This window comes from Paucibacter sp. DJ2R-2 (genome assembly GCF_025717675.1).
Taxonomy (GTDB): Bacteria; Pseudomonadota; Gammaproteobacteria; order Burkholderiales; family Burkholderiaceae_C; genus Paucibacter_A.
Genome location: NZ_JAJIRT010000001.1, coordinates 1,594,279 through 1,649,478 on the forward strand (window position 1 = coordinate 1,594,279; position 55,200 = coordinate 1,649,478).

Annotated in this window: 51 protein-coding genes (2 of these 51 cut by a window edge); 21 read left to right on the forward strand and 30 right to left on the reverse strand. The window is 66.8% G+C overall.

Annotated features, from left to right (window positions below):
• The 11 genes from LNV28_RS06910 to LNV28_RS06960 all read right to left on the reverse strand — a co-directional run.
• Positions 1–340 carry the start of a branched-chain amino acid ABC transporter permease gene (locus LNV28_RS06910; protein ID WP_263515786.1) on the reverse strand. Its footprint begins 659 nt before the window's first position, so only the first 340 of its 999 coding nucleotides appear in the window; the start codon lies at positions 338–340; its stop codon lies beyond the left edge, outside the window.
• Positions 337–1,224: a branched-chain amino acid ABC transporter permease gene (locus LNV28_RS06915; RefSeq protein WP_263515785.1), complete on the reverse strand. Its 888-nt coding sequence runs from the start codon at positions 1,222–1,224 to the stop codon at positions 337–339. The genes LNV28_RS06910 and LNV28_RS06915 overlap by 4 nt, the downstream gene beginning before the upstream one ends.
• A gap of 167 nt (positions 1,225–1,391) precedes the next feature.
• On the reverse strand, positions 1,392–2,600 hold the full coding sequence (locus LNV28_RS06920) for an ABC transporter substrate-binding protein (RefSeq protein ID WP_263515784.1): 1,209 nt from the start codon (positions 2,598–2,600) through the stop codon (positions 1,392–1,394).
• A 41-nt stretch (positions 2,601–2,641) separates the two neighbouring features.
• Entirely contained in the window at positions 2,642–3,361 is a 720-nt protein-coding gene (locus tag LNV28_RS06925) for an ABC transporter ATP-binding protein (RefSeq protein WP_263515783.1), read from the reverse strand.
• Positions 3,362–3,721: 360 nt separating this feature from the next.
• Positions 3,722–4,492, reverse strand: a complete 771-nt coding sequence (locus LNV28_RS06930; protein ID WP_102768900.1) for an ABC transporter ATP-binding protein — start codon at positions 4,490–4,492, stop codon at positions 3,722–3,724.
• A gap of 128 nt (positions 4,493–4,620) precedes the next feature.
• Positions 4,621–5,472, reverse strand: a complete 852-nt coding sequence (locus LNV28_RS06935; RefSeq protein ID WP_263515782.1) for an alpha/beta fold hydrolase — start codon at positions 5,470–5,472, stop codon at positions 4,621–4,623.
• Complete coding sequence (locus LNV28_RS06940) at positions 5,469–6,593, reverse strand: branched-chain amino acid ABC transporter permease (protein WP_263515781.1); 1,125 nt, start codon at positions 6,591–6,593, stop codon at positions 5,469–5,471. The genes LNV28_RS06935 and LNV28_RS06940 overlap by 4 nt, the downstream gene beginning before the upstream one ends.
• Before the next feature lie 20 nt (positions 6,594–6,613).
• Entirely contained in the window at positions 6,614–7,576 is a 963-nt protein-coding gene (locus tag LNV28_RS06945) for a branched-chain amino acid ABC transporter permease (RefSeq protein ID WP_263517117.1), read from the reverse strand.
• A 103-nt stretch (positions 7,577–7,679) separates the two neighbouring features.
• Positions 7,680–8,477 (reverse strand): ABC transporter ATP-binding protein, encoded by a 798-nt coding sequence (locus LNV28_RS06950; protein ID WP_263515780.1) that lies wholly within the window; start codon positions 8,475–8,477, stop codon positions 7,680–7,682.
• Complete coding sequence (locus LNV28_RS06955; RefSeq protein WP_263515779.1) at positions 8,474–9,247, reverse strand: ABC transporter ATP-binding protein; 774 nt, start codon at positions 9,245–9,247, stop codon at positions 8,474–8,476. The genes LNV28_RS06950 and LNV28_RS06955 overlap by 4 nt, the downstream gene beginning before the upstream one ends.
• 421 nt (positions 9,248–9,668) lie before the next feature.
• Positions 9,669–10,802, reverse strand: a complete 1,134-nt coding sequence (locus LNV28_RS06960; protein WP_263517116.1) for a substrate-binding domain-containing protein — start codon at positions 10,800–10,802, stop codon at positions 9,669–9,671.
• Between the two features lie 458 nt (positions 10,803–11,260).
• On the opposite strand from LNV28_RS06960, the gene LNV28_RS06965 reads away from it, so the two are divergent.
• Entirely contained in the window at positions 11,261–12,412 is a 1,152-nt protein-coding gene (locus LNV28_RS06965; protein WP_263515778.1) for a serine hydrolase domain-containing protein, read from the forward strand.
• A 19-nt stretch (positions 12,413–12,431) separates the two neighbouring features.
• Here the strand turns inward: LNV28_RS06965 and LNV28_RS06970 are convergent, their stop codons facing one another.
• Complete coding sequence (locus LNV28_RS06970; RefSeq protein ID WP_411969913.1) at positions 12,432–13,970, reverse strand: sigma-54 interaction domain-containing protein; 1,539 nt, start codon at positions 13,968–13,970, stop codon at positions 12,432–12,434.
• A gap of 142 nt (positions 13,971–14,112) precedes the next feature.
• Positions 14,113–16,380, reverse strand: coding sequence for a TonB-dependent receptor (locus LNV28_RS06975; protein ID WP_263515777.1), 2,268 nt, complete (start codon positions 16,378–16,380; stop codon positions 14,113–14,115).
• A 670-nt stretch (positions 16,381–17,050) separates the two neighbouring features.
• On the opposite strand from LNV28_RS06975, the gene LNV28_RS06980 reads away from it, so the two are divergent.
• Positions 17,051–17,809 (forward strand): Lcl domain-containing protein, encoded by a 759-nt coding sequence (locus LNV28_RS06980; protein ID WP_263515776.1) that lies wholly within the window; start codon positions 17,051–17,053, stop codon positions 17,807–17,809.
• A 66-nt stretch (positions 17,810–17,875) separates the two neighbouring features.
• On the opposite strand, the gene LNV28_RS06985 is transcribed toward LNV28_RS06980, so the two are convergent.
• Positions 17,876–19,462 carry an ABC transporter substrate-binding protein gene (locus LNV28_RS06985; protein ID WP_263515775.1) on the reverse strand — a complete coding sequence of 529 codons (1,587 nt, stop codon included), beginning with the start codon at positions 19,460–19,462 and terminating at the stop codon, positions 17,876–17,878.
• Positions 19,463–19,695: 233 nt separating this feature from the next.
• Between LNV28_RS06985 and LNV28_RS06990 the strand changes: the two genes are divergently transcribed.
• Positions 19,696–21,342, forward strand: a complete 1,647-nt coding sequence (locus LNV28_RS06990; RefSeq protein ID WP_263515774.1) for a sulfatase-like hydrolase/transferase — start codon at positions 19,696–19,698, stop codon at positions 21,340–21,342.
• A gap of 93 nt (positions 21,343–21,435) precedes the next feature.
• On the opposite strand, the gene LNV28_RS06995 is transcribed toward LNV28_RS06990, so the two are convergent.
• On the reverse strand, positions 21,436–21,957 hold the full coding sequence (locus LNV28_RS06995; RefSeq protein WP_411969914.1) for a helix-turn-helix domain-containing protein: 522 nt from the start codon (positions 21,955–21,957) through the stop codon (positions 21,436–21,438).
• A 100-nt stretch (positions 21,958–22,057) separates the two neighbouring features.
• On the opposite strand from LNV28_RS06995, the gene LNV28_RS07000 reads away from it, so the two are divergent.
• The 4 genes from LNV28_RS07000 to LNV28_RS07015 all read left to right on the forward strand — a co-directional run bounded on the left by LNV28_RS07000 (position 22,058) and on the right by LNV28_RS07015 (position 24,470).
• Complete coding sequence (locus tag LNV28_RS07000) at positions 22,058–22,579, forward strand: DUF2938 family protein (RefSeq protein ID WP_263517113.1); 522 nt, start codon at positions 22,058–22,060, stop codon at positions 22,577–22,579.
• A gap of 143 nt (positions 22,580–22,722) precedes the next feature.
• Positions 22,723–23,343, forward strand: a complete 621-nt coding sequence (locus tag LNV28_RS07005; protein ID WP_263515773.1) for a flavodoxin family protein — start codon at positions 22,723–22,725, stop codon at positions 23,341–23,343.
• The gene (locus LNV28_RS07010) at positions 23,340–23,588 is read left to right on the forward strand and encodes a DUF2798 domain-containing protein (RefSeq protein WP_263515772.1); all 249 of its coding nucleotides are present in this window, start codon (positions 23,340–23,342) and stop codon (positions 23,586–23,588) included. The genes LNV28_RS07005 and LNV28_RS07010 overlap by 4 nt, the downstream gene beginning before the upstream one ends.
• A gap of 192 nt (positions 23,589–23,780) precedes the next feature.
• Entirely contained in the window at positions 23,781–24,470 is a 690-nt protein-coding gene (locus LNV28_RS07015) for a PEP-CTERM sorting domain-containing protein (RefSeq protein WP_263515771.1), read from the forward strand.
• Positions 24,471–24,590: 120 nt separating this feature from the next.
• Here the strand turns inward: LNV28_RS07015 and LNV28_RS07020 are convergent, their stop codons facing one another.
• Positions 24,591–26,048 carry a cytochrome P450 gene (locus tag LNV28_RS07020; protein ID WP_263515770.1) on the reverse strand — a complete coding sequence of 486 codons (1,458 nt, stop codon included), beginning with the start codon at positions 26,046–26,048 and terminating at the stop codon, positions 24,591–24,593.
• Positions 26,049–26,109: 61 nt separating this feature from the next.
• On the opposite strand from LNV28_RS07020, the gene LNV28_RS07025 reads away from it, so the two are divergent.
• Both LNV28_RS07025 and LNV28_RS07030 read left to right on the forward strand, forming a co-directional pair.
• A complete protein-coding gene (locus tag LNV28_RS07025; RefSeq protein WP_263515769.1) occupies positions 26,110–26,982 on the forward strand; it encodes a helix-turn-helix domain-containing protein in 873 nt (290 codons plus the stop codon).
• Positions 26,983–27,085: 103 nt separating this feature from the next.
• Positions 27,086–27,619, forward strand: coding sequence for an outer membrane beta-barrel protein (locus LNV28_RS07030; RefSeq protein ID WP_263515768.1), 534 nt, complete (start codon positions 27,086–27,088; stop codon positions 27,617–27,619).
• Positions 27,620–27,749: 130 nt separating this feature from the next.
• Here LNV28_RS07030 and LNV28_RS07035 read toward each other — a convergent pair whose 3' ends face one another.
• Complete coding sequence (locus LNV28_RS07035) at positions 27,750–28,616, reverse strand: hypothetical protein (protein WP_263515767.1); 867 nt, start codon at positions 28,614–28,616, stop codon at positions 27,750–27,752.
• Between the two features lie 235 nt (positions 28,617–28,851).
• On the opposite strand from LNV28_RS07035, the gene LNV28_RS07040 reads away from it, so the two are divergent.
• A complete protein-coding gene (locus LNV28_RS07040) occupies positions 28,852–29,730 on the forward strand; it encodes an arginase family protein (RefSeq protein ID WP_263515766.1) in 879 nt (292 codons plus the stop codon).
• A gap of 173 nt (positions 29,731–29,903) precedes the next feature.
• Positions 29,904–30,338, forward strand: coding sequence for a hypothetical protein (locus tag LNV28_RS07045; protein ID WP_263568757.1), 435 nt, complete (start codon positions 29,904–29,906; stop codon positions 30,336–30,338).
• 49 nt (positions 30,339–30,387) lie between these two features.
• On the opposite strand, the gene LNV28_RS07050 is transcribed toward LNV28_RS07045, so the two are convergent.
• Entirely contained in the window at positions 30,388–31,329 is a 942-nt protein-coding gene (locus LNV28_RS07050; RefSeq protein WP_263515764.1) for a helix-turn-helix domain-containing protein, read from the reverse strand.
• Between the two features lie 132 nt (positions 31,330–31,461).
• On the opposite strand from LNV28_RS07050, the gene LNV28_RS07055 reads away from it, so the two are divergent.
• Together LNV28_RS07055 and LNV28_RS07060 are read left to right on the forward strand one after the other, a co-directional pair.
• Positions 31,462–32,385: a DMT family transporter gene (locus LNV28_RS07055; RefSeq protein ID WP_411969925.1), complete on the forward strand. Its 924-nt coding sequence runs from the start codon at positions 31,462–31,464 to the stop codon at positions 32,383–32,385.
• A gap of 55 nt (positions 32,386–32,440) precedes the next feature.
• On the forward strand, positions 32,441–33,568 hold the full coding sequence (locus LNV28_RS07060) for an HD-GYP domain-containing protein (RefSeq protein ID WP_263515762.1): 1,128 nt from the start codon (positions 32,441–32,443) through the stop codon (positions 33,566–33,568).
• Positions 33,569–33,575: 7 nt separating this feature from the next.
• Here LNV28_RS07060 and LNV28_RS07065 read toward each other — a convergent pair whose 3' ends face one another.
• The 5 genes from LNV28_RS07065 to LNV28_RS07085 form a co-directional block, all read right to left on the reverse strand.
• Positions 33,576–34,280 carry a phosphatase PAP2 family protein gene (locus LNV28_RS07065; RefSeq protein WP_263515761.1) on the reverse strand — a complete coding sequence of 235 codons (705 nt, stop codon included), beginning with the start codon at positions 34,278–34,280 and terminating at the stop codon, positions 33,576–33,578.
• Complete coding sequence (locus LNV28_RS07070; protein WP_263515760.1) at positions 34,277–35,983, reverse strand: phosphoethanolamine transferase; 1,707 nt, start codon at positions 35,981–35,983, stop codon at positions 34,277–34,279. The genes LNV28_RS07065 and LNV28_RS07070 overlap by 4 nt, the downstream gene beginning before the upstream one ends.
• A 129-nt stretch (positions 35,984–36,112) precedes the next feature.
• Entirely contained in the window at positions 36,113–37,519 is a 1,407-nt protein-coding gene (gene gbpA / locus LNV28_RS07075; protein WP_263515759.1) for an N-acetylglucosamine-binding protein GbpA, read from the reverse strand.
• A gap of 171 nt (positions 37,520–37,690) precedes the next feature.
• On the reverse strand, positions 37,691–38,071 hold the full coding sequence (locus LNV28_RS07080; protein WP_263515758.1) for a SirB2 family protein: 381 nt from the start codon (positions 38,069–38,071) through the stop codon (positions 37,691–37,693).
• A 92-nt stretch (positions 38,072–38,163) separates the two neighbouring features.
• Positions 38,164–38,934, reverse strand: coding sequence for an aspartate/glutamate racemase family protein (locus tag LNV28_RS07085; protein WP_263515757.1), 771 nt, complete (start codon positions 38,932–38,934; stop codon positions 38,164–38,166).
• A 122-nt stretch (positions 38,935–39,056) separates the two neighbouring features.
• Here LNV28_RS07085 and LNV28_RS07090 point away from each other — a divergent pair, with 122 nt between their 5' ends.
• From LNV28_RS07090 to LNV28_RS07105, 4 genes are all read left to right on the forward strand, one after another.
• Positions 39,057–40,028 carry an MBL fold metallo-hydrolase gene (locus tag LNV28_RS07090; RefSeq protein WP_263515756.1) on the forward strand — a complete coding sequence of 324 codons (972 nt, stop codon included), beginning with the start codon at positions 39,057–39,059 and terminating at the stop codon, positions 40,026–40,028.
• 305 nt (positions 40,029–40,333) lie between these two features.
• Positions 40,334–41,374, forward strand: a complete 1,041-nt coding sequence (locus LNV28_RS07095) for a hypothetical protein (RefSeq protein WP_263515755.1) — start codon at positions 40,334–40,336, stop codon at positions 41,372–41,374.
• Between the two features lie 54 nt (positions 41,375–41,428).
• Positions 41,429–42,442 (forward strand): PEP-CTERM sorting domain-containing protein, encoded by a 1,014-nt coding sequence (locus LNV28_RS07100; RefSeq protein ID WP_263515754.1) that lies wholly within the window; start codon positions 41,429–41,431, stop codon positions 42,440–42,442.
• 172 nt (positions 42,443–42,614) lie between these two features.
• Positions 42,615–44,072 (forward strand): peptide MFS transporter, encoded by a 1,458-nt coding sequence (locus LNV28_RS07105; RefSeq protein ID WP_263515753.1) that lies wholly within the window; start codon positions 42,615–42,617, stop codon positions 44,070–44,072.
• 24 nt (positions 44,073–44,096) lie between these two features.
• Here the strand turns inward: LNV28_RS07105 and LNV28_RS07110 are convergent, their stop codons facing one another.
• The 4 genes from LNV28_RS07110 to LNV28_RS07125 all read right to left on the reverse strand — a co-directional run bounded on the left by LNV28_RS07110 (position 44,097) and on the right by LNV28_RS07125 (position 47,853).
• Positions 44,097–45,044, reverse strand: a complete 948-nt coding sequence (locus LNV28_RS07110; protein WP_263515752.1) for an amino acid ABC transporter substrate-binding protein — start codon at positions 45,042–45,044, stop codon at positions 44,097–44,099.
• 147 nt (positions 45,045–45,191) lie between these two features.
• The gene (locus LNV28_RS07115; protein ID WP_263515751.1) at positions 45,192–45,380 is read right to left on the reverse strand and encodes a hypothetical protein; all 189 of its coding nucleotides are present in this window, start codon (positions 45,378–45,380) and stop codon (positions 45,192–45,194) included.
• Positions 45,381–45,630: 250 nt separating this feature from the next.
• A complete protein-coding gene (locus LNV28_RS07120) occupies positions 45,631–47,274 on the reverse strand; it encodes a peptide chain release factor 3 (protein WP_263515750.1) in 1,644 nt (547 codons plus the stop codon).
• A 63-nt stretch (positions 47,275–47,337) separates the two neighbouring features.
• Positions 47,338–47,853 carry a DUF1203 domain-containing protein gene (locus LNV28_RS07125; protein ID WP_263515749.1) on the reverse strand — a complete coding sequence of 172 codons (516 nt, stop codon included), beginning with the start codon at positions 47,851–47,853 and terminating at the stop codon, positions 47,338–47,340.
• A gap of 385 nt (positions 47,854–48,238) precedes the next feature.
• On the opposite strand from LNV28_RS07125, the gene LNV28_RS07130 reads away from it, so the two are divergent.
• Positions 48,239–50,119, forward strand: a complete 1,881-nt coding sequence (locus LNV28_RS07130) for a serine hydrolase domain-containing protein (RefSeq protein WP_263515748.1) — start codon at positions 48,239–48,241, stop codon at positions 50,117–50,119.
• A gap of 19 nt (positions 50,120–50,138) precedes the next feature.
• Here LNV28_RS07130 and LNV28_RS07135 read toward each other — a convergent pair whose 3' ends face one another.
• On the reverse strand, positions 50,139–50,882 hold the full coding sequence (locus LNV28_RS07135) for a substrate-binding periplasmic protein (RefSeq protein ID WP_263515747.1): 744 nt from the start codon (positions 50,880–50,882) through the stop codon (positions 50,139–50,141).
• A 32-nt stretch (positions 50,883–50,914) separates the two neighbouring features.
• The gene (locus tag LNV28_RS07140) at positions 50,915–51,580 is read right to left on the reverse strand and encodes a DJ-1/PfpI family protein (protein ID WP_263515746.1); all 666 of its coding nucleotides are present in this window, start codon (positions 51,578–51,580) and stop codon (positions 50,915–50,917) included.
• A gap of 86 nt (positions 51,581–51,666) precedes the next feature.
• Between LNV28_RS07140 and LNV28_RS07145 the strand changes: the two genes are divergently transcribed.
• Together LNV28_RS07145 and LNV28_RS07150 are read left to right on the forward strand one after the other, a co-directional pair.
• Positions 51,667–53,487 (forward strand): OPT/YSL family transporter, encoded by a 1,821-nt coding sequence (locus LNV28_RS07145; RefSeq protein ID WP_263515745.1) that lies wholly within the window; start codon positions 51,667–51,669, stop codon positions 53,485–53,487.
• 6 nt (positions 53,488–53,493) lie between these two features.
• Positions 53,494–53,913 carry a tetratricopeptide repeat protein gene (locus LNV28_RS07150; protein ID WP_263515744.1) on the forward strand — a complete coding sequence of 140 codons (420 nt, stop codon included), beginning with the start codon at positions 53,494–53,496 and terminating at the stop codon, positions 53,911–53,913.
• A 17-nt stretch (positions 53,914–53,930) separates the two neighbouring features.
• Here the strand turns inward: LNV28_RS07150 and LNV28_RS07155 are convergent, their stop codons facing one another.
• The gene (locus LNV28_RS07155; protein ID WP_263515743.1) at positions 53,931–54,818 is read right to left on the reverse strand and encodes a LysR family transcriptional regulator; all 888 of its coding nucleotides are present in this window, start codon (positions 54,816–54,818) and stop codon (positions 53,931–53,933) included.
• A gap of 88 nt (positions 54,819–54,906) precedes the next feature.
• Between LNV28_RS07155 and LNV28_RS07160 the strand changes: the two genes are divergently transcribed.
• A protein-coding gene (locus LNV28_RS07160) for a DoxX family protein (protein WP_263515742.1) crosses the window boundary here: on the forward strand, positions 54,907–55,200 show its 5' portion. Its footprint extends 168 nt past the window's final position; only the first 294 of its 462 coding nucleotides appear in the window; it begins with the start codon at positions 54,907–54,909; the stop codon falls past the right edge of the window.

A 55,200-nucleotide genomic window follows, 5' to 3' on the forward strand; every position in this document is an offset into this window, starting at 1 on the left:
TTGAGAAGTAGATGCCGGTGCGACGGATCGCCAGCAGGCCGAAGATCAGGCCCACGCCGCCAGCTGCCAGCATGCCGAACATCAAGCCCAGCGGCGTGGGCAGACCCCAGACCTTGAGTGCATGGCCGGCGCCGTAAGCGGCCGTGCCGAGAAACGCCGCATGGCCAAAGCTCAGCAGGCCGGTGAAGCCCACCAGCAGATTGAAAGCGCAGGCGAACAGGGCGAAGCACAGCACCTTCATCACGAAGATGGGGTAGACGCCCAGGGCCGGCAGGAGGGCGATGGCGCCGAACAGCAGGCCGTAGCCGAGCAGGGGGTTGCGGTTCTGGGTGGCGCTCATTTTTCTTTTCCGAAGAGACCGGCGGGGCGGACCAGCAGGACCAGGGCCATGACGACGAACACGACCGTGCTGGACGCCTCAGGGTAGAAGACCTTGGTCAGGCCCTCGACCAGGCCCAGGCCCAGACCGGTCAGGATGGAGCCGAGGATGGAGCCCATGCCGCCGATCACGACCACCGCGAAGACCACGATGATGAGGTTGCTGCCCATCAGCGCCGTCACCTGCAGGATGGGCGCGGCCAGCACGCCGGCAAAGGCGGCCAGGGCCACGCCGCCGGCGTAGGTCAGGGTGATCATGCGCGGCACATTGATGCCAAAGGCCTGCACCAGCTTGGGGTTCTCGGTGCCGGCGCGCAGGGTGGCGCCCAGGCTGGTTTTCTCGATCAGGGCCCAGACCGCCAGGCAGACGGTGATGGAAGCCACCACCACCCAGGCACGGTAATTGGGCAGCACCATGAAGCCCAGATTGGTGGCGCCCTGCAAGGCCTCGGGCACCGCGTACTGCTGGCCCGAGACGCCGTAAAAGCTGCGGAAGATGCCCTCCATCACCAGGGTGATGCCGAAGGTCAGCAGCAGACCGTAGATGTGGTCGAGCTTGTACAGCCACTGCAGCAGCAGGCGCTCGATCAAGATGCCCAGCACGCCGACGAGCAGCGGTGCCAGCAGCAGCATCACCCAGTAGTTGAGGCCCAGGTACTCCAGCCCCATCCAGGCCAGGAAGGCGCCCATCATGTAGAGCGCGCCGTGGGCGAAGTTGATGATGTTGAGCATGCCGAAGATCACGGCCAGGCCCAGGGACAGCATCGCGTAGAACGAGCCGTTCACCAGGCCCAGCAGCAGCTGGCCCAAGAGTGCAGGCAGGGGAATGCCGAGTAGGTCAGTCATGGTCGGTCAGGTGATGTGGCGCTGTGGGGCTGGAGGGTTCAGGACGCAGAGGCCGCAAAGGAACGCAGAGCTCGCAAAGAGCGTTGAGGCAGGAACGAGCGCTGCCTCGGCGCCCTCGGCGTCACTCTGAGCGCTCTGCGTTCTGTTTCGGTGCGCTCAGGACCGCTCTACTTCTTCACTGCGGGGCACTTGGAATCCACCAGCTTGGTGAAGGCTTCTTCACCGGGGATGCGGGTCACGACCTTGAAGTAATCCCAGGGTTCCACGGAGTCCTTCTGCGACTTGACCTGCAGCAGGAACATGTCGTGGACGAAGCGGCCGTCTTCCTTGCGGATCTGGCCCTTGGAGAAGAAGTCGTTGATGGGCGTGGCCTTCATCTGCGCGATCACCTTGTCGGCATCGTCGGTCTTGGTGGCTTCCACGGCCTTGAGGTAGTTCCAGGCGGCGGAGTAGTCGGCCGCCTGCAGCGAGGAGGGCATGCGCTTCATCTTCTCGAAGAAGCGGCGGCTCCAGGCGCGGGCCTCGGGCGTCTGGTTCCAGTACCAGCTGTCGGTCAGGTACATGCCTTCGGTGGTCTTCAGGCCCAGCGAGTGGATGTCGTTGATGAACATCAGCAGACCGGCCAGCTTCATGGTCTTGGTGACGCCGAACTCATTGGCGGCCTTGACGGCATTGATGGTGTCGCCGCCGGCATTGGCCAGGCCCAGGATCTGTGCGCCCGAGCCCTGGGCTTGCAGCAGGAAGGAGGAGAAATCGCTGGCATTGAGCGGGTGCTTGACGCTGCCCACCACCTTGCCGCCGCTCTTGGCCACCACGGCGGCCGTGTCGGCCTGCAGCGAGGCGCCGAAGGCATAGTCGGCGGTCAGGAAGTACCAGCTCTTGCCGCCGCCCTTGGTCACGGCCGCGCCGGTGCCGTTGGCCAGGGCCACGGTGTCGTAGGCGTAGTGGATGGTGTAGGGCGAGCAGTCCTCATTGGTCAGGCGGGCGGAGCCGGCGCCGATGACGATGAAGGGCTTTTTCTTCTCGGCCGCGATCTTGGCCATGGCCAGGCTGGCGCCCGAGTTGGTGCCGCCGATCAGGAGGTCCAGGCCTTGGGTGTCGATCCACTCGCGCGCCTTGCTGGCGGCCACATCGGCCTTGTTCTGGTGGTCGGCAAAGATCACCTCGATCTTCTTGCCTGCGACCATGCCCTTCATATCGGCCACGGCCATCTTGATCGCTTCGACGCCACCGGCGCCGTCGATGTCGGCGTAGACGCTGGACATGTCGGTGATGATGCCGATCTTGATCACATCGCCGGAGATCTGGGCCTGGGCGGCGCCGGTGCAGGCCAGCAGGCTGGCCAGGGCGAGATGCTTGATGCGGATGGTGTTCATGGACGGTCTCCTTCGTTGGAATCGATCAATCGATCAAAAGCTCACACACTCAACAATTCGTCCAGCTTGGCCTGCTGCGCGGCCAGCTCGGAAGCGGGGAAAGACGCCACCACCTCGCCATGCTCGACGACGATGAAGTGGTCGGCCAGCGGCGCGGCAAAGCGGAAGTTCTGCTCCACCATGACGATGGTGAAGCCCTGGGCCTTGAGCGTGGTGATCATGCGCGCCAGGGCCTGCACGATCACCGGGGCCAGGCCTTCGGAGATCTCGTCCAGCAGCAGGATGTCGGCGCCGGTGCGCAGGATGCGGGCCACGGCCAGCATCTGCTGCTCGCCACCCGAGAGCCGGGTGCCGGGGCTGTTCCGGCGCTCGGCCAGATTGGGGAACATCTCGTAGATCTGCGCCTCGGTCATGGGCGTCGCCCGGCCACCGCTGAGTCGCGGCGGCAGGCGCAGGTTCTCTTCGGTCGTCAGCGAGGCAAAGATGCCGCGCTCCTCCGGGCAGTAGCCCAGGCCCAGGTGGGCGATGCGGTGGGTGGGCAGGGCGATGGTTTCCTCGCCGTGCACGCGGATCGAACCCTGGCGCCGCCCGGTCAGGCCCATGATGGCGCGCAAGGTGGTGGTGCGGCCGGCGCCGTTGCGGCCCAGCAGGGTCAAGACCTGACCCCGCTGCACGGATAGATTGATGCCATGCAGGATGTGGCTCTCGCCATACCAGGCGTGAAGGTCGCGGATCTCCAGGGCAGACTCGATCGTGCTCATGCCGCCACTCCTGTTTGAGCTGTGGCTGTCCTGGGCCCGTGAAACGGGCCGGGAGATCCTGAAAGCGAGAATGGACGCAGAGCCCGCAGAGGGAAAGCGCAGAGCTCGCGGAGGCAGTTCATCTCGACGCTCTCCGGAAGACGCTGCGAACTCGGCGCTCGCGTTTCAGCGCGTCCAAGGCGTCGGTCTGCGCTAGGCGCCAGCGAAGATACAGATCCGCAGAGGCCGCTAAGAGACGCAGAGAACGCCGAGAGAGCCAAGGCTGTAGCAGTGTTCTCTGCGCGCTCTGCGTCCCTCGGCTGTTGGCTCTGCGTCCGTACTTTGGATCCCGTCTTTTGAGGGTAATAAGGTGAAGACATCTCAATGCGCCCCCTGCAACTCGGTCGCCTCGGTGCCCATATACGCCTCCAGCACGGCGGGGTGGCGCGAGACTTCGGCATAGTCGCCCTCGGCCAGCACCGAGCCGCGCGCCAGCACGGTGATGCGGTCGGCAATGGTGCTGACGACCTTCATATTGTGTTCAACCATCAAAACAGTACGGCCCTCGGCCACGCGTTTGATCAGGGCGGTGACACGGTCCACATCCTCGTGGCCCATGCCCTGGGTCGGTTCGTCCAGCAGCATCAGCGCCGGCTCCATGGCCATGGTGGTGGCGATCTCGAGCGCGCGCTTGCGGCCGTAGGGCAGGTCGCCGGCCTTGAGGCTGGCCATCTCGCGCAGGTCCACCAGCTCCAGCAGGGCGAGCACGCGCGCGTCCAGCTGCTTCAGGCCGGTCAGGCCCTTCCAGAAATGGAAGCTGGTGCCGGTGAAACGCTGCAGGCCGATGCGCACGTTCTCCAGCACCGTCAGGTGCGGAAACACCGCCGAGATCTGGAAGCTGCGGATCACGCCGCGCCGCGCGATTTCGGCCGGGCGCTCGCCGGTGATGTCCACCCCGTTGAACAGGATCTGGCCGCGCGTCGGTTCCAGGAACTTGGTCAGCAGATTGAAGCAGGTGGTCTTGCCCGCCCCGTTGGGGCCGATCAAGGCATGGATGGCGCCGCGCGCGACTTGCAGATTCACCCCGTCCACGGCGGTGAAGCCCTTGAAGTCCTTGCCCAGACCTCGCGTTTCAAGAATCAGTTCGCTCATCGTCAGACGTTCGCCGGTTCATTCAGGGTGGGGTCGATTCGAGCGTAGCAGCAGCGCATGTCCGCTGGTGCGTTGGCCGGTGCTGCTCTGCTGCGTAGATACCCGCGTGTTCGACCGTCTTGAGTCGTTCATGCCTGTATCCCGTCGGCGCGCAGAAAGCGCTCCACCAGGTCCAGCTGCTCCGGCACATTGAGGGCCGGCGCATGGCCGCAGCCGGGGATGGTGACCACGGCCGCGGCCGGGCCGCGCTCACGCATGGCCTGCACCGTGCTTTCCAGCAGCAGGTCGGAATGCTCGCCGCGCAGGCACAGAACCGGCAGGGCCAGGCTGTCCCAGGCGTCCCAGAGCAGGTAGTCATCCGGGTGGTGGGTGAACTGCAGGGCCATGGCCGGGTCGTAGTGCGGGGTGACCCGGCCGTCGGGCAGGCGGCGCACCGAGGTCTCGGTCAGCTGCCGCCACTGCGCGTCGCTGAGCCAGCCATAGGGCTTGTAGACGCTGCGGAAGTACTGCTCCAACTCGCTGACGGTGGCAAAGGCCGCCGGCTGGCCGGCATAGCTGCGGATGCGCTGCAGCGCTTCCTCGGCCAGCTGCGGGCCGTTGTCATTGAGAACCAGGCGGCGGATGCGGCCGCGCAGACGGGTGGCCGCCGCCAGCGTGCCGATGGCGCCGCCCATGGAGGTGCCAACCCAGTGGAATTCCTTCAGGCCCAGCTGGTCCACCAGGGCCGTGGCCTGTTGCACATAGAAAGCCAGGCAGTACTCGGTGGCCGGCGCCGGGCTCCACTCGGAGAGGCCGCGGCCCAGGGTGTCCGGGCAAATGACGCGGTAATGCGTGGACAGGTGGCGGGCCAGCTCGTCCATGTCGCGGCCGGTGCGGGCCAGGCCGTGCCAGGCGATCACGCATTCGCGGTGCTCGCTGCCCCATTCGGTGTAGTGCAGCTCGCGGCCTTCGCAGCGCAGGTAGTGGGAGCTGGGGTTCATGATGAGGACACCTCCGCCGATGTGGCTGTCTGCTTGTGAGCCCGCAGTGCCGCCGCAAGGCGCAGGCGCCCGACGATGCCGCTGGGGAAGTGGTACACGGCCAGCACGAAAAGAATGCCCAGCCAGAGCAGCCAGCGGTCCGGCGACACCAGCTGCGAGAGCAGGGGCACGCCCTGCAGCGCGCCTTCGCCCAGGCGCAGCAGGTCTTGCAGATAGTTCTGCGCCAGCACGAACACCAGGCTGCCCAGCACCGCGCCGTAGATGGTGCCCATGCCGCCGATGACGACGATGAGCAGGATGTCCAGCATGATCTCGAAGGACATGGCCGTGTCCGGCCCGGCGTAGCGCAGCCAGATGGCGAGCAAGGCGCCGGCGCTGCTGGCGAACAGGGCGGCCAGCACATTCGACAAGGTGCGGTAGACGACGGTGCGGTAGCCGATGGCCTCGGCCCGGAACTCGTTCTCGCGGATGGCTTGCAGCACGCGGCCAAATGGCGAGTTGACGATGCGCAGCAGCAGCAGCACAAGGCCCAGCACGGCGAAGAACAGCAAGTAGTAGCTGAGCAGGCGGCCGTCGATCGTCACGCCCAGCAGCGGCTCTTCCAGGTACTCGGTCGAAGCTTGCAGGGCGGCGGGCAGCTTGAAGTTCAGGCCGTCCTCGCCGCCGGTGAAGTCGGAGAGCTGCGAGGCCAGGGTCAGAAAAGCCGAGGCCACGGCCAGGGTGATCATGGCGAAGAAGATCGCCTTCACGCGCAGGCTGAAGAGCCCGATTACCAGGCTCAGCAGCAGGGACAAGGCCAGGCCGGCCGCCCAGCCCGTGGCCAGCGCCGGCCAGCCCGCGCCCATGCGGCTGCTGGCGATGGCAATGCCGTAGGCGCCGATGCCGAAGAACATGGTGTGGGCAAAGCTGACGATGCCGGTGTAGCCCAGCAGCAGGTCGTAGCTGGCCACCAGTACGATGAAGACCAGCACTTTCGCCGCGACATTGAGCGCCTTGGTCGAGGGGAAGATGAAGGGCAGCAGGGCCAGGCCCAGCACGCTCAGGCTCAGCAGCAGGGCCAGCCAGCGGCTGCGCGGCAGGTCGTGGGACAGGAGGTTCTTGAGGGAGAAGGAGGAATGCATGGCTTGAGGTCCCTGGCTGTTCAACGCTGACCCAGCGGGTACAGGCCTTGCGGCCGCCACATCAACACCGCCACCATCAGGCCGATGTTGGAGAACAGGGCCAGCTTGGGCGCGAGGAAACCGGTGTAGTTGGCCAGCAGGCCGACCAGCAGGGCGCCGACCAGGCAGCCCACGGTGGAGCCCAGGCCGCCGATGATGATGACGATGAAGATCAGCACATTGACCTGTGCGCCGATCTGCGGCGTCACGCCTTGTTGGTACAGGCCCCACATCACGCCGCCCAGGCCGGCCAGGGCCGAGCCGCCGACGAAGACGGCGACAAAGAGGCGACGCACGCGGTAGCCCAGGCTCTCGACCATCTCGCGGTCCTGCACGCCGGCGCGGATCAAGAGGCCCAGCTTGGTGCGGTTGAGCAGCCAGAGCAGGGCCAGCAGCACGGCCAAGCCAGTCAGCACGGCGACGATGCGGAACTTCTCCACCGCCGCCTCGCCCAGCAGCAGCGAGCCGCGCAAACCCTCGGGCAAGGGCAGGGGAATCATCTGCGCGCCCCAGACCACCTTGAGCAGCTCCTCGCCGATGATCATGCCGCCCATGGTGATGAGGATCTGCTTGAGGTGCAGGCCGTAGGCCGGCCGCACCAGCACGCGCTCGAACAGCAGGCCCACCGCGCCCGCCACCGCCATGCCGGCGCTGCAGGCCACGGCCACGGCGAAGAGATTGGCGCCCAGGTGAGGCGTCTCGGTGAAGCTGCTCATGGCGCCCAGCACCGTGGTGGCCATGAAGGCCCCGAGGGCGATGAAGACGCCGTGGCCGAAGTTCAGCACATCCATCAGGCCGAACACCAGGGTCAGGCCCGAGGCGATGATGAAGATGATCAGGCCCATGGCCAGGCCGGCGATGGTCAGCGTCAGCCAGGTGCTGCCGCTGCCGACCAGGGGCAGGGCCAGCAGGGGCAGGGCGGCCAGCAGCCAGAGCGGCCGCATGTCGAAGCGGGCCTTGGGGATGGCCGCGGCGGCATCCGCCGCGGAAGGGAGGGTGCTCAGGGTCTCAGCTTGTGTGCTCATTCGGCCGGTCCTCATTTTTCTTTTACTGATGAGCCGCCAGGCTCAGGCCCAGCAGGCGCTGCTGCAGGGTCTCGTCCTCGGCCAAGGCCTGCATGGCGCCGGCGTGGACCACGCGACCGTTGTCCATCACCGCGACCCGGTCGCCCAGGGCGCGGGCGACCATGAAGTTCTGCTCGACCAGCAGCACGGTGGTCGGGGCCTGACCTTGCTCGCCGCCGCGCTTGAGCTCGCGCAGCGCCTCGATCAGGTTCAGGATGATGGCGGGCGCCAGGCCCTTGCTGGGCTCGTCGATCAGCAGCAGGCGGCGCGGCTCGATCAGAGCACGGGCGATGGCCAGCATCTGCTTTTGCCCGCCGCTGAGCTTGCCGGCCGGGTAGAGCCAGAACTTCTTGAGCGCGGGGAAATGGCCGAACAGCCAGTCCAGGCGCTGCCCATCCAGCTCGCTCAGGCGGCGCGCGGCGCGCGCGGCCAGCAGCAGGTTCTCGGCCACGCTGAGGTCGGCAAAGATGCCCATGTTCTCGGGCACATAGGCAATGCCGCGCTGGGCGATCTCGGGCGTTTGCGCCGGCTCGCGCGGGCTGCTGGCGCTGATGCGCTGGCCGTCGAAGTCGATGCGGCCCTGGCTGGCTTGCCACAAGCCCATGATGGTGCGCAGGGTGGTGCTCTTGCCCGCGCCATTGCGGCCCAGCAGCATGGTGACCTGGCCGGCCGGCACCTCCAGATCCACGCCGTGGAGGATGTGATACGCGCCGATGTGGGTGTGAACGCCCTGCAAGGTCAGCAGCGATGGTGCGTTATGGTTGCTCGTGTTTGCATTCATGTGCCGGCAGCCTCCATCTCAGCCACGGGCAGCGCCGCGCCGAGGTAGGCGTTCTGCACCACGGGCGAGGCGATCACGGCGGCCGGTTCGCCGTCGGCCACCAGCTGGCCGTTGTGCAAGACGATGATGCGGTCGGCCAGCTCGCGCACCACGTCCATCTTGTGCTCGACCAGCAGGATGGTGTGCTGGCCCTGGGCGTTCAGCTCGCGGATCAGGTCCAGCACCACGGGCACTTCGTCCACGCTCATGCCGGCGGTCGGCTCGTCAAACATATAGACCTTGGGTTGCAGGGCGATCAGCAGGGCCACTTCGAGCTTGCGCTGGTCGCCATGCGGCAGGCTGGCGGCGGTGGCCTGGGCGCGCGCTTGCAGCCGCACGCGCTCGACGATGGCCATGGCTTCGTCGATCAGGTCCTGGTGCTGCAGCCAGACCGAGAACATGCGCAGGCCCAGGCCGCGCCGTGCCTGCACGGCCAGGCGCACGTTCTCGAGCACGCTCAAATGCGGGAACAGCTGGGTCAGCTGAAAAGCCCGGCCCAGGCCCAGGCGGGTGCGGGCCGGCGCGGGCAGGTTGGTCAGGTCGAGGCCGTCCAGCCAGACGCTGCCGCTGCTGGCTTTCAGCTGGCCGGAGATCAAGTTGAAATAAGTGGTCTTCCCGGCGCCGTTGGGGCCGACGATGGCGGTGAGGGTGCCCGGTTGGAATTTGCAAGACACCCCGTCAACCGCTTTGTGGCCGCCGAAGTGGATGGAGAGGTTCTTTGTTTCAAGCACGGGTGCGTTCCACGTTTTTTGAGGTTAGAGCGCTGAATGCTCGGCTACTGCGCGGCTCCAGGCCGTCGTTGCGGGTCCTCCCACAGATCCTCACGTAGCGCTGCTACGCTCCGGTCTGTGGGTCCCCCCGCGCCTAGCCCAACGGCCGCTCGCTACGCCTCGCGCGCTAGCGATGCGCGTACCGAACGTCGGCGCTATCGTTGCTTTCGGCCCGTCCGTGTTTCATCGTTTGAGCTTCACGGGTTCGCCCCCTGTGCCAGCGCCCGAGGCGTAGCGAGCGGCTTCAGGACTAGGCGCGGGAGGACCCGAGAACCGGAACGTAGCGGCGCTACGTGAGGATTCGCGGGGGGACCCGCAACGACGGCCTGGAGTCGCGCAGTAGCCGAGCATCCGGCGCTCTGGTTTCTACGGCTTCTACGACTCAGCGCTGATTCCGAATCGGCACATTCATCTCTTCGGCTTTGATCTCTCGTACGAGTTCCGGGACCCCCCACGCAAACGCCGGATCCACCTTGATCTTGAAGTGATACATCGCCTGCATCGCCTGATGATCCTCGGGTCTGAACGTCATCTTCCCTTTGGGTGTTTCAAAACTCATGCCTTCCATGGTCTTGATCAGCTTGTTGGTGCTGGTGTCACCGCCGGTCTTTTTGAGCGCCTCCACCACGGCGATGGCGGCCGTCATGCCGCCGGCGGTGAAGAAGTCGGGCGGCGCCTTGAACTGCTTGTAGTGGTTGGCGACCAGCCACTCGTTGACCGGGTTTTTGGGGATGCCGAAGTAGTAGTACGCAGCGCCCTCCATGCCGGGAAACTGCTTGTAGGCCGTCATGGCCGGCAGGATGTTGCCGCCGGTGGCGATCTCGATGCCATAACGCTTCAAGTCCAGGTCAGCGATCTTGAAGGGGTTGCCCGCGCCAGCCCAGAGGATGAAGACGACTTTGCGGCCGGGCTCGTTCTTGAGCTTGTCGATCAGGCGCTGGGCGCCGGCGGTGAAATCGGTGGTCGTCGTGGGCAGGTATTCCTCGTGGACGATGCGGGCCTTCTTGATCGCATCACGGAAGGCCTTCACGCCGTCGCGGCCGAAGGCGTAGTCCTGCGCCAGCGTGGCAATCGTGACGCCGGCTTTGTCCAGGGCCACGGCATTGGAGATCGCGTCTTGCGAGGAATTGCGGCCGGTGCGGAAGATGTATTTGTTCCACTTGTCGCCGGTGATGGAGTCGGCCACGGCCGGCTCGACCAGCAAGATCTTTTTGTACTCCTCGGCCACCGGCAGCATGGCCAGGGCCACGCCCGAGGCAGTGGGGCCTACGGCCAGATCGGCCTTGTCGTCGCCATAGGCCGTGGCCAGCAGGTTCTTGCCCACATCGGGCTTGCCCTGGTCGTCTTTCTCGATCACCACGATCTTCTTGCCGCCCACCGTCATGGTGCCGCCGGTGGCGTAGTCCAGGCCCATCATGAAGCCGGTCTGGGTCTGCTTGCCGTAGGCCTCCAGTGGGCCGGTCTTGCTGTAGATCAGGGCGACGCGGACTTCGCCCGCTGCAGCTTGGGCGGCCATGGGCGCTGCCAAGGCCAAGGCCAGCCAGCTGCAAGCGCCGATCAGGGCCAGGCTCGCCGCGCGGCGGGGGATGAGGAATTGAGGGAGGGGGGGCATGATGAATCAGGTCTCCGGTTGTGGTGCGGCCTTGTTGGGTCTGCGCCCGGGCTTGGTGTCCATCATGGTGCAAGGCCCGTGCCTGCGGCAGGCACTCCCCTGCTGCAGACCGCCCAAACTGGCGTAAACCCCGAGCTAGGAGGCGCCATAGGCCTCGCTGGAGCGCCCTACCATGGCCCGGCCCGCGGCTTGGCTGCTGAGGGGTCAGGTCTTGCCCGGCTCGGAAGCGGGGCCTGGGTCCAGTCACCTTGGCTGAAGCCTGGACAGGGGTGTATGAATTTCAAACAGCCATATGGAGCTGTCTGCTCTCCAGACACAGCTTGGCTGTGCCGATGAGCGCAGCCGGGAACGAGGAGCCCACCATGAACCCTTCACCGCAACGACGCCAGCTCTTGCAGACCGTGCTGGCCGCCGGAGGCCTGGGCCTGGCCGGCCGCGCAGGCGCCGCGCTGGCCCGCACCTCGCCCTCGGCCGCCGCCCTGGACCGCGTGGATGCCTACGCCCGGCAATGGCTGCGCGACCAGCAGATGCCCGGACTGGCCCTGGCCCTGCTGCAGGACGGTGAGCCCATCTACGCGCGCGGCCTGGGCTGGGCCGATGTGGGACAGCAGCGCCCGGTCACCGAAGACATGCGTTTTGCCATTTGTTCCATTTCCAAGCCTTTGCTGTGCTGCGCCGCGCAGTTGATGGTGGAAGACGGGCAGCTGCGCCTGGACCAGCGCCTGGCCGGTCTCTTCGACGGCCTGCCGTTGGCCTGGCAGGCCATCACCTTGCGCCAGCTGATGCAACACAGCTCGGGCCTGCCCAAGAACGTCGACTTCGGCGACCCCGAGGTGCAGGCCCTGTTTCCGCGCAACTACGGTGAGGCCGAATGGTTGCCCATCGTCATGCGCCAGCCCTTGCTGAGCCCGCCCGGCCAACGTTTCCTGTACAGCAATGTGGGCTACAACGTTCTGGCCAGCGCCATCGGCCGGCTGGCTGGCCGGCCCTATGAGCAGGTGCTGGCGCAGAAGCTGTTCGAACCCCTGGGCATGAAGAGCGCTCGCCTGATGCAGCCCGCTCCGGGCTTTGCCGACATGGCGGCCCCGCATCAGCGTGGGCCCGGCGGAGGGATCGTCGACATCGGCGCCCAGCAGCCGCCGGGCGTTCGCAGCTGGATGGCGGCCGGCTGCGGCGGCTTTGAAATGAACCTGCGGGACATGATTCAGTGGGAGCGCGCCCTGCAAGGTTGGGGGCCGTTCAAGCCCTATCGACGCGTGTTCGAGAAGCTCTGGGCCCAGGGCGTGCGCACCGACTCGGGCGACAGTTATGGCCTGGGCTGGAGTTTCAAGCGCGGCCCAGGCGGCCCGCTGCACTGCTGGCACGAGGGCCAAAGCGAGGGATTTTCGGCGCGCTTCGAGCGCTTCCCTGGCCAAGGCCGTGCCGTCGTGGCCCTGGGCAATCTGGGCGATTTCCAGCCCGCCGGGCTGAGTCGTGCGGTGCAGGATCTGGCCTGGAACCCCAGCTACCGTTGAACCCGCCGCGCCTGCTTCCTCATTCCTGCGTGAGCAGAGGCAGCTTGTCGTAGAGCGAGGCACGCGACATGCACAGCAGCTTGGCCGCGGCGAACTTGTTGCCGCCGGTGGCGCGCAAGGCGGCGCGCAGGGCGCTGCGTTCCAGCTCGGCGATCTGCTCGGCCAGGGGGCGCAGCAGGCTGGCGTCATCGGGGCCTTGGACCGGTGGGGCCGGCAGCGCCGGCGCCGGGCGCAGTTCACTGCCAGCGAGCGTCACGTTGCGGCCCGACGTACCTGTGGCACCTGTGGCACCTGTGGCGGGCTTCAGATAGGGCGCCAGCTGAGCGGCCTGCAGCAGCATTTCATCGCCCATCAGGCAGGCCAGTTCCAGGACATTGCGCAGCTCGCGGATATTGCCGGGCCAGTCCTGCTGCATCAGCAGCTCCAGCGCATCGGGCGCCAGGCTGCGCGAGGCCATGCCGGCGCGCCGCACGATGTCCTCCAGCAGGGCTTCGGCCAAGGCCTCGATGTCGTCCAGGCGCTCGCGCAAGGCCGGCACGCGCAGGGGCAGCACATTGAGGCGGTAGTACAGGTCGGCACGGAACTCGCCGGCCGCGACCATGGCGCCGAGGTCGCGGCTGGTGGCGGCGATCACGCGCACATCGACCGGGATCACGGTGTTGCTGCCCAGCGGCTCCACCTCCTGCTCCTGCAGCACGCGCAGCAGCTTGCTTTGCAGCGTGGTCGGCATGTCGCCGATTTCGTCCAGGAAGAGCGTGCCGCCGTCGGCCAGCTTGAACTTGCCTTCGCGGCCCTTGCGGTCGGCGCCGGTGTAGGCGCCGGGGGCGACGCCGAAGAACTCGGCCTCCAGCAAGGTGTCGGGCACGGCGGCGATATTGATGCTGACAAGGGGCTTGTGCGCGCGCCGCGAGGCGGCGTGGATGGCATGGGCCAGCAACTCCTTGCCGGTGCCGGTCTCGCCCAGCAGCAGCACGGTGGAGCTGCTCAGCGCGGCGCGGCGGGCCTGGCGTTTGACTTCCAGCGCGGGGGCGCTGCTGCCGATGAAACTGGCGATGGTGTGCTTGGAACGGCGGTTCTTGCTCTGCTCGGCGGCCAGCTGGCGGCGGGTGTCGTCCAGCTCCTGCTGCAGCCGGCCGAACTTGGAGATCAGCGGCTGCATGGTGGTTTCGGGGTGGTCCAGCAGCACCAGTCCGAGCGCGCCGATCACCTCGCCGGCCTCGTTGCGCAGCGGCAGGCGGGTCACCAGAAAGGTGCCGGCCCGGTTGGTCAGCAGGTCGATCAGCATCGGCTTGCCCGAGGCGATCACTTGCGGGATCAAGGTGTTGGGCACCACTTCCTCGACCGACCGGCCGACGAACTCCGTCTCGTCACCAAAACCCAGGGCCGGCAGAAAGCGCTTGTAGCCCTCGCTGATCCAGACGATGCGATGCGATCGGTCCACCACCATCATGCCCTCGGTGGCTTGGGCCAGCACATCGAACAAGGACTGCGCAGCCATGCGCAGCACGCCATCGGCATCGGCGGGCAGTTCGGGGATCAGGGAGCTGGAGACGGGCACGGCGGGCAAAGGGCAGTGAGGCAGGAGTTAAAAAAACGGAAAGAGCGAGGGCCCGATCGACGGGGCTGCGTCAATGTAGCAGCCCTGTCCGGCACCCCCGCTCGGCCGGCGGCCTGTTCGAGGCCGCGGCGCATTGGCGTGTTTAGAACTTGTAGCCGACGCCCGCCGTGATGGTCCGCGGCGCGCCGTAAAAGCCGCTCAGCACGCCCAGCGAGGCGATGTTGTAGCCGTCCGTGCGGTAGGCCTTGTTGGCCAGATTGCTGCCTTGCAGGGAGAAGCTCAGGCGCTCGGTTTTCTCCCAGATCATGCCGGCCGAGACCAGGCCGTAGGCGTTCTGGGCGATCACCTCGCTGAGGTCGGTGGTCGGGTAGACCTTGGTGCGGTAGTTCAGGCCCAGGCGGGTCTTGAGCACGCCGCCCAGGGCCAGGCCGGTGCGGTACTCGATGTTCAGCGCGCCCTGGAATTTGGGCGTGTTGCTGAACTTCTTGTCCTTGGCCACGTTGACGCCGCGGTCGATGTACTCGTCGTACTTGGCGTTCACGTAGGCCACATTGCCGCTGATGGACCAGGCCGAGTCGGGGCGCCAGGCAAATTCCACTTCCGCGCCCTGCACCGTGGCCTGGCCGGCGTTGGTGAAGTCACCGAAGAAGCTGGGCACGCCATTGGCGGCGGTGTAGGACGTGAAGATGGACAGCTGCACGTTCTTGTACTTGTTGTGGAAGACGGCGCTGTTGATCTCCAGGCGGCCGCCGTCGAGCACGGTCTTGGCGCCCAGCTCCAGCGAGTCCAGGGTTTCGTCGTTGAAGGGCTCGGCCGAACGCGGCACGGCCGTGGCTTGGGCGCGCACGTTGTAGCCGCCCGATTTGAAGCCGCGCGAGGCACTGGCGTAGAGGTTGGTCGTGCCGCTGAGCTTGTAGTCCAGGGACAGCTTGGGCGCGGTGTTGCTGACTTCGCGGGTCTTGTCGAAGTCGGCCGTGGCGGCGGTCACCTGGCTGAAGGTGGCGTCCTTGAAGCCTTGGTTCAGCACGCGCGCGCGTTTGCTTTCCTTGGTGTAGCGCAGGCCGGTGCTGAGGCTGAAAGCCGGGCTCAGGCGCCAGCTCCAGTCGGCGTAGGCCGCCTTGCCCTTGGTGTAGACGGTGCCATTGGTGCTGCCGAAGAGCAGGTTGAAGAAGTTGTTCAGCACCGTGCCGCCGGCTTCGCCGTCGAACTGGTACAGGCCCAGCACGCCGGCGTGGCCGCTGCCGCTGTCGTAGCTGAACTGCAGCTCGTTGCTGGTCTGCTTGTCGGCATAACGGGCCAGCACATCGGCGGTCTTGGCGGGCAGGCCGTCGAAATCGATGCCGGTGTTGGTCAGGCCGCGGCGGTTGGCGTGGACGAACTTGGCCGTCCACTCGTTGGACAGGTTCAGCGTCGCCGTCAGCGAGTGGCCGCGCGTGTCGGTGCTGTTCTGGTTGGCCATGCCGGTGGCGATGTCGTAGTTGCTCTCCACCGGCGGGTTGGCGTTCAGGCGTTTGAAGCCGCGCATGCCGGACTCATCAAGCGCCCGGTCGGCGCTGAAGACCACGGTCAGCGGCAGGTCCTTGGCGTAGTAGCCCACGGTGGCGCGGGCGGCCGTGGTGTCCTGGTTGCTGACATCGCTGCCGTCCGTCAGGTTCTTGCCATAGCCTTCGCGGTTCAGGTTGGCCACGGCAAAGCGAGCGCGGATCTGGCCGTCGGCCGCCGAGCCGCCGACCGAACCCTTGAAATTGGCCTGACCGTAGTTGCCGGTTGAGAAGCTCAGCGAACCCTCGGTCGCTGTACCCAGCGGGCGCGACACATACTTGATGGCGCCGCCGATGGTGTTCTTGCCGTAGAGCGTGCCCTGCGGGCCGCGCAGCACTTCGATGCGCTGGACATCGAACACTTCCAGCAGCGCGCCCTGCGGCCGGGCCATATAGACATCGTCCAGGTAGATGCCCACGCCTGGGTCTACGCCCCAGAGCGGGTCGGCCTGGCCGACGCCGCGGATGAAGGTGGTGATGGTCGAGTTGCTGCCGCGCGCGGCATACACGGTCAGGTTGGGCACCTGGCCTTGCAGGTCGCCGAGGTTCTTCACATTGAGCGTTTCCAGCGCCGTGGCGCTGAGGGCGGTCACGGCCACCGGCACATCACGCAGGGTTTCCTCGCGGCGGCGGGCGGTCACCTTCACGGCTTCGAGCTTGTTGGTGCTGGCTTCTGTTGCTGCTGCTGTGTCTGCCTTCGCAGCGTCCGCGCTGGTCTGCGCCTGGGCGCTCAGCGGCAAGGCGAACAGCGCGGCCATGGCCAGGCTCAGCGGCGAGAGGCGGATCTGGCCATGGGCTTGCTGCTCATGCACGCTGCGGGTGCATGAGCTCTGGGTGGTCTTGGCGGTGGTGGTGGTGGTGAAGCGCATCGGTTTGTCTCCGTGGGGTGGCTTGCTTGCTTTTGATCTAGGTCTGGCTGCTGCAGCTGAAAAAAGTAAGAAGGGGCTGCCGTGCTCTTGCTGGCTCGGCTCGCCTGGTACTTGTTGCTCCTTGCCGTCGAATGAATCGAACGGTGGCTCGATCCAGGAACCCAAGGACCAATCGGGTGCAGCGACCCCCTGCTTCTGCAATAGCTGTGCCCACGAAGCGTGCACGGCTCCCAGACTGGTGCAAACCACTAGGCCACCGCCCCTTCCGCCTCCCGGCTGGGCCGCGGCGCGCATGGTTTTGGGGCGAACCGGGGCGCAAACGCTGCGGAAGGCGGGAGATTTTGCGCAAACGGCGGCGAGTTGTGTCACCGATGACTGAGTTTCAGGCAGTTCTGTGTGCCGGAGTGTCTGAAAAACAGGCGGTGGATGATGTTTGGACGGAGTGTTGCGCGCCATGCGCTCGCGCTCCTCCTGAAGCACCAAGTGAGCCTCATACAATTTCGCGCGAGACAAAAAGCAGCAGCAGGTCGCTTGAATCTGCAGAACAAGCAAGAAGACATGACGTCGATCATGTCCAGCTTGTCGCCGGGCACTTTGTGAAAGCGAGTGCAGATCTATGAGGGGCTCGCACAGTGGGGTGCTAGAGCCATGCAGAGGGAGTTGAAGAGGGATGAAGACCAACAAGAAGTTCCTGGCCGCCATCGGCCTGGGCATGGGTATGGCCTTGGCCGCGCTGCCGAGCGCACAAGCGGCCCTGCAAGGGCGTGATCTCGACCCAGCCAAAGCGGGTTTCGAGGCTTACTACGACAGCGAACTGAACATCAGCTGGCTGGCTGACTTCGGAGCGGTCCGCAGCTTTGAGGCCGACGGACGCCTCAGCTGGGACGGTGCCCAGAGTTGGATCGCCCAGCTCAACACCCAATCGCTTTACGGTTTCAACAACTGGCGCTTGCCCAAGGTCACGCCGGTCAACGGTACTGCTTTCCAGTATGGCAACAGCAACAACGGCAGCTCCGACTACGGCGTGGCGGCCACCGGCCAAGGCTGGGGCAAGGCCTCAGAAATGGGCCATCTCTACTATGTGACCCTGGGCAACAAGGGCTACTGCACGCCGACCCCGGCCGGCAATGACGCTTGCACCATCCAGCCTGGCTGGGAGCAGAAGGACTTCGGCCCCTTCACCGGCCTGTCGACCTTTGTGTTCTGGTCTGGCACCGAGCTGCCGAACCGCCCGAACCAGGCCTGGTACTTCTATGCCTATTACGGCAATCAGTACTACCAGACCAAGGACCAGCAGTACTCGGCCCTGGCCGTGCGCGACGGCGATGTGCTTTCGCAGCCGGTGCCTGAGCCGACAAGTGCGCTGCTGATGTTCGGCGGACTGCTGGCCTTGGCTGCCGCCGTACGGCGCAAGTCGGTGTTGCGCTGATCATCGCCACAGCCAGGTCCGGCCGACACCGGCCTGGCCTCGCTCGCAGACCCGCGCGGGCCCTGTTTACTTGATGGACGTGAACCGCCCCTCAAACTGATCGTTCGAGCGGTGCAGCGTCTCGACGCCAGGCTTCATGGCCCAGGGGCGCACCTGGTGGTGCAGGGGAATGAACAGGTGCTCGTCGCGCAGGCGCAGCAAGGCCGCGCGGATCTGGGCATTGCGCTTGGCCACATCGGGCTCGAACTTGATCTGCTGGATCAGGGCATCGAGCTTGGCATCGCTGACCTTGCCGAAATTGAAGTTGCCGTCGGCGCCGCTGGTGCGCGTGTGGCCCCAGGCCTGCATGCCGTAGAGCGCGTCGTAGGTGGAGATGCCCCAGCCCAGCATGAAGAAGGGCGACTCGAAGCGCTGGAAGGTCTGGCTGTGGGTGACAAAGGGCAGGGTGATCAGGCGCACCTTGACGCCGATCCTGGCCCACATGGCCACCGCCGCCTGGCAGATCTGTTCGTCGTTGACATAGCGGTTGTTCGGGCAGTTCAGCGGCACCTCGAAGCCCTGGGGATAGCCGGCCTCGGCCAGCAGCTTGCGGGCGCGCTCGACATCGGGCTTGAGGGGCGCGTCGAGCGCGGCGTCGTGGCCGTTCACGCCCGGCGGAATCATCAGGGCCGCGGGCACCGAAAGGCCGCGCATGATGCTGCGCTTGATGGCTTCCCGGTCCAGGGCCAGGTTGAGCGCCTCGCGCACGCGCCGGTCCTTGAAGGGGTTCTTGCCCTTGACCGAGGAGTCCCGCAGCTCGTCGCTGCCCTGGTCCATGACGAAGAAGATGGTCCGCACCTCGGGTCCTTCGATCAGCTTGACCTTGCCTTCCTCCTTGAGCTTGAGAAAGTCGGCCGGCGGCAGGTCGGTGACGATGTCCACATCGCCGGAGAGCAGGGCTGCCACGCGGGTCGGTGCCGATTTGATGGGCAGGTAGCTCAGCTCGGTCACATTGCCCTTGTTGCTGTCCCACCAGTCCTTGTTGGCCACCATGCTGACCTTCTGGTCGGGCTGCCAGCCCACCAGCTTGTAGGGCCCGGTGCCCATGGCATTGCGCGAGGCGAAGTTCTCGTCCTTGGACTTGTAGTCGGAGATGTTCTCGGCCTTGTTCTTGCTCGCCCAGGCCTTGCTCATGATGGAGAAGTTGCTGAGGTTGGTCAGCAGCATGGGCGTGGGCGCTTCGAGGATCAGGTCCACGGTGTGGCTGTTGATCTTCTTGATCTCCTTGATGCCCGAGACGTAGGTCTGCTTGGTGCCCAAGGGCTGGCGGATGCGCTCGAAGCTGAACAGCAGGTCGTCGGCCGTGAAGGCGCTGCCGTCATGGAACTTGACGCCCTGGCGCAGCTCGAAGCGCACCTGGGTGGGCGAGACATAGGTCCATTTGGTGGCCAGCGACGGCTCGACCTGGTACTTGGCGTCCAGGCGGGTCAGGCCCTCGTAGATGTGGGCGCCGATGGTGTTGGAGGTGTTGTGGTCCTGTGAGTGGGGATCCAGGGTCAGGATGTCGTTCTGGGCGGCCCAGCGCAGGGCGGCGGCTTGGGCGGGCAGGATCGCAGCGGCCGAGAGGCCGAGTGCCACGGCGAGCAAGCTGGCCTTGAGAATTTGGCGGTTCATCGTCTGTCGCTCCTGAGTCCCTGGGAAGGAAACGATGCTAACGAGGGCCGCGCGCTGCGGGCTAGTGGCTTGCCCGCATGCAGCGTTGCAGGAGCACGGCACCAGATCGACAGGTCATCGTTCGGTCACGGCAATGTCCCGGGCTCTTGTGGCCCAGCTCAAGCAGACGATCAGGCGCTTTACCATCCAAGACCCCGAGGCCTTCGTTCCTTGCTATGAACATCATCCTCCCGATGCGAGTTTGGTTCGCCGAACTGCTTCGGCGCCGCCCGTCTGTCGGCATTGCCGCTTTGGCCGCCTTGCTCTTGCTGTCGGCCAGCCTCGGGCATGAAGGCCTGCGCGTGCCGCAGATGCTGCTGCTTGCCCTGCCCGGCCTGATCTGGCTGCGCTGGCCGGTGCGCAGCCCGCCCTGGCGGCGGCTGCGCCTGTTCGGCGTGGCCATGCTGCTCGGGATTTTTCTGCTCGATGGCTTCTTGCGTGCCTATCTGCGCCAGCGCTATGCGGCCGTGCCGGACAGCACCCTGGTGCTCACTGCTGCAGCCAACACCAGCCCGCGCGAGGCCCTGGAGTACCTGATGGCTCAGGGGGCTCAATGGTGGCCGGGTTTGCTGGCGCTCTTGCTGGCGCTGGGCCTGCTGCTCGGCCTGGTGCGCGTGGCCAGCCAGCAGCCGCCCCGCCCGCTGGGGACCGGCTCGCGTTGGCTGTGGCTGGGCCTGCTGCTGCTGTGCTGTGTGGCCCATGCCAGCAAGCCCTGGCGGCGCCATCACCCGGTGGCCTTCTGGCCACATTGGGCGGTGTCGGTCGAGACCTTGCGCATGAACTGGTCTGACCAGAGCCGCCAGCGTGAGCTCCTGCTGGAGCAGGCCCGGGCCTCGGGCGTGCGCGCCCTGGGCGCTGAGTCTTCGACGGTGGTGCTGGTGCTGACCGACAGTGTCAACCGAGACAATATGAGCTTGTATGGCTATCAGCGCGAGACCACCCTGCAGTTGCAGGCCTTGAGCCGTGAAGAGGGCGCGCGATTGCTGGTGCTGCCCCACGCCTGGTCGGTGCAGGCCACGACGGTGGCGGCGCTCGACGGCTTGTTCAGCTTCGGCGGCAGCATGGCGGCACAGCCTGGCTCGGCGGCGCCTGCGCCGGGTCACATCCTGGCTTTGGCCCGCGCGGCCGGCTACCGCGTCTGGTGGATGAGCAACCATGACGACCTCGCCATCGAGCAGCAGCATGCCCAACTGGCCGACACCGTCGAGATGATCAACCGCGAGCCGGGGCGCTCCTCATCCATGCTGGATGGCGAGCTGCTGGACTCCTTGGAGGAGGCTTTGGCCGATCGCGCCGCGCCGCGCAAGCTGATCGTGCTCCATCTGCTGGGCGCGCACCCGCATTACCGCTTGCGAGCGCCCGAGGCACTGCGGCCTTTCGAGCAGGGTGGCGATGCGGTGGAACGCGAGATGCAGGGTCAGCAGCGTCCCGTCTGGTTGCGCGAACAGCGGCAGGACTATGACGCAGTCATTCATTACCACGACGGGGTGGTTGCCGAGACCTTGCGAAAGCTCAAACGCCATGTGCCGGCAGGCGGTGAGGCCGCCTGGATGTATTTGTCGGACCATGGGCAGGAGGTCGGCCATAGCATCGACCATGCCGGCCACAGCCCGGGCACCGAAGCGGGCTATAGGATCCCGGCCATGCTGTGGCGTACGCCGCAAGCCTTTGCCCCGGGCAGCGGCCAGCAGCCGTTTCGGGCCGATTGGACGGGCTGGACCCTGGCCGAGCTCCTGCGCATCGAATGGCCAGGCATGGAGCCGGCACGCAATGTGCTCGACCCGCGCTATCGCTGGGAGGCACCGCAGCTGCCGATCGGCGAGGTGGATTTCGCGCGCTGACTGCGCGGGCCGTGGGCGGCCCCCTTGGCGCAGACCCATATGGCGATCTGCTCAGCGGTGAACATGGGGGTCACGACGCTCCACCTGGGCCCTTCAATGCCGTTTCGGGTGGGGGCGGGCATCCCATGGAGCCAAGTCCGCAGCATTCTTGATCGGAGCTCGTGCCGGTCGGGTCCGGGCACGCGATGTCTGTTGCCGCTCCAGCGCCCGCCCCGCCGCCGCCTTCAACAGCTTCTGGAATGAGGGGCACTGCGCATGGCTGGGTGCCGGGCAGGCGGCGGCATGGCGCAGGCCCGCGCTCATTGCGCGCAGCTGCCGTATCGTGCGGTCCAGCTCGTCGGCCTTGGCTGTCAGCAGGCCGCGGTCGATCTTCGGGTCGGGCCCCGATGCGCCATGGGTCAGCATGGCGCCGATCTCGTCCAGTGAAAAACCGGCAGCCTGGCCCAGGGCGATCAGGGCCAGCTGGTCCAGCACCGTGGCCGCGAACCTGCGGCGGGCGCCTTCTTCGCTGCCCGCCAGCGAGCGGATCAGGCCCCGGCGTTCGTAGTAGCGCAGGGCCGAGGCGGCCACACCGCTGCGCCTCGCCACTTCGGCGATGTACAGGATTGACTCCATCTGCTCAATCTCCCGCTTGACTTGAAGTTGACTTCAACTTCTATAGTGACTGCAACAGTCCCCGAACGTCAAGCTTCAGCAGGAGATCACCATGTCTTGGATGCCCGATAGTGCCCCCGCAATCGCCGCCTCAGCCCACCCCGCCCTGGTCGCGGCCCTGATCGGCGTTGCCGCCACTGCCTTCTTCGATGCCTGGCTGTTGCTGCTCAACAAGCTGCTGCGCGTGCCGACGGCCAGCTTCGGCCTGATCGGCCGCTGGCTGGGCCATATGGCGCGCGGCCGCTTTGCTCATACGGCCATCGCCCGCGCCGAGCCCATCCGCCATGAGCTGGCCCTGGGTTGGCTGCTGCACTACGCCGTGGGCCTGGGCTTTGCCGCCGGCCTGCTGGCCTGGCAGGGGCCGGCCTGGCTGCAGCGGCCCAGCCTGGGGCCGGCCCTGGCTTTCGGCATGGCCACGGTGCTGATGCCGCTGTGCCTGATGCAGCCGGCCCTGGGCGCCGGATTCTTTGCCCGCAAAACCGCCACGCCGCTGAAGAACTGCCTGCGCAGCCTGGCCAACCATCTGGTTTTCGGCCTCGGGCTCTACCTCGGGGCCCTGGCCCTGGCGCCTCTGATGCGCTGAGCCCGCGCAACTGGCGCAGCGCACCCGCGCGGCCGCCAGCAATCCACCTCTTGTTCCCTTCCGTTGGCGCCCGGACTTCGCGCCGGCGGAGCCTTGCCTGCCTGTTCGCCTGAAGTCCTTGTTGTCTCAACTGGAGCACCCCCATGAAACCCAGAACCCTCGCCATCGTTTATCACAGCGCCCACGGCCATACCGAGCACATCGCGCGCCACATCCTGCTGGGCGCCGAGAGCGTGCCCGGGGTCCAGGCGCAGCTGCTGAAGGCCGAAGACCTGACCCTGAAACCGGCCGAGCTGCTCGCCTTTGATGGCCTGATCTTGGGCTCGCCCACCTACCTCGGCGGCGTGTCCGGGGTCTTCAAGACCTTCATGGACGCCACCGGCCGCCTGTGGAGCCAGCAGGCGCTCAAGGGCCGCCTGGCCACTGGCTTCACCGTGTCCTCCCTGCCGGCGGGAGACAAGCAATCGACCCTGCTGTCGCTGTTCGTGTTCAGCATGCAGCACGGCATGCTCTGGGTCGGCAACCCCATCTTGCCCGAGCAACATGCCGGCGTGCCCTATGAGCAAGCGGCCAACCGCCTCGGCTCCTGGTCCGGCTTGATGGCGCAAGCCGAGCACGGCGCGCCGGCCGAAGCGATGGCGCCCGGCGACATCAAGACCGCCCGCATGTTCGGCGCTCACTTCGCCCAAAGCCTGCTGCGCGTCGGCAGCCCGCAAGCCGACACCGCCGCAGCGGCAGCGGCCCTGGCGGCCCACGCCTCATGAGCGCTGCACGCAGCGCAGCCCAGAAGCTCGCGCCCCTGCTGTTCGGCCTCATCCTCTCGGGCCTGATGTCCTTGCTGGTCTCGGCCGTGGCGACCTTGCGCGCGCTCGGACCTGGCCCAGGATTCTTTGCCCACTGGCTGGGCGCTTGGTGGCCGGCCTGGCTGATCGCCTTCCCGGCCGTGCTGCTGCTCGCGCCGCTCACGCGCCGCCTGGTGCAGCGCGTGCTGGCCGAGCCCAGCCCTTGAAGCCGCTATGGCGGCGCTGAGCCGCGGCTGGGAAGTGCGACTTTCATCACGACTTGCCCCTGGCTCCCTTGTTTTCACCCGCAGGCGCGGGGGGCACAGGGGGCCAGGTCGCAGCCAACAATGAAGTCCAGCCCGAGTACAGGCAATCGCCTCACCCGGCCCCACCCAACGCAGCATCGCGGACTCATCATAATGAACAGCAAGAACGCTCTCTCCGCCCTGGCCCTTGGCATCGCATCGCTGAGCGCGTTGCTGCCCATGAGCGCCTCGGCCGACGCCGTGATCGTCAACCCCCTGGCCGGAGGCTCGCATTGGAACTCGCTGGGCGAGCCTGACACCACCACCTATGGCCAAACCTTCAAGGTCGCTGATGCCACCAACACCCGTCTCGATTCCTTCAGCTTCTGGCTCAAGTCGATCCGTGGAACCTCGCATTTGCGTGCTTATGTCGCCGAATGGAGCGGGAGCGGCATCGTCGGCACCAACCTGTTTGCCGGCAATGAGTTCTCAGGTGTCTACAGCGACTTCACCGAAATCGCTATCAGCACCGGCGGCTTGAATCTCGACGCCAGCAAGCAGTACGTCGCCTACTTCAGCGCCGCTGGTCTGTTCGATGGAGAGGCTGATGGTGTCTACATCGGTACCAACAATTTCCAGGATGCATACGCCGATGGCAGCTTCGTGTATGACAACAGGCGTGGCGTGTCGCCTGGCGCGGACTGGAATGGCTGCCACAGCGACTGCCCCGATGTCGCCTTCCGCCTGGCTTTCAATCAGTCGAGCGGCGCCCAGGTGCCCGAGCCAGCCAGCTTCGCCCTGACTGGCATCGCACTGCTTGGCATGCTGGCCGCACGCCGCCGCAAGGGGCACGCAGCTCGCTGAGCGTGCCAGCGGTTTCGGCCGCCGAACTCAGATCCGAGCGGGCCCGGCCCGCATTTGATCGCCGCCAGCCCTCGGGTGCTGAGCGGCGATTTTCATTTCCTTCTGCACCATGCCGCGCCGCTAGCGCCTCTGCAAGCGCAGCTTCAAGGGCTGGCTGGGCCGCAAGGTGATGTCCAAGCGAGGGCTGGGTGCTGGCAGCCCTGACACCGGGCATAGGCGGTAGTGCTGCAGGATCAAGGCGCCGATGACCATCATCTCGGTCGTGGCGAAATGGCTGCCCAGGCAGACGCGCGGGCCGGCGCCGAAGGGCAGGTAGGCGCCGCGCGGGATCTCGCCATGGCCGCTGCCCGGGTCAAAGCGCTCGGGGCGGAAGGCCTCGGGCTCCTGGAACCAGCGCGGGTCGCGCTGCGTCAGGGCCGGGGTCAAGCGGACCATGGCGCCGGGCGGGATCTCGCAGCCGGCCACGCGCAAGGGCGTGGCCGCGACGCGGGTGATCAGGGCCGCGCCGGGCGGGTAGAGCCGCAAGGTCTCCTTGATGCTGCGGTTCAGGCGTGGCAGCCGGGGCAGATCGGCCGCTGTCGGTGCGCGCCCGGCCAGCACCAGGTCCAGTTCCTCGGCAATCGCTTGCTGCTCCTGCGGATGGCTGGCCATGCACCAGCCCCACCAGGTGAGTGCGGCTGCCGTGGTCTCGTGGCCGGCCAGAAAGGTGGTCATGCACTCGTCGCGCAGGCCGTGTTCGTCAAAGCCGCGGCCCTCGGCATCGCGCGCTTGCATCATCATGGCGAGCAGGTCATCGTGCGGCGCGTCGTCCTCGCGCCGGCGCGCCAGCTCTCGGCGGATGAAGCCATCCAGCGTCGCCAGGGCGCGTCGCTTGGGCGCCTTCCAGGGCGCCCACAGCGGGCTGCTGACCGGCCAGTAGAACTCGCCCATGGCCACCACGCTGAGCACATGCACGGCCTCGGCGGCAGCGCGGCCCTGGGCTTCGTCGCTGCGTGAGAACAGGCTGCGCAGGATCACCTCCATGGTCAGCTGGGTCATGGCGGCCTCGAAGCCGAAGGCCTCGCTGCCGGCGCCATCCCAGCGTTGCAGAGCTTGCTGTCCGGCGCTCACCATCAGCGGCAGCAGCGCGTCGACCCGCTTGGGCGCAAAGCCCGGCTGCAGCATCTGGCGCTGGCGCTTCCAGGCGGGGCCTTCGGCCACCAGCACGCTCTGGCCGTGGGCCGAAGCAAAGATCTCGGTCGCACGCGGCCAGCGCAGCAGGCCCTCGTGCGATTGCACCAGCAACTCGCGCACATGCTCGGGGTGCACAAAGCTGAAGTCCCGGTAGAGCAACAAGCGCTGCTGCACCACATCGCCCCAGCGCCGGTGCCAGCCTTGCACCGTGCCGAGGTAGTCCTGGCGCAAGGCGCGCAGCTGCTGAAAACCGATGCCACGCGGGCCGGAAGGGCCGGGCTTGCTTGAGGCGGCCTGAGGGTGATTTGCCTTGCCGGCGTCGGCAGGAAGTTGGGTGGTGCTGTGCTCGTCCATGCGGCGCATCATGGCCAGGTCCAGTGAGCGCGTCTTGAACGAAATCGACATGAGGCGAGTCTTGTGCGGAGGGCGTGCAGGCATGGGCCCGCGCGCTGCCTACACTTCCGCCATGCCCACCGACCGCCACCCCGACGCCGTTGCCCGCTTGCTGGTGCCCAGCCTGGCGCTGGCCGGCTGCGTGCGGGCCTGCCTATGGCGCGACACCACCGGTGTGGCGGCCCCGCTCAGCGAGGCCCAGCGCGACAGCCATTTCGCCGCCAGCCCCTTGTGCGGCCTGACCTGGACGCTGCAAGGCGGCGGTTGGGAGGTCGAGGCACAAGGCCAGTTGCGGCCCATCGAACACCGTGCCTTGCTCGGTGGTCCGCGCAGCCGGCCGGCGCATTTCCGCTCCGAGGCTGGCATCCGCAGCTTCATGGTGGCCCTGCAGCCCGAGGCCTTGCATGCCTTGACCGGGCTGGACCTGGCCGCCCTGCTGGACCGTTATGTGCCCATCGAAAGCGTTCTGCCTGGCAATGACTGGCGCCAACTCAATACCCAGATGCTGGCAGCGCAGGACGAGCAGCAGTGCATGGCGCTGCTGGAAGCCTTTTTCCTGCCACGCTGGCGGGCCTTGCAGCAGGAGCGAGCCACCGCGCCCGAGCGCGGCCGCTACCGCGACTGGATGCAACACCTGGCCCTGCGCGCGATTGCCGGCGGCCATGGCGCCAGCCTGCGCCAGATCGAGCGGCGCATCAAGCAATGGAGCGGTCAGAGCCTGCGCGCTCTGCGCGGCATCAGCCGGGCCGAGGCCACCTTCTTCCAGGTGCGCCGTGAGATGGAGGCCGGTGAGGTGGTCTGGAGCGCCCTGGCCCAGGACGCGGGCTACACCGACCAGGCCCATCTCTGCCGCGAAACCCGGCGCGTCACCGGCTTCAGCCCCGAAGAGCTGCGCCGCCGCATCGAAGAGTACGAGGCTTTCTGGCCGTATCGAATTTGGGCCTGAGCCCAGCGCACACCCTTTCGGGGGGTGTTACAGATCAGTAATAACCCGCTGTTAGCATGCGGCGGCCTCGCAGGGAGGTGCTTGTCATCGAGAAGTAAAACGATTGAAGAAGAAAACAATCGCCATGGCCGCAATGGTCATGATCAGGGGTGGAGTTTCGGCCGCCGAAGTATCAACTTATCTAGGCGGAGACTTCGGGTCGAGCCGACTCGAACTGAATCACCAATCGGAGACCGCAACAAGCTTTGGCGCCACCATCGGCTACAGGTTCAATGACTACCTTGCCATCGAACTGAAAGCGCAGCGTCTGGGTAACTGGACGCTGGATGGAATGAACTATCGAGCCGGCGCTTTGAAAGCCTCGGTTCTGGGCATCTTGCCGATCAGCCAGCACGCCCACCTCTTTGGCCGCATCGGCTACGGGCGCAACACCTTGGAGGCATCCGCCGCTTCGTCCAAGAGCTCGCTGAGCAGGAGCCAGCTGCTTGTGGGTGCAGGGATCAGCTATCAGTTCAACCCTCAGTGGAGCGCTCGCCTCGAACTCAACCATCAGGGCGACCAGCCCATCAGCTACAGCTTGGGCCAAGCCAGAGCGACCGTGAGCCAGTACAGCCTGGGCCTCAACTACTCAATCTGAGTGCGCCGGCGCGTTGAGAAGGACGCGGAGTTTGGGTGGGTGAGTAGTGAGTCCTTGGGTGAACAAGTGAACAGGTGAACCACACGCGGCTGCCCCGCCCATTCACGACTCACGACTCACGACTCACGACTCACCTGTTCACCTGTTCACCGCGCCAACACGTGCCATCTTCCTCGCTGCAAAAAGAGGCCAACAGGGCCGTGTCCAGGGCCTGCCCCGGCAAGGGCAGCTCTTCGTTGGGCCAGCGCTTGACCAGATGGCCGTTGGCCACGCCTCCGGCATGGAGCTCCTGGTAGGCGCGGCGGTGCTGCATGGTCACGCCGCCGTTGGCATTGGCGATGATGCGGCTCTCGCCCAACTGCCAGGGTTCAAAGTAGGCGTCCGCCAGGCGGTCCACCTCGCGGAAATAGGCGCGCGCGCCTTCAGCGTCCAGCTTGCGGCGCACGGTGCGGGTGATCTGGCCTTGCAGCTGGTCCAGCGTCTCATAACTCATCGTCTGCACCGCACCAGGCGACAGATCGCGACCTTGCATCAGCGCTTGCAGTGCCGGCGCCGCAGCCAGTTCTGCAGACAAGGCCTGCACCATGGCCGCCACCACCGCATGGTGTGGCGCCACGGCCGTGGCGATGGAGCGGGTCTGTGGCTGATACGGGCAGCGGATCTCGACAAAGCGCGGCTTGGTCGGGCCCGAGCAGCCGTCGTGGTGGTAGTACTCGCCCTGGCTCAGCCGGCCCTTGCTGGAGCGGCCGCGCACATCGCGGTAGCTCGGGTGCCGGCTGTCCAGGTTCAGGCAAACCACCAGGCCGGTGGCATCCGCCAGCTGGAAAAACGGCTCGCGCCACTCGGGCTGCAGAAGGATGTCGTGCAGATAGTCGCTGGGCGCGATTGCCGCGCCTGCTTCGGCCGGCTCCATGCCCTCGATCACCAGCACAAAAGGCTTGGGCCGGCGCACGCGCCATGTCCGGCCGGCGAAATCGAGGGTGGAATGGGTAGACATAGGAGGGCAAGAGTGGCGAAGCGCCACGAATTCTAGGCGCCCGGCCTTTTCCGCCGGCAGGGCCGCTCGCCGCGCAGGCCTCTCATGTGTGTGAGTGCCCGCGCGACCCCGCGCACAAGCCGCTGAACTTGCTTGCTAGGTCTAGAAATTCAGGTATCTTGAAAAAGGAACAAAGCTCCAGGCAAGCCGGCCGGAGTCACCACAAGTACAGCAATCTCCGAGGGAAGCCCTGACCATGAAAAGCCGACGCCTGCCCGTCTTCTTCGATGCCCGTATGGCGGTCGAACAGCTGCATTTCGCCCCCGGGGCCAACAAGCCGCGCCTGGCCGTGGAGGATTGGATCGACCATGACTTGGCCATCGACATCTGCGGCTTCGATCCGGCCAGTCGGGATCAGCTCTATGCCGCCCATGACCGGGCCTATGTGGACGGCGTGCTGGCCGGGCGCATCAGCAATGGCTTCGGCAACCGCAACCTGGCCGTCGCCGAGACCTTGCCCTGGACCAGCGGCAGCATGCGAGCCGCCGCGCATCATGCCCTGCAGCACGGCGGCATTGCCTGCTCGCCGACCAGCGGCTTCCACCATGCCCACCACGATGCCTCGGGTGGCTATTGCACCTTCAATGGCCTGCTCGTGGCGGCCTTGGACCTGCTGCGTGACTCGCCCGAGCTCTACATCGCCATCCTTGACTTCGACATGCACTACGGCGACGGCACCGACCAGATCCTGCGCCATCTGGGTCTGCAGGGCCGCATCAGCCATGTCACGGCAGGCAAGGACTTCGACCGCGGCATGGGCGCTGACTTCATGGATCAGATGCACTTGATGATTGACGGTGCCCGCATCGAGAGTCAGGGCCGGGTGCCCGACCTGATGCTCTACCAGGCCGGCGCTGACCCGCATCTGAACGATCCACTCGGCGGCATGCTCAGCGACCGTCAACTGGAGCTGCGCGACGCCGAGGTCTTCCGCTACTGCCGGCTGCAAAGCGTGCCCGTGGCTTTCAACCTGGCCGGCGGCTACCAGCGCGATGCGCGGGACGGCATCGCGCCGGTGCTTGCAATTCACCGGCGCACGGTGGCGCAGGCGATGGCCTGTTTGAATCAAAGCTGAGCACGGCGCTTGGCCTTGACCTCAGCCAGGCCCAGTCCGGCAGCCAAAAGGAGGCGCAGCGAAGACGTCTGGGGCACGATGCCCATGCCGAGCCCTGGCAAGTGACGCGAAGGTTTGTGGGCCCACTACACTGGCGGAGGACTTCTGCGTACACCTTCACTGCAACATCCACCATGACTGACTGGGCGCAACACGGCAGCTTCTCTTTGTGCTGGCAAGGTGATGTTCTTTTGGCCCGGTACGGCGGTACCTGGAATGACATTGCCTCGCGCAATTTGCATCGAGAAGCACGCAAATTGTGGGCGCAGCGCGGCCTGCAAGCCGGCGGCCAGGTCAGGCCTTGGGGGCTTCTGAGCGACGCCTTGGAATGGGAGGGCGGCACGCCCGAGGCCTTGCAACTGTGGTGGAAGTTTTTTGAGGACGGCGTCCGCCACGGCATGGTGGCGGTCACCGATGTGCTGCCAACGCAATTCCACGAAACCATGGTCAAGTCGCTGGCTGACCGCGCCAGTCAATTGGCTCTTTACCATTTGAGCCCCTCCGTTGATGCGGGCATGGCCTGGCTGGCACAGCAAGGCCTGCATGGCCACAGTGACGCGACCGACTGACTGACTGAGTGCCGCCCACAGTCGCACAGGCCATGCCTGTGCGACTGGGTCACACACCTGCTCTTCGCCAGGCTCCTGGCGTAGCCCCCAGCTCCGCCCTGAAGCTGCGGCTCAGGTGACTGGCGCTGGCATAGCCGCACTGCGCAGCGACCTCGGCCAGGCTCAGCTCGGAGCGTTCTCGCAGCAGGGCCTGGGCGTGGGCGCTGCGGCGTTGGCTGATCCAGCCGTGCACGCTGCAGCCCAGGCTGTGGCGGAACATGCGAGCAAAGTGAAACTCGGACAGGTTCGCCTCGGCCGCCAGCTCGGCCAGGCTCAGGCCTTCGGTCTGGCCCGCCGCCAGCTGGGCCTCGATCTGCTCCAGCACACGGCGGCGCGCGGCCGGGGCCAGGCCGCCTTTGGCCAGTTGCAGGGCGCGCTCGCGGGCATGGGGTTGGGCGGCCATCAGCACCAGGCGGTCCAGTGCGGCTTCGCTGAGCTGGTGGGCCTGCAGGCGCTGCTGGGTGTCGCCCCAGTCGAGCCCGCTGACCAGGCGGGCCCAGTCGGCCAGGGCCGGGTCTTGGCCGAAGATGCGCGGCGCCAAGGTGTAGGCGCGTGGCTCGGCGTCGAGCAGGCGGACGATGCGCTGCGCCCAGGCGCTGTCGGACAGATACAGGTGCACAAAGCGCAACGGGCCGGCGATTTGCCACTGCGACTCATGGTCGGCCGGCAGGATGCAAAAGGTGCCCGGCTGGCCGTGCGCGGCATCGAGTGGGCTGCGTTCGCCGACCACGCGCACATCCTGGCCGCCTTGCAGGTACACCGACAAGGTGTGGTGGCCGGGGCGGTTGTAGCCGGTGTGGTCCTCGCAGTTGCGCCACTGGGCCAGGCGCAGGGCGCCGCCCAGGTCCGCCTGGCGCTCCAGCTGCGCGCGCGACTGGCTCAGCACCGCGAACACCTGGGGTGGTGGGGCGGCGCCGGCAGCAGGGCTTGGCGGGGCGGGCTCAGTGGACATGGCGCGATTTTCAACGGCACAGGCTTGCAGTGCCCGCCGCCGCGCGCAAAAAGCGCAGGAATGTGCAATCCCCGGCAGGGCATGGCCGGCATGCTCTGGCCCTGATTCCTAGGAGCCGATTTCGTGAATGCAATGCTGTACGCCCTGGTGGTGCTGATCTGGGGCACGACCTGGATCGCCCTGAAGTGGCAGCTGGGCGTGGTGCCCATCCCCTTGTCGATTGCCTACCGTTTCGGCCTGGCCGCCCTGATTCTGTTCGCCTGGCTGGCCTGGCGCGGCCAGCTGCAGCGGCCACGCGGTCGTGCGGGCCTGTGGGTGCTGGGCCAGGGCCTGTGCCTGTTTTGCTTCAACTTCGTCTGCTTTCTCAATGCCAGCGCATTGATCCACAGCGGCCTGGTGGCCGTGGTGTTCTCCAGCTCCACGCTCTGGAACGCGCTGCTGGCGCGTCTGATCCATGGCCGGCGCCTGGCGCCCCAGGTGCTGGCCGGCGGCGCGCTCGGCCTGGGGGGCTTGCTGCTGCTGTTCTGGCCCGAGATCAGCGCCCATGGCGCCAGTGCCAGCACCTTGCAAGGCCTGGCCTGGGCGCTGGGGGGCACGCTGTGTTTTTCGACCGGCAATCTGCTCTCCGCCGCCCTGCAGGGCCAGGGCTTGAAGCCGGCGCAGACCAACGCCTGGGGCATGCTGGTCGGCACCCTGCTGCTGCTCAGCTACTGCCTGCTGCAAGGCGTGCCCTTCGCCTACGAGCCGGGCTGGCGCTACAGCAGCGCCTTGCTCTATCTGGCGATTCCGGGCTCGGTGATCGGCTTCACCGCCTACCTGACCCTGGTCGGCCGCCTCGGCCCCGAACGTGCGGCCTACAGCACGGTGCTGTTCCCGGTGGTGGCGCTCAATGTCTCGGCCCTGTTCGAGGGCTACCGCTGGACGCTGCCGGCGCTGCTGGGCCTGGCCTGCGTGATGGCGGGCAATGTGTTGGTGTTTCGCAAAAAGCCGGTCTTGCCCAATATGCCCGTGAAAGCCGGGCCATCTTCTGCTGGATTCAAGGGCATCCAGGGCTAGGATGGCTCCAGGCGGCCGCTGACCTGGGAGGCAGACGGCCAGGGAGTGCCCCTTCATGAGTCAAACACCGTCCACCTGGGCCCTGCACCAGCTGGAAGTCGAGAAGTCCGGCCTGGCCGGGCGTTTGCGCAGCCTGCACAGCATCATCCAGGCGCGCTTTCCTTTGATCAGCCGCATGGCGCTGGCGCTGTACGACCCGGTCAGCGATGCGCTCAAGACCTTTGCCAGCAGCAATGAAGATGGCGAGGCTTTGCAGCGTTATGAGGCGGTGTTGGCCGAGGTGCCCTCGCTCTTGCTGCTGAAAAACGAGCGCCGCACACGGGTGGTGCAGGACATCGAGGCCAGCTTCGCCCACCCCACCGCGCACACCGCCTGGCTGCGTGGTCAGCTGTACCGCAGCAGCTACACCCTGCCCATCTTCAGCGGCCATGAGCTGGCCGCCTTCCTGTTCTTCGATGCCAAGGAGGCGAATGCCTTCGGGCCTGATGTCACCGGGTTTCTAGACATTTTTGCCGACATCGTCAGCCAGCTCTACCTGCTGCGCCTGGCCGCGGTGAACACCTTGGTGGGCGCGGTGGACATCGCCACCGGTCTGGCCCGAATCCGCGATGTTGAGACCGGCAGCCACCTGGAACGCATGGCGGCCTACGCGCGCCTGATCGCCAAGGCGCTGGCGCCCAGCCATGGGCTCAGCGATGAGCAGGTCGAGTATGTGCACTTGTTCGCACCCCTGCATGACATTGGCAAGGTGGGCATTCCTGATCGCATCCTTCTCAAACCCGGGCGGCTGGACGCTGAGGAGTGGGTTCACATGAAGCGCCATGTCGAGATCGGGATGGACCTGATCGAGCACATGGTGGCCGATCTGGGCCTGCAAGGCGACCCGGCGGCCCAGGTCATGCGCGAGGTGGTGGGCGGCCATCATGAGCGCGGCGACGGTTCGGGCTATCCCCTGGGTCTGCGCTTGGCTGAGATCCCGCTGGTGGCGCGCATCGTCGCCGTGGCCGATGTGTACGACGCCTTGTCCACCGAGCGGCCTTACAAGCCGCGCTGGAGCGAGGCCGACTGCCTGGCCGAGCTGCAGCGCGAAGTGGCGGCGGGCCGGCTGGACGCTGACTGCGTCGCGGCCTTGGTCGCCGCCGAGGCGGCGCGTGCCGACATCCGCCGCCGCCTGGCCGATTGATGTCTGCTTAGTCTGCCCGGCGCCGCGCGCGCCAGGCCGCAGCCGCCACGCAGATCGCCCAGCAGATCCAGGCCGACCACAGGGTGTGGCTCACATAGTGCGCGCCGCGCGCCAGCTGGGCCCAGCCGAACAGGGTGCCGAAGACCAGCACACCGGACAGCCAGAGGCGGGCGATGGCCGGGCGATCCTGGCGCCAGAGGAAGAACTGGCTGAAAAAGGCAAAGGCCGCAATCGCGTGGCCCGAGGGGAAGCAATGGCCACCGCCGCCATCCTTGACGCCCAGCAGCCAGTGCGGCACATAGGGTGCGCTGCCGCCGAACTCTTGCAGATCCCAGGGGCAGCTGGTCTGGCTGATTTGCTTGAGCGCCGGGATGGCGACCAGGCAGGCCAGGGTCACCAGCAGCCAGAAGCGCCGTTCGCTGCGCGCCGGGCTGGGCAAGGCCGATCGGCCCGGCCGGGCGATCCAGGGCCGGATGGCGTCCACGATCAGGGCGATGAAGATCAGCCAGGCCAGGTTGCGCCCGCCCTGGTGGCCCAGGCCCGCCGTCAGCCAGGCCTCACGCCAGGCAAAGCCGCTGGCATCGCCGTAGAGGCGCGAGATGCTCAGGTCCAGGCCGCTCCATTCCCAGGCGGCCAGCAGGGCCAGGGCGATCAAGCTGAGCAGCAGATCACGGCGCCAGGCCGGCGCCGCGGCAGGCACGGGGGCGCTCATTTCGCCGCCCCGATCTTGCAGTTCTGAGCCAGGTTCCAGTCCGGGGCGAACACGCTGCTGTGCACGTCGAGCAGGCCCATCATGGTGTGGAAGAGATGGTCATGCCGGGTGGGCGGCTGCGGCTGGAGGGCGCGCTGGCGAACGCAGGCCATGTCCAGGCCGGCATTGGCACCGAAGCCCGGGCTGGCCCACATCAGCATGGGCACTTGCGTCTGCTGGCTGGGGGCGATGGCGTAGGGGATGCCGTGCAGGAAGAGGCCGTTCTCGCCCAGCGATTCGCCGTGGTCGGAGACGTAGATCAGGGCCGTGTCCACCTCGTCCGAGCGGGCCTTGAGCTTCTTGATCAGCTCGGCCAGCACATGGTCGGTGTAGAGCAGGGCGTTGTCGTAGGCGTTGACGATTTCTTCCTTGCTGCACAGGCGCAGATCGTCCTTCTGGCAGGCCGGCTTGAAGCGCTCGAAGGCCTCAGGGTAGCGGCGGAAATAGGACGGGCCATGGTTGCCCAGCTGGTGCATGACCCAGAGGTGGGTGGAGGCGGACTGGCTCTTGGCGGCGCTCAGGCGGGCGTCGAGGTCGGCAATCAGGCCTTCGTCCAGGCAGCGCTTGCCGTCGCACAGGCCGGGCGCGTTCTGCTCGCTCACAAAGTCATTGGGCAGGCCGTCGCAGACGCCTTTGCAGCCGCTCTGGTTGTCGCGCCACTGCACTTGCACGCCAGCGCGGGCCAGCAGGTGCAGCAGGGATTCGCTGCCGCGGATGCGGGCTTCGTCGTAATCGCGCCGGCCGATGGGCGCGAACATGCAGGGCAGGGAGGTTTCGGTGTTGGTGCCGCAGGCCTCGACCGGCGGCAGGCTGATCAGCTCGGGCAGCTGGGCCAGCTGCGGCGTGGTCTGGCGGGCATAGCCGTTCAGGCCCCAGTTGGCCGCGCGCGCGGTCTCGCCCACCACCAGCACCAGCACCAGGGGCTTGGCGCGGGCGCTCATCTGCGCGCCCGGCTTGGCGTCCAGGCCCAGGGGCTGGCGCGGCTTGGCCGCGCCCTTGAGGTCTTGCGCGATCACCGAGCCCAGGGACCAGATGTAGTTGGCCGGGGTGATCAGGTAGCGGATCTCCTTGTTGTTGCGCATCAGCGAGGAGAAGGGCTGGAACACCGACAGAACAGCCGCCACCGCTGTGGCCAGGGCCAGCAGCAGCACGCCCAGGCGCACCAGCACCGCGCGCTGCCAGCTGCGGCGGCGCACGATCTCCACCCGCCACAACGCCAGCAAAGGCAGGCCAGCCCAGAGCAGCACATGGCCGGCCATGCGCAGGCTCAGCAGCTCCGAGGCCTCGGCCGGGTCGGTGCGCAAGGTGTTGCGCAGCATGGTCGGGTCGAGGTAGACGCCGTAGGTCTGCATGTAGAAGGTGGCGCAGGCGGTGCCGATCAGCAGCACGGCGAGCACTGGCTTGATGGTCCAGCGGTGGGCCACCAGGCCGACCAGCAAGACATGCAGGGCCAGCACCATCACGCCGATGGCCAGGCCGAAGCTCCAGCTGCTGGCATCGCCGGCGACGCGGTCTTTGAGCGCAGCGGCGAAGAACAATCGGTTGGCGCTGAACAGCCAGAACAGGCTGGAGATCAGCAGCAGCTGTTCGACGCTGAGGGCCAGCGTGAAACGGCGCCGGGGGGAGGGGGACCCAGAGGTCCGGGAGGAGGCAAAGGCGGTCATTCCCGCATTGGAACCGATGCCGATGAAGCCACCCTTAAGGACTTGCCCCCGGCCCGCCTTTTCAGCGGGACGGGGGCAGATTTCAGCACCGCCGGGTGGCAGCGTGAAGTTCAGCGCCTAAGGGCGTGATCAGCGCGCGATCCAGGCGTCGGTCCAGTGTGCGCCCACACCGGGCTCGTAGGCGGTGGCATTGCTGCTCCACTGCCGGCACCAGCCCTCGTAGGGGAAGGGCTTGCACTCGTAGACCTTGCCGTTCTTGGGCTGCAGCACCTTGGTGCCGCCCTTGTAGCTGGCCAGGCTGTTCGGGAACACATAGTCATACGTGCTCGTACCGGCCGGCTTGACGGTGATGGCATAGGTCTTCTGCAGCACATTGCCACCGGCCTTGGGGCTGCCCTTGACCACCAGGTTGTAGGCGCCGGCGGCGGCGGGGTTGAGTGCCAGGTTCAGGGTCTGGCCGCTGTTGTTCAGCGAGACGCTGGCCTGGGCCTTGCTGTTGCCGGCGGCGTCGAACAAGGTGGCCGTCACATCCAGCTCGCCCACGGCGGTGACGCTGAAGCTGAGGTTCAGCGGTCCGCTGGCCGGCGCGGTGTATTCGGCGGCCACGCCGTTGACCAGCAGGTCGACATTGGGCGGCGGCGCCTTGTCGATCTGGATCTCCACCCGCTCCAGGCTGCTGTCGCTGCGCACAAAGACCTCGTTCTGGCCATAGGCCGGGCTGATGCTGCCGTCGGCGGCCTTCTGGCCGGCCTTGAGCTGGCTTTGCTCGGCATTGATGCGGCCGGCCAGCAGGTAGGGCCAGGTGTTGCGTTGGCCGTCCGTGCTGTTGGCGATGGTGATGCGGGTCTGGAATTCAGCGCGCTCGCCCTTGGCGTCAAACACCCGGGTGGCGACCTTGTCGCCGGTGGCCAGGTCCACCGACGGGTAGATGGTGCCCTTGGGGTTCCAGGTGAGGACGGGCGGCGTGCCGTCGAACGTGACGTCCACCAGGTTATAGAAGCTGTTGGGCGTGTCCGCCACCTCCCAGACGCCCAAGATGACCTGGTAGCCGCTGCGCGCCGGCACATTGCAGCTGTGGTTGACGGTCTTGGGTGGCTGCTTGCCGCCGCCATCCACAGTGCAGAAGGGCTGGGTCTCGAAGGAGGACCGGCTCAGCTTGAGGTTGGGGTTCCAGTCGGCGCGGGTGATGTAGTAACGCCAGTTGCGCGTGGCATGGTTGGCGGTGAAGGTCCAGGAGAAGGTCTGGGCGCCGGCCTTCATGGCGCGTTTGGTCCAGCGCGTGCTGGTTTGCTCGTCCAGGGCGCCGAACTGGGTCAGGCCGGCGCTGGCGATGCGGCCATCGGCCGGGCCGGTGGCCGGGTAGCCGGATGGCCCTTCCAGGCTTTGGGGTTCGTACTGCACGGGGCCGCAATTGCTGTTGCCGCCTTTGCTGCAGAGCAAGCTGCGCGACTCAGGCGCGCTGATGTAACCGTGGGCGGTGGCCAGGGCTGGCAGCGTGGCTGCCAGCAGGCCCAGTGCGAGGGTTCGAATGCGCATAACGTCCTCCTTGTTGGGGTCTGACGATTCTGCGCAGTGCGCACAGCGCGCACAAGTGGTTTTGGATTGGGGTTTATCTGGTTTTATATTGGTCTTATGTAACGTATGAAACCGGCGGTGTGTGCCGGCCACCGAATGTCAGCGCTGCGATCAAGGGGAGGGCGCCGGTGCTCACAGCCCCAGCCAGGGGCTGCGCGTGATCGAGCAGGCCAACATATAGGCCAAGGACAGCAAGGCCAGCAGATAGCCCAGGCTGCGGAACTCGCCCCGGCCCATGGCCCAGTGAGCGCAGACCGTGTAGACCACCAGGGCGATCAGCTTGGCCAGCAGCCAGCTGTCGCGCAAAAAGGGGTTCAGAAAGAGCAGGGCCCAGAGGCTCAAGCCCGTGATGGTCATCAGCGCGTCGATGCCGAAGACCAGCACGCTGAGGCGGCTGTCCAGCGCCCACTGGCCGCCGAACTGGAAGGCCAGGCCACGCACCAGGAACAGCGCCACGCTGCACCAGGCCAGCAGCACATGGATCTCGCTCATCTGCAGGTCAAAGGAATACATGGCGTGGGTCTCTGGCGTTCACGGCGCAAGCTTCGTCAGCGGGCCTTTGGCTGTCAAGAAGGGCGCGCTCGCACGGCCCTGGCGCATCCTCGTCAAGAAGCGATGGCATGGGCGAATGCGGCTTGCGCCAGGATGTTCGTGGTGTTGAGGTAGCGAAGACCGCCGGCTTCAAAGCTGGCGGCCTCGATCTGGTCCGGGTAAGCCAGCGGCAGTTCGGTGCAGGCCAGACAGACGGCACAGTCGCGGGCCTGCGCCGCTGAGCCGAGGGTCTGCAAGGCCAGGGCGCGGATCTGCGCAGCGGCGGCTTCAGGCTGCGGTGCCGCCTGCAGTTCCAGAATCAGCGGCAGCAGGGCCGCGCGCTCGGCACTGCCCGGCGCCGGCCCGCAGGACTCGATGCCCTGGCGCGCCAGGGCGGACGGCAAGGCCTGACCCCGCATGGTGGGCTCGGTGCCCAGGATCAGCAGACGGCGCAAGCCCAGCGCCGCCGCCTGCTCCGCCACCAGTTCAAACAGGTTCAGCACCGGCAGGCTCAGGCCGGCGGTGATGGCGTCGAAACGGTTGTGCGGTGTGTTGCTGGCGATCAGGGCGAAGTCGGCGCCGCTGGCTTGCAGGCGCAAGAGCGCCGCGCGGAAGTAGGCGTCGAAGCCGGCCCAGGAGGCTTCATCGCCCTCGATGCCGCGCAGGCTTTGGCTGCGAGCGATGTTCAGCGACTCGATGCTGAATTCGGGCATCTGCGGCGCGCCGGTAGGCCCCAGCCCGTGCTCCGTCGCTTGGGCGCGCGCCTGTGCCAGCTGGCACAGGGTCTTGTAAATCTCCACGGTCGAGCCCCAGGCCACGCCGCCGACGATGCCGATCTTCTTCATGGATTCCTTTCTCTTGCGGGCATTGTCACCGGCGGCTGTCAGCCTGCGGGCCGGCTTGCTATGCTGCGCAAGCCCTGGCCCCGCCGGGCCGTTTCATGCCTCACAGCTCAAGGAAACACGCCATGCCTCGTCTTGCCACTTCAAGTTTCGCCCTGGCCGCCGCACTGCTGTTCGCCGGCCTTCCTCACAGCGCCGAGGCCGCCGCGCCCCAGGTCAAGACCCAGGCGCCGGGCTACTACCGCATGATGCTGGGGGACTTTGAAGTCACGGCCCTGAATGACGGCACCGTCGATCTGCCCATGGACAAGCTCTTGACCGGCGCCAAGCCGGGTCAGGTCTTGCGCGCCCTGCAGCATGCCTACCTGGGCACGCCGCTGGAAACATCGGTCAACGGCTATTTGATCAACACCGGAGCCAAGCTGGTGCTGGTCGACACGGGGGCCGCCACCTTGTTCGGGCCCACTCTGGGCAAGCTGCTGAGTCATCTCAAGGCTGCCAGCTACCAGCCCGAGCAGGTCGACGAGATCTACATCACCCATTTGCATGGCGACCATGTCGGCGGCCTGCTCAGCGAGGGCAAGGCGGCGTTTCCCAATGCCGTGGTGCGCATCGACCAGCGCGAGGCCGACTACTGGCTCAGCGAGGCGAATATGGCCAAGGCCCCCGAGGCTGCACAAGGCGGCTTCAAAGGCGCCATGATGTCGATCAAGCCTTACCAGGAGGCCGGCCGCTTCAAGCCGTTCGAGGGTTCGCCGCAAGGCGTGGAGTTGGTGGCTGGCGTGCGTGCCGTGTCCACCTACGGCCACACGCCCGGCCACAATGTCTACGTGGCCGAAAGCAAGGGCCAGAAGCTGGCCATCTGGGGCGACCTGATGCATGTGGCCGCCGTGCAGTTCCCGGATCCTTCGGTGACCATCCAGTTCGACAGCGATTCCAAAGCCGCCCGCCCGCAGCGTGAAAAGGCCTACGCCGATGCCGCCAAAAATGGCTATTACGTCGGCGTGGCTCACGTCGCCTTCCCCGGCATCGGCCGCCTGCGCGCCGATGGCAAGGGCTACATCTGGGTGCCGGCGAACTACAGCAGCAAGCCCTGAACCTGAGCTTGGGAGGCGCGGCGGCGGCCCCCAAGTTCTAGGGGCAGCGAGGAAACAAAGCGTAAGTAATTCACGAACAGCGACAGCCCTCGCACAGAATGCCGGCGGCTTCACGACGCTACGGTGTCGTGAGCTCGAGTGCCTCTGTGGCTGCGCCTGATGGCTGGCGGCAGCGGGTGTGAATCTCACGGACTGTTGTGGTCCATGTCGTCGGTTTCGATTCTGGATTGGCCCTGATCAGGCCTCGCCCTCGGTGGGCGGGCGCCCGGCCCTGGCTTCGAACGAGCCCGGGAGTTGTTGTCGCTATGGCCCTGTCTGCCGCCGAGCCGTTTTTGAAGTCTGCACCTGCGGCCATCGCTGCGGGTGCCCGGCCGACATGGCCGCAGCCGACCCTGTCCTTGCGCCATCGGGCCAAGCGCAGCGCACTTGGCCGGCTGCAGCCCCCCTGGCAGCGTTGGCAGCCGCAGCACAGCCAGACCCAGGCTGCGGCCGCGATCGAGAGCGCAGCCCTCAGCGAGCAGGACCGGGCTGAGTTCTCCGAAAGAGGCTTGGCCCTGGACAGCGAGGCCTCGGTGGCCAGCGAGGGCCGCTCGGTGCTGAGCATTGCCAATGTGGCGGCCCATCACGCGGGCTGCTATGCCTCTTCGCAGCAGGCCTCCGATCCCGGGCTCAAATTCAGCCAGGGGCACAGCCACAGCAGCCTGAGCTTCTGCATCGATTTCAAGCGCCCCATCTCGGCTGTGCTGGATCTGCATCTGAGCGGCACGCTGCGTGTCAACGGCCCGCGCTCGGGCGTCTTGCCCTGGCCCTCGCGGGCAGCGGTGGCGGCTTATGCCCTGGGCTCCACCAGCGGTGGCGATCTGGCCGGCCGCGCCCGCTTGTTCCGCCAGCTGGGCCTGGCTCAGGAGCTGGAGGGCGAGGCCTTGCTGGCCCAGCTGCGCGCCTGGCCCTGCAGCGGCCAGCCCCAGTTGCAGACCTTTGGCGCCCGTACTGGCGCGCACATGCAGGATCTGGTGATCGAGCAGCAGCTGTCGGTGCAGGCCGACAGCCATTGCCTGGGTCCGGAGGATGGCGTCGACCCCTCGCTTTATGGCCGCCATCGCCTGAGCTTCGAACTCTTTTTGTTCACCGAGGCGCAGAACGGCGCTGTGGCCGACTTCTCACCGGGCCTGAGCCTTGAGGCCTTGCACCTGCCCGAGGACTGCGCTTTGAGCTTCGAGCCCGGCGCCGAGCTGCCCGTCCATGCCCTGCGTGAACCCGAGCTGCGGGCGGCCGGAGGCCTGTTGTCGCGCGGCTGGTCGGTCCTGCTGGGCCGCCGTGACGAGCGCGCGCCGCTGGCGCCCTGAGCGGCGCACCATCCCTTTGCCTCTGACACTTTTTTTCGGGATCTGCCTTTGTCTATGAACGTCTCTAACTTCTCGCACCGACCGGCTTTCCTTGAGCGAGCGCTGGTGGCCAGCGCGCTGGCCCTGGCGGCCGGCAGCGTGATGGCAAGCAGCACGCCCGAGCTCAATCGCTGGCATGTCTTCGAGAGCAAGACTTCGGCCGTGGCGGTGATCGACGGCCGCCTGCAGAACGACTTTCACCGCCACATCTTCGGCGATGGCCTGCTCGCCGAAGACAGCCTGGCCCGCCTGAATGCCGACGGCCGTTCGGCCGAGGCGCAGAACACGGTGGGCGCCGCCCGCCTCGGCAGCTTCAGCGCCGCGCTCCAGCCCTTGGCGCCCGACGCCACGATCAGCTTGGCGCACGGCTATTCCATGATCAGCTTCATGGCTTACCTGAGCAGCGCCGCGCCGGTCACCCTGGACCTGCACCTGAGCGGCACGCTGCAGACCCTGGGCGACCGAGCGGCCACCGGCAGCGATCCCTCGCGCGCTGTGGTGGCGGCTTACGGCGTGGGCTCGCCCAGCGATGCCAACGAGGGCGGCTTTGACCGCCTGTTTGCCAACATCGGCATCGATCCGAATCTGGAGGGCGAGGCCCTGCTGAATCAGCTGGCGCACTGGCCCACCTCATCTCAGCGCAATCTGCAGACGCTGGGTGTGCAGACCGACAGCCTGCAGCGCAGCGCCGAAGTGGACCAACGCTTCAGCGTCACTGCCGATTCGACCCGGGTCGATTGCCCGGCCGGTGTGGTCTCGCCGCTGTGCGGCAGCTACTACCTGCAGTTCCACCTCTTCCTGTTCACCGCGGCCGAGAACGGCGGCCTGGCTGATTTCTCGCACAGCCTGTCCGTCGATGCCATCCATGTGGCCGAGGGCACCAGCCTGAGCTTCGAGCCGGGCCAGGCCCTGCCGGTGATCACCACGCCGGTGCCCGAACCCAGCCCTGCGGTCTTGCTGGGCCTGGGCTTGCTGGCCATCGGTGGCCTGAAATCGCGCCGCGGCCACCGCAAGTCGGCCTGCGACTGAGCTTTCGCTCCCCTCGCGGGGCGTGGAGCGCACCGCCGAGGGCGGCGAGAGGGCCGAAAGGCCGGGTTTGTGGGTCTGTGCGGATTGCCGGGCCGCAGGTCATGGCGGACAGTGAGGGCAGTTCCATCACTTCAAGACCGCGCCGGCCATAAGCCGGGCGCGGCGGCCGCCTGTGAGCATTCCCGCCAACTCCGTTCCATTGCCCTTGAACCCCGGTGCAGCACCGGATGCCTCGTCATCCGCAGGCAGCAGCACGCCGCGCAGCGACCGCGCCTTTTTCGGCCACCCCGTGGGCCTGGGCTGGCTGGCTTTCTGCGAGCTGTGGGAGCGCTTCTCTTACTACGGCATGCAGGCTCTGCTGGTGCTCTACCTGAGCAACTACCTGTTCCTGCCCGAGAACATCGGCCATGTCGCTGGCATTGAAACCCTGCGCGCCTGGATCGAGGGCGTCACCGGCCCGCGCTCGCCGCAGCAGCTGGCCTCGGTGGTGTTCGGCCTCTACGCCGGCCTGGTCTACCTGACGCCCTTGTTCGGCGGCTTGCTGGCTGACCGTCTGCTGGGCCGCACCCGGACCGTCGTCATCGGCGCCAGCATGATGGCCCTGGGCCATTTCCTGATGGCTTTCGAGGCCAGCTTCCTGGCTGCCTTGGCCTGCTTGCTGATCGGCGTCGGCTGCTTCAAGGGCAATATCGCGGCCCAGGTCGGTGCGCTCTATGTGCCCGGCGATCAGCGTCGTGCCAGTGCCTTCCAGATCTTCATGCTGGCCGTGCAGGTGGCGGTGATCCTCGCGCCCATCGTCTGCGGCACGCTCGGTGAAAAGGTGGCCTGGCACTGGGGCTTCGGCGCCGCCGGCGTGGGCATGCTGATCGGCCTGGTGGTCTATCTGGCCGGCCGTCGCTGGCTGCCGCCCGAGGCGCCGCGGGTCAGCGCCGCCCGGAACAGGCTCGAGGCCAAGCCGCGCATGACGGCCAATGAGCGGGCCCGCTTGATCTTGCTGATCGCGCTGATCCCGGTGCTGATGTTGTCCATCGTCGGCAACCAGCAGTTCAACAATGCCTTCCCGCTGTGGTCGCAAAAGCATATGGACCTGGTCATGTTCGGCTGGCAGGTGCCAGTGACCTGGTTGCAGGCGGTGGACGCCTTTCTCAGCACGGCCACCATGATCGCCTCGCTGGCCTTCTGGCGCTGGTGGGCGACGCGCCGACGCGAGCCGGACGAAATCACCAAGATGGCGCTGGGCGCCCTGATGGCGGCCTGTGCGCCGGCCTTGCTGGTGATCGCCGCGGCTCAGATCGAGGCCACCGGTGAGAAGATCAGCTTCGCTTGGACGGTGGGGTATGCCCTGCTCAATGACCTGGGCTTTGCCAACATCCTGCCGGTCGGCCTGGCGCTCTATTCACGCGCAGCGCCGCGCCGGCTGGAGGGCTTGATGATCGGCATTTACTACCTGCACCTCTTCATCGGCAACTCTTTCGTCGGCTGGCTGGCGGGCCTGCTGGACGTGCTGCCGGGCACACAGTTCTGGGCCTTGCATGCCGTGCTGGTGGCGGCCGCGGGCGTGATCCTCGTGCTGGTCAAGCTGCTGCTGGGCCGGGTGCTGGAGCCGCAGCCGGCTGCTCAGCCGGCCTGACAAGCTGGCGCGCGGCCGGCTGCCTCAGTCACCGACCTGGTCGCTGGGGAACTTGAATGAATCGCGCGTCAGGTAGTTCATGGGCACATTGAGGTTCATGCTCTTGGGCGGGATCGGGGCCTCGAACCATTGCTTGTAGAGCTTGGCCACTTCGCCACTGCGGACCAGGCGGGCCATTTCTACGTCGACGAACTTCTTCAGCGCCGCGTCTTTCTTGCTCATCATGATGGACAGGGGTTCGATCGACAGCAGCTTGCCGACCACGGCAAATTCATCGGGCTTGGGTGCGCTGGCGCGGAAGCTGTAGAGCAGGATGTCGTCCATCAGATAGGCATCGGCCTGGCGCTTGTCGACGGCATTGAAGCATTGCTGGTCGTCGTCGCATTCCAGCAGCTTGATGCTCAGACTCAGGTCTTGCGCTTTGGCCTTGATCAAGGGCGCCGAGGTCGTGCCCTTGGTGGTGATGACGCGCTTGCCGCCCAGGTCTTCCACGCGCTCGATATTGGAATCCTTGCGCACCAGCATGCGGGTGCCGGCGATGTAGTGGGGGATGGTGAAGGCCATGCCCAGCTTGTCGCGGCGTTCGCGGTTGTTGGTGGTGTTGGCGCATTCCAAGTCGACCTGACCCTCGGCCACGGCCGGGAAGCGCTGCTTGCTGTCCACCGCCTTGTAGCGCACGCTCAGGTCTTTCAGCTTGAGCTCTTTCTTCATCCCCTCGGCCAGCTGCTTGCAGATCTCGATGGCATAGCCCACCGGCTGCTTGGCGCCGGGCAACTCGTAGGAAAAGGGGATGGCGTCGGCGCGGTAGCCGATCACGAGTTCGCCGCTGCTGCGGATGCTGTCCAGCGTGCCCGTGCCGGCCTGGGCCGGGGCTGCCAGGCCACTCGCAAGTGCGGCCGTGGCCGCGCTGATCAGAAGGGGCCAGGTCTTGCGCGGCAGCAGCCGGGCCGTGGGGGGGCGTTGTGTGGTCATTGCGGTATTTCGGGGCGCGGCACGCCCATGGGCCGCCGGCATGCCGGCACAAAGCGCAAGGCCGCCCAAGGCGGCTGCGCGGCTCGTCGGACGATAGCAGAGGTCAGAGCCAGCCCGGTGTAAGAGACTGTGAACTAGGCCGCAAGCTCAGAGCGCCTGCGCGGACTCGCTTTCAAAGCCCATCAAGGCGGCGGCCAGCTCTAAGGAACGCCAAAGGTGCGGCGGCATTTCCATGATCTTCTCGGGCGTCTTGGCGCGGGTGGCCCAGCTGAGGATTTCGAAGTGCTGCTCCGGACTCAGCAGCTTCAGGGCCAGCATTTCGTTCAGGGTTTGCATCGCAGCTCCTCGCGGCCTCCGGGCCTGTGGGTTCAGGCTAGCACATGGAGGCAGTCGGGCGTGTGGCAAGTCCTTGAGGGGCCTGACTCTTCCCGGCCAGCCAGCGCGGGACGCGGTCTGGCGTAAGTTGGGCGACGCCAAGTCCGCAGGGCCTTGGCTCTGTCCCAACTCGGCCCGGCCTTTGCACGCAAGTCGCGCACGGCGTTCACCGGGCGTCGCTTGATGCGCAGGAATCAAGCTCGGTCCCGGTTCACCCCTCCAGTCGTTTCTGGAAGACGAGGCCGGCGTGTTCGCGGAGGGCGTGGAACTTGATCTTGGGCCAGTTGGCTTCGATGGCGCGCAGCTCGGGGGCGTACTCGACCAGCACGGTGGGCGCGTCGACGGCGTCCAGGGCCATGCGGTGGTCGTTGGCGTCGATGAAGCGCTTGAGCTCTTTCTCGTCGTCGCAGGTGACCCAGCGCGCCACTTGGAAGCGGCTGCCGCTGATGCGCGCCTTGCAGCCGTACTCGTGCTCGAGGCGGTGGGCCACCACTTCGAACTGCAGCTGGCCCACGGCGCCCAGCAGCAGCACGCTGCCAGCCATGGGGCGGAAGACCTGGATCGCGCCTTCTTCGCCGAGCTGCTGCAGGCCGGCCTTCAGCTGCTTGGTCTTGAGCGGGTCGGCCACTTCGACCGAGCGGAACATTTCCGGCGCGAAGAAGGGCAGGCCGGTGAACTGCAGGGCCTCGCCTTCGGTGATGGTGTCGCCGAGCTGCAGCACGCCGTGGTTGGGAATACCGATGATGTCGCCGGCAAAAGCCTCGTCCAGCAGCTCGCGCCGCTGCGACAGGAAACTCACCACGGTGTTCGGGCGTAACTCCTTGCCCGAGCGCACCACCTTGAGCCGCATGCCGCGCTCGAAGTGGCCCGAAGCCACGCGCAGGAAGGCGATGCGGTCGCGGTGGGCCGGGTCCATATTGGCCTGAATCTTGAACACCACGCCAGTGAATTTCGTTTCCTCGGGCTTGACCACGCGCTGCATGGCGGCGCGCTCACCCGGCGGCGGGGCCAACTGCACCAGGGCGTCGAGGATTTCCTGCACGCCGAAGTTGTTGACGGCCGAGCCGAAGAACATCGGCGTCTGGCGGCCGGCCAGGAACTCGTCCAGGTCGAAGGTCGCGGCCGCGTCCTGCACCAACTCGATCTCGCCCTGCGCCTGCTCGTACTGCATGCCGAAGCGCTCGGCATAGGCCGGGTTGTTGATGCCTTCCAGGACTTCTTCGTCACCGGCCACGCGGTCCTCGCCGGGCGAGAACACGCGCATGCGCTCTTCGCGCAGGTCCATCACGCCGTGGAAATGCTTGCCCATGCCGACCGGCCAGGTGAAGGGCACGACGGTCATGCCCAGCTCGCGCTCGATCTCGTCCATCAGGGCCAGCGGGTCTTGCACCTCGCGGTCCATCTTGTTGACGAAGGTCAGGATGGGCGTGTTACGGGCACGGCAGACCTGCAGCAGGCGGCGGGTCTGCGGTTCCACGCCGTTGGCGGCGTCGATCACCATCAGGGCCGCGTCGACCGCGGTCAGCACGCGGTAGGTGTCTTCCGAGAAGTCCTGGTGGCCGGGGGTGTCGAGCAGATTGATGACGCAGTCGCGGTACTCCATCTGCATCACCGAGGAGGCGACCGAGATGCCGCGCTGCTTTTCGATCTCCATCCAGTCCGAGGTTGCGTGGCGCGAGGCCTTGCGCGCCTTCACCGAGCCGGCGATTTGAATCGCGCCCGAGAACAGCAGCAGCTTTTCCGTCAGCGTGGTCTTGCCCGCGTCCGGGTGGGAAATGATGGCGAAGGTGCGGCGACGCTTGACTTCGCTCTCAATATGGGACGGGATGTGGTCGGGCTGCTGATCGGCGGACATGGGTGCGGCGCGCAGCGGGGCAGCGCGGGTCGGCGAAAGGGGCGGATTATCGCAGCAGACGCTTCAAGCCGGCGCGCCCTCGGCGCGTTCCAGGCGGCAGGCATAGCAGCCATAGCCCGCAAAGCGCGCCAGCACGAAGGCCACATCCGGGCGCGCCAGCATCGCCTGCAGCAGGGCCTCGGCCTGCTCCTGCGGTACGACCTGACCGTCGACGATGGTCTCCGCCGCCGAATGGGCGCGCAGCACGAAGCTGGCGCCAAGGTAGGGGCTGTCGCCGACCCAGGGCCGGGTTTGGAGGTTTGGCGTTTCGTCCGAGGCCTCGGCGAGCACAAAGACCGGGCCGTACTCGCGGTAGGGGCCGGGCTGAGAAAAAGGGCCATAGCTGGCGAGGATCAGGGCCTCGCCGGGGCGGGCGCGCCGCAAGACATCGCGGCAGGGCTCGCCACCTTGAGCGATGTGGTGCTCAACCGGCTGGCCCAGGTCGTCGCGGCCTTGTTCGCGCACTTGCTGAAGAAAGCTGGCGCGGATGGGCGCGATGCGCCAGGGCATGGTCTGGATTCGGGTCTGTGAGGCATTCATGGCGCGAGTGTCTTTGCGCTGCCGGCGCACGGCCACCCGATTCTTGCGCCTTGGCCGCGCACGCCAAGGCTCTGCATAGGTGGCTCGCGCTGTGGAAACAATGTCACGTTGGGCGGCCATCGCACGAAGCTTGTTCGCTCTCTCGCGGGCAAGGCCAAAGCTATTGCGGCTTCGATGGACCCTGTGTTCTGAGGTGCCAAGCCTGGACGTTCTGTCCTTCGTTCTCGATCGCATCAAGGTCGAGGTCAGCGCCCATGTGCTGTGCGCTAAATAGCCTGAGGCGCCAGCTGGGCCCCCTCCGGCGTCGTTTCATCAGGCCGGCGCTGGACGGAACGGCGGGTGCTGGCTACGCTGCGGCCACTTCAGCCAACGCCCGGACCCCGCCATGCCCGTCAGCCACCGCCTTCACCTCGCCGCAGCCTCCCGTCCTGCGCTCCTGTTGCGCCGCTCCCTGTTGTCGCTGGCCCTGGGTATGGCCTACGCCGGGTCGGCGTCAGCGGCGACCCCGGCAGTGCCTGCGAGCGCTCCGGCAGCGGCCGATGGCGACGAGGCTCGTATCGCCCGCGTGTTGGCCGGCTTGAGGCCGCCGGTCAGCTTTGTCGGTGACCGCAGCTGGACGCTGCAGGAGCGCATGAAGCACTACGGCGTGCCCGGCCTCAGCATCACGGTGATTGACAAGAACGGCCTGGCCTGGACCCGCGTCTACGGCCTGGCCGACCGCGAGGCGGGCCTGCCGGTGCGGCCGGACACCTTGTTCCAGGCGGCCTCCATCAGCAAGCCGGTGGCGGCCGTGGCGGCCCTGACCCTGGTGCAGGAAGGCAAGCTGGCCTTGCAGGAGCCGGTCAATGCGCGCCTGAAGGCCTGGCGCATCCCCGACAATGCCTGGACCGCCCAGGTGCCGGTCACCCTGGCCCACCTGCTCAGCCACACCGGTGGCCTCACGGTCCATGGCTTTGGTGGTTATGCACCGGGCCAGACCCTGCCTGATGTGACTGCCGTGCTGGACGGCAAGCCGCCTGCCAACTCGGATGCCGTGCGCGTGAATCAGCTGCCGGGCCAGGCCTTTCGCTATTCGGGCGGCGGCTACACCGTGGCCCAGCTCTTGATGAGCGAAGCCGACGGCCGGCCCTTTGCCGAGCTGATGCAGCGCCGCGTGCTGGGCCCGCTGGGCATGGCTGAGAGCACTTTCGCCCAGCCTTTGCCGGCGCCGCTGCTGGCGCGCGCCGCGGCCGGCGTGCTGCCGGATGGCCGCGCGGTGCTCGGCAAGCGCCACAGCTACCCGGAGCTGGCCGCCGCGGGCTTGTGGACTACCTCGCAGGACCTGGCCCGATTCGCCTTGGGCGTGCAGGCCGCCTGGCGCGGCGACAAGACGGCACTGCTGTCCACACCCATGGTCAAGGACATGCTCAGCCAGCGCGCCGGCAGCGGCTACGGCCTGGGTTTCGGTCTGCCCGAGGAAGAGGGCGAGGTCTATTTCGCCCACGGCGGCTGGAACGAGGGCTTTTGCGCCAGCCTGATGGCCCACCCGAGCGCCGGCGTCGGCATGGCCATCATGATCAACGCCAACCAGCCGGCCTTGATGGATGAACTGCGCCGTGCCGTGGCTTTCGAGTACCAATGGCCCGGCTTCAAGGCCCACCAGGCGCTGCCGGCCAGCGCGGAAGCCCTGGACAAGGCGCCCGGCCGCTACCGCGTCAACGCTGAGCAGTTCATCCAGATTACGCGCAAGGGCGAGCAGCTCTTCATGGCTCATGGCGGCGACACGGCGCGCGAGCTGGTGCCGGTGGCTGGCGGGCGCTATCTGCAACGCGAGCAGGACGAGGCGCGCAGCTTCGCCCCTGATGCCCAAGGCCGCTGGCAGTTGAAGCTGGAGCGCCGAGACGGCACAGCCCAGGTGCTGGCCCGCCTGGCCGAGGCCGAGCGGGCGCCGCGCGAGCTGCTGCTGGCGGGCGAGGCCAAAGCCGCCTTGGCGGCCTACCGGGCCCTGCGTGATGCCGGTGACGAAGCCGGCAGCGAGTCCTATCTGACCAACCAAGGCTATCGCGAACTGCGCGGCGGCAACAAGGCGGCAGCGCGCGCCCTGCTGGACTTGAACGCCCAGCTCAACCCGGAGTCGGCCAATGCCTGGGACAGCCTCGGCGAGGTTCTGCTCAGCCTGGGTGACAAGCAGCAAGCCGCCGCGGCCTACCGTCGCGCACTGGCACTGAAGCCTGAGCTGCCCTCGGCCAAGGCAGCCCTGGCCGCGCTGGAGCCGGCGGCGCGCTGAGCACCCGGGCGGCCCCCCCTCAGCGCCCGCTGCTCATGCCATAGCGCTGGGCCAGGCGGGCCACCGTGCCGCTTTTGATCAGCCGCTGCAAGGCCTCATTGATGGAGGCCAAGCGCCAGGCCGAGGCGGGCGAGACCAGGCATTGGGTGTCGGTGATGGAGAAGCTGCGGCTGCTGATGTGGAAGCGTTCCCGCTCCTGCGGGTAGCGTTTGAAATAGCCGGCAATTTCCACCTCCGAAGTGATCAGGGCATCGGCCATGCCAAGACGCAGGCGCCGGAACAGCAGGTCCACCTGGCTCTCGTCAAGCCGGGTGACCAGGCCAGTCTCGAAGGCAGCTTGCAATTGCGGGAACTGGTAGCCCAGCAGCACGGCAATGCGCCGACCCTGCAGATCCTGGTCGCTCTCGTAGTTCAGCGGCGCTGCGCTCAGGGACACCACCCGTTCGACCTGGGGCACCACGGCCACGGTCCAGTTGTCGCCCGTGCCCGGCAGCCAGAGCGGGCTGAAATAGCAGGCGATGTCGGCGCCGCCGCCCATCACCGTGGCCTGCATGCGGCGGCGTGAAACCAACTGATGCTGGGCCGTTGTGCCCAACTCGGCCGCGATCAGATCGCCCAGCTCCTTGAGAAAGCCGCCGCTGAGCTTGTTCGGGCCGCTGACGGTGAGCAAAGGGTAGGCCATGGCCTCGGTATGGGCCATGCGCAGCGGTGGCGGACGCACGGCCGGCTCCGCTGCGTGCAGCGGCAATGCATACAAAGCCATGGCCAAAGTCGCAGACCAAGCGCTGCGGGCCTTCATGCCGGATGCCCCAAACCGCCCGTCCAGGCGCTGCGCACCTGGGCGAGCAGGCGGTCCACCGCTGGCTCGCGCGCGCCCGCCGCGACGACCGGGCGCAGGGCCTCGCGCGTGGCCGCCTCGCCCTGCAGATGCAGCATCAACCAGGTGGCCAGCAAGGGCGCGGCCAAGCCGCCGCTGGCGGTGGCCACGGGACCGTGGGCATGAAAGGGCTCGTTCTCCAGAACGCGCACACCGGCCTCCAGAAGCCACGGGCGGGTGGCGGCGTCGCAGCAGGCCGGCATGTCGCCTAGCAGGCCCAGGCGGGCCAGCAGCAAGGTGCCGGAGCCGAGGGCGCCGATGCGCTGGCGCAAGGGGTCGAGCTGCAGGCGGTCGAGCAGGGCTGAGTTCTCGGCCAGTGCGCGGTTGTAGAGGTTGGAGCCGAAGAGCACGGCCTCGGCCTCGTTGGCCCATTCCAGGGGCCGCTGCAGCTGAAGCTGCACTCCATTCATCGAGCTGATGGCGTTGCCCGGCCCGCACAGCTCGGCCGAGCAGCCCAGGGGGCGCAGGCGGTTCAGCAAGCCCAGGGTGGTGAAGCAGTCCAACTCGTCGAAACCGTCGAAGCAGACGATGGCCACCCGCGTGGCGGCGGGTGCGTTCAGACCGGTGGGGGTGACTTCACGCATGGTCGGATTGTGAGCCCGGGGTTACATTGCGCGCCACTCCCCGGCGCATTTGTGCGCCATGGCTTTCCCTATTTTCTTGAGCTGACATGTCCGCCATACCCGTATTTCCGCCTCCGGGCGCTTCGATCGACACCCGACGCTGGGCCTGGTTGCCCCCGGTGGGAACCTGGGGCTACTACACCTTGCTGGCCGCCATCGGCATGCTGATCCTGGGCCCGTTGGGCGGCATCGCCGCGGCCTTCATGAACTTCTCCATCGGCTTTTATGTCGGTGGGCAGGTGCTGGCCGGCATCCTGGGTTCGGTGGTCACCTACGGCTACGGCGCCGAGGGCAAGCATGGCGCCAACTACATCCAGACCACGGCCGCCTCCGTGGCCGGCATGATGGCCATGAGCACCCTGATCCAGGCCATGGCCTGGATGGGCATGCCCGAGGTGCCGGCTTGGCAGCTGGTCACCTACATGCTCTGCATCGGCATGATGGCCGCCGGCATCGGCATGCTCTACACGCCCATCCTGGTCGAGCGCATGCAGCTGACCTTCCCCTCGGGCCTGGCGGTCGCCAACATCCTGCGCGCCTTGACCGACCCGGTGCTGCTCAAGCAATCGGTGTCGCGCCTGTTCGGCGGCATGGGAGCCGGCCTGATTGGCGGCATCGGCGCGGCCAAGATCGCGGTGCTGGGTGCGATCGAGCTGTCCACCTCCACCTTCGGCGCCGGTCTGATCGTCGGTGCCCGGGTCGGTATTCCGGCCATCGTCGGCGGCGGCATCTTCTGGGCGCTGGCGCCGTATTTCGTCAGCATCGGCTGGTTGAAAGAAGGCGAGCCCTTCCGCAAGATCGCTTTCCTGATTGCCCTGGGCATGATTCTGGGCGCAGCCGTGGTCGACCTGAGCCTGATCTTCTGGCGTGTTGCCCGCCGCCTGACCCAGCCGGGTGAGCGCGTCGTGGTGCCCGAGGAACAGCGCACCGGCCCGCGCGCCAGCCTGCCGCGCCTGCTGGCCTGGGTGGGTGTCTGGACCGTGGCCACCATCGTCTGCGGCGTGCAGTTCTTCAACGAGCCCCTGGGCTACATGATCTTGGCCGTGGCCCTGGTTTATCTGTTCGTCATCGTCAACGGCATCTCTTTGGGCCTGACCGATTCCAACCCGATCTCCAGCGCCTTTGTCGTCACCGTGCTGATCCTCGCCAGCATCGGCCTCAAGGACCCGATGCTGGGCCTGCTGGCGGCCATGGTGGTGTTCGTCTCGGCCAGCGTGGCCGGCGATATGCAGCAGGACCGCTCGACCGGCTGGCGCCTGGGCTCGAACCGGACCCTGCAATTCCGCTTCCAGGTGGCCGGCCTGCTGCTCGGCTCGGTGCTGGCCGTGGCCGTGGCCAAGTTCTTCATGACCGCCTACCCGGTGCTGCAGCTGGACCAGACCGTGATGAGCGCCGACCAGGCGCCCGCGCAATGGACCTCGGCCATGACCTACAAGTTCGTCGGCGCCCTGCGCAGCCTGACCGAGCCCAAGCCCTACCAGACGCAGGCCATCCTGATCGGCGTGCTGATCGGCTTCGCAACCGAGCTGCTGCGCAAGATCATCAAGGCCAACAAGAGCTACCAGCGCTTCGCTGCGGGCAGCAAGGCCGGCTTCGCCACCGACTTCATGCTCGACGCGGTGGTGCTGCCCAGCCCTTACGCCTCGTCCTTCGGCGGCTTCGTCAATCTGCACACCTCGATGTGGTTTGCTGCCGGTGGTGTGATCTCCAGTGCCATCAACACCCTGGCGCCGAAACCCAAGCCGGGTGAGAGCGAGCTGCCTTCGGACATGAGCAGCACCTCCCTGGTCGGCGGCGGCTTGATTGCCGGTGACGCCCTGGCCGCGCTGGGCCTGGGCTTGGCGGGCATGGCGGCGGTGCTGGGTTGATCGGCCATGGCTGATCTGTCTCCCGCCGAAGTGGCGCGCGTTCGCGCCCTGGTCGAGCGCGCCGATGAGCTGGCCGACGAGGGTGAGTTCGAGGCCGCGCTGGACCTGTTCGAGCAGGCGCTGGAACTGCTGCCCGAGCCCTGGTCTGCCCATGCTCAGGCGCGGACCCTCTTGTTCTCGATCGCCGATATGCAGTTCCTGCTGGAGGACTTTGAAGCCAGCGGCGAGACCTTCAGCGCCTTGCTGGCCAGCTTCGAGTCGGCCCGGGCCGAGCCCTTGCCGCAGCTGCGCCTGGGCCAGTGCCTCATGGAGCAGGGCCGGGAGGCCGAGGCACTGCCGCATCTGCAGGCGGTGCTGAAAAGCGCGGGCGAGCAGGCTTTCCGTTACGAGGATCCGAAGTATCTGGAGCTGGCCCGCCGCGCCTGAGGGCCGGGGCGGCCCGCTCAGGCCAGGCTGATCGTGCTGGCCAAATGGCTGAACACCTCCGCCACGCGGCGCAGGTGTCGGGACTCGGGATGGCTCAGCAGCCACAGCTCGCTCTGCGCTTCATCGATCGGACGGCCCAGCTGACGCAGCCCCGCTCGCTGCTGCGCCAGGAACAGGGGCAGCACCCCCACCCCCAGACCCAGGGCCACCAGCTCCTGCACCGAAAGAATGCTGCCGACCTGGTACTGCGGCGTGATCTTGGGCCAGTGGCGTTTGCGCCAGAGCACCGAGGGGTGCTCCGGCAAGGCCTCGTCGGGCGCGACCCAGGGGCACTCGGCCGCCAGCGCATCTTCGAGGCTGCTCAGCGGGCTGCCTGCCGCTACGAACAAGGCCACACGCAATGGTCCCAGGTGGCGGCCGATCAGGTGCTCAGGCGGGCGGCGGGTGGCGCGCAGTGCGATGTCGGCATCGCGCCGGCTCAGGCTGGCCAGTTCGTTGCCCGTGTGCAGCTCAAAGCCCAGACGGGGATGGCGCGCTTGCAGGGGCTTCAATGCCGGGGCCAGCAGGCCGTGCAGCAAGGTGTCGGTGCTGCTGATGCGCACGGTGCCGCCCAGCTGTTCGGGCTGCAGACGGGCGGCGTTTTGTGCGGCCTCGAGCTGGGCCTCGATCTGCTCGGCATGCGCCGCCAGTTGCAGGGCCAAGTCATTGGCCTGGTAGCCTGAGCGAGAGCGTTCGAACAGCCTCTGCCCCAGGCCGCGCTCCAGCTTTTGCAGGCTGCGGAACACGGTCGAAGCGTCCACGCCCAGGCGTTCGCCGGCCGCCGCCAGCGTGCCGCCGCGCAGCAGTGCCAGCATCAGTTTGAGATCGGCGGCACTCAGAGTGAATTGCGTGGGCGCAATAGACATTTGCTTGGCTGCATATTTTCATTGCAAGTTGGCAATTCTAGAGTGAGGCCTTCTGTGCATTCCAGGCAGCTCAGCTGCGCCCTCACTCATGACACTCCGACCTGCTTTCTCGCCTGCCCCGGGGCACGCTGCTTCGCCCCAGTGGGCTGGCTTCATCCTTCGCCAAAGCCTGGGCCTGATGTGGATCGCCCATGCCTTGCTCAAGCTGCTGGTCTTCAGCCTGCCTGGCACCGCCCAGTTCTTTGTCAGCCAGGGCTTGCCAGGGGGCTTGGCCTACCCCGTGTTTGCCTTGGAGCTGCTCGGCGGCTTGGCGCTCATCGTGGGTTGTTACGCGCCCCAGGTGGCTTTGCTGCTGCTGCCGATCTTGCTCGGGGCTGCCTGG

Coding starts and splice junctions, on each gene's coding strand:
- LNV28_RS06915 (WP_263515785.1), bottom strand. CDS start 1,224: ATGACTGACCTACTCGGCATTCCCCTGCCTGCACTCTTGGGCCAGCTG.
- LNV28_RS06920 (WP_263515784.1), bottom strand. CDS start 2,600: ATGAACACCATCCGCATCAAGCATCTCGCCCTGGCCAGCCTGCTGGCC.
- LNV28_RS06925 (WP_263515783.1), bottom strand. CDS start 3,361: ATGAGCACGATCGAGTCTGCCCTGGAGATCCGCGACCTTCACGCCTGG.
- LNV28_RS06930 (WP_102768900.1), bottom strand. CDS start 4,492: ATGAGCGAACTGATTCTTGAAACGCGAGGTCTGGGCAAGGACTTCAAG.
- LNV28_RS06935 (WP_263515782.1), bottom strand. CDS start 5,472: ATGAACCCCAGCTCCCACTACCTGCGCTGCGAAGGCCGCGAGCTGCAC.
- LNV28_RS06940 (WP_263515781.1), bottom strand. CDS start 6,593: ATGCATTCCTCCTTCTCCCTCAAGAACCTCCTGTCCCACGACCTGCCG.
- LNV28_RS06945 (WP_263517117.1), bottom strand. CDS start 7,576: ATGCGGCCGCTCTGGCTGCTGGCCGCCCTGCCCCTGCTGGCCCTGCCC.
- LNV28_RS06950 (WP_263515780.1), bottom strand. CDS start 8,477: ATGAATGCAAACACGAGCAACCATAACGCACCATCGCTGCTGACCTTG.
- LNV28_RS06960 (WP_263517116.1), bottom strand. CDS start 10,802: ATGGCCGCCCAAGCTGCAGCGGGCGAAGTCCGCGTCGCCCTGATCTAC.
- LNV28_RS06965 (WP_263515778.1), top strand. CDS start 11,261: ATGAACCCTTCACCGCAACGACGCCAGCTCTTGCAGACCGTGCTGGCC.
- LNV28_RS06975 (WP_263515777.1), bottom strand. CDS start 16,380: ATGCGCTTCACCACCACCACCACCGCCAAGACCACCCAGAGCTCATGC.
- LNV28_RS06980 (WP_263515776.1), top strand. CDS start 17,051: ATGAAGACCAACAAGAAGTTCCTGGCCGCCATCGGCCTGGGCATGGGT.
- LNV28_RS06985 (WP_263515775.1), bottom strand. CDS start 19,462: ATGAACCGCCAAATTCTCAAGGCCAGCTTGCTCGCCGTGGCACTCGGC.
- LNV28_RS06990 (WP_263515774.1), top strand. CDS start 19,696: ATGCGAGTTTGGTTCGCCGAACTGCTTCGGCGCCGCCCGTCTGTCGGC.
- LNV28_RS06995 (WP_411969914.1), bottom strand. CDS start 21,957: ATGGAGTCAATCCTGTACATCGCCGAAGTGGCGAGGCGCAGCGGTGTG.
- LNV28_RS07000 (WP_263517113.1), top strand. CDS start 22,058: ATGCCCGATAGTGCCCCCGCAATCGCCGCCTCAGCCCACCCCGCCCTG.
- LNV28_RS07005 (WP_263515773.1), top strand. CDS start 22,723: ATGAAACCCAGAACCCTCGCCATCGTTTATCACAGCGCCCACGGCCAT.
- LNV28_RS07010 (WP_263515772.1), top strand. CDS start 23,340: ATGAGCGCTGCACGCAGCGCAGCCCAGAAGCTCGCGCCCCTGCTGTTC.
- LNV28_RS07015 (WP_263515771.1), top strand. CDS start 23,781: ATGAACAGCAAGAACGCTCTCTCCGCCCTGGCCCTTGGCATCGCATCG.
- LNV28_RS07020 (WP_263515770.1), bottom strand. CDS start 26,048: ATGTCGATTTCGTTCAAGACGCGCTCACTGGACCTGGCCATGATGCGC.
- LNV28_RS07025 (WP_263515769.1), top strand. CDS start 26,110: ATGCCCACCGACCGCCACCCCGACGCCGTTGCCCGCTTGCTGGTGCCC.
- LNV28_RS07035 (WP_263515767.1), bottom strand. CDS start 28,616: ATGTCTACCCATTCCACCCTCGATTTCGCCGGCCGGACATGGCGCGTG.
- LNV28_RS07040 (WP_263515766.1), top strand. CDS start 28,852: ATGAAAAGCCGACGCCTGCCCGTCTTCTTCGATGCCCGTATGGCGGTC.
- LNV28_RS07045 (WP_263568757.1), top strand. CDS start 29,904: ATGACTGACTGGGCGCAACACGGCAGCTTCTCTTTGTGCTGGCAAGGT.
- LNV28_RS07050 (WP_263515764.1), bottom strand. CDS start 31,329: ATGTCCACTGAGCCCGCCCCGCCAAGCCCTGCTGCCGGCGCCGCCCCA.
- LNV28_RS07055 (WP_411969925.1), top strand. CDS start 31,462: ATGCTGTACGCCCTGGTGGTGCTGATCTGGGGCACGACCTGGATCGCC.
- LNV28_RS07060 (WP_263515762.1), top strand. CDS start 32,441: ATGAGTCAAACACCGTCCACCTGGGCCCTGCACCAGCTGGAAGTCGAG.
- LNV28_RS07065 (WP_263515761.1), bottom strand. CDS start 34,280: ATGAGCGCCCCCGTGCCTGCCGCGGCGCCGGCCTGGCGCCGTGATCTG.
- LNV28_RS07070 (WP_263515760.1), bottom strand. CDS start 35,983: ATGACCGCCTTTGCCTCCTCCCGGACCTCTGGGTCCCCCTCCCCCCGG.
- gbpA (WP_263515759.1), bottom strand. CDS start 37,519: ATGCGCATTCGAACCCTCGCACTGGGCCTGCTGGCAGCCACGCTGCCA.
- LNV28_RS07080 (WP_263515758.1), bottom strand. CDS start 38,071: ATGTATTCCTTTGACCTGCAGATGAGCGAGATCCATGTGCTGCTGGCC.
- LNV28_RS07085 (WP_263515757.1), bottom strand. CDS start 38,934: ATGAAGAAGATCGGCATCGTCGGCGGCGTGGCCTGGGGCTCGACCGTG.
- LNV28_RS07090 (WP_263515756.1), top strand. CDS start 39,057: ATGCCTCGTCTTGCCACTTCAAGTTTCGCCCTGGCCGCCGCACTGCTG.
- LNV28_RS07095 (WP_263515755.1), top strand. CDS start 40,334: ATGGCCCTGTCTGCCGCCGAGCCGTTTTTGAAGTCTGCACCTGCGGCC.
- LNV28_RS07100 (WP_263515754.1), top strand. CDS start 41,429: ATGAACGTCTCTAACTTCTCGCACCGACCGGCTTTCCTTGAGCGAGCG.
- LNV28_RS07110 (WP_263515752.1), bottom strand. CDS start 45,044: ATGACCACACAACGCCCCCCCACGGCCCGGCTGCTGCCGCGCAAGACC.
- LNV28_RS07115 (WP_263515751.1), bottom strand. CDS start 45,380: ATGCAAACCCTGAACGAAATGCTGGCCCTGAAGCTGCTGAGTCCGGAG.
- LNV28_RS07120 (WP_263515750.1), bottom strand. CDS start 47,274: ATGTCCGCCGATCAGCAGCCCGACCACATCCCGTCCCATATTGAGAGC.
- LNV28_RS07125 (WP_263515749.1), bottom strand. CDS start 47,853: ATGAATGCCTCACAGACCCGAATCCAGACCATGCCCTGGCGCATCGCG.
- LNV28_RS07130 (WP_263515748.1), top strand. CDS start 48,239: ATGCCCGTCAGCCACCGCCTTCACCTCGCCGCAGCCTCCCGTCCTGCG.
- LNV28_RS07135 (WP_263515747.1), bottom strand. CDS start 50,882: ATGGCTTTGTATGCATTGCCGCTGCACGCAGCGGAGCCGGCCGTGCGT.
- LNV28_RS07140 (WP_263515746.1), bottom strand. CDS start 51,580: ATGCGTGAAGTCACCCCCACCGGTCTGAACGCACCCGCCGCCACGCGG.
- LNV28_RS07145 (WP_263515745.1), top strand. CDS start 51,667: ATGTCCGCCATACCCGTATTTCCGCCTCCGGGCGCTTCGATCGACACC.
- LNV28_RS07150 (WP_263515744.1), top strand. CDS start 53,494: ATGGCTGATCTGTCTCCCGCCGAAGTGGCGCGCGTTCGCGCCCTGGTC.
- LNV28_RS07155 (WP_263515743.1), bottom strand. CDS start 54,818: ATGTCTATTGCGCCCACGCAATTCACTCTGAGTGCCGCCGATCTCAAA.